This is a genomic window from Billgrantia pellis (assembly GCF_008297955.1).
Classification (GTDB): Bacteria; Pseudomonadota; Gammaproteobacteria; order Pseudomonadales; family Halomonadaceae; genus Halomonas; species Halomonas pellis.
The window spans coordinates 112,384-168,077 of the sequence record NZ_VTPY01000001.1; the positions used below are offsets into that span (position 1 = coordinate 112,384).

Genomic DNA, 55,694 nt, shown 5'->3' on the forward strand with positions numbered 1-55,694 from the left:
TGATCCAGGCCTCGCGCCTGATCTCCTGCGACAATGCCCATGCCTTGCATCCCAATTTCATCGACAAGCACGACGCCGCCCATGGACCGGCGCTCAACGGCGGACCGGTCATCAAGGTCAACGCCAACCAGCGCTACGCCACCAACAGCGCGACGTCGGCGCTGTTCCGCGACCTGTGTCGCGAAGCGGGCGTGCCGGTACAGACCTTCGTCACTCGAGCCGACATGGGCTGTGGCAGCACCATCGGGCCGATCACCGCCACGGAGCTTGGCGTGCCGACGCTCGACGTGGGGGTGCCGCAGTGGGCGATGCACTCGATCCGCGAGACCGCAGGAAGCCACGACGTGGAGCACCTGACGCGGGCACTGGTCGCCTTTGTCAACCGCCCGCGGCTGGTCTGAGCCGCCATCACGAAAAACCCGGCGCCAGAGGGCGCCGGGTTTTCTTGATCTCTGGTGGCTACGCCCTGACTCGAACAGGGGACCCCATCATTATGAGTGATGTGCTCTAACCAACTGAGCTACGTAGCCAATCAACGGAGGCGAAGTTTACGGATTCCTCCCCGTCGGGTCAAGGATCTGGTTACACATTGAAGCGGAAGTGGATCACGTCTCCATCCTGCACGACATACTCCTTGCCTTCGAGCCGCCACTTGCCGGCATCCTTGGCGCCCTGTTCGCCGCCCAGTGCGATGAAATCCTCGTAGGCGATGACCTCGGCGCGGATGAAGCCTTTCTGAAAATCGGTGTGAATCACGCCGGCCGCCTCGGGAGCCGTGGCGCCGACCTTGACCGTCCAGGCACGGACCTCTTTCACACCGGCGGTGAAATAGGTCTGCAGGCCGAGGAGCTTGTAACCGGCGCGAATCACCCGGTCGAGTCCAGGTTCCGCCATTCCCATCTCATCGAGGAACATGGCGCGCTCCTCGTCGTCCAGCTCGGCGATCTCTGCCTCAAGCTGGTTGCAGACCGGCACTACCGCGGCGCCTTCCTCGGTGGCGATTTCATGGACCACGTCGAGGTAGGGGTTGTTGTCGAAACCATCCTCGTTAACGTTGGCGATGTACATGGTCGGCTTGAGCGTCAGGAAGCCGAAACTCTTCACCTGGCGCTTCTCGTCGTCGTCGAGACCGAAGCTTCGCAGCGGCCGGCCCTCGGCCAGGTGTGGCTGGATACGATCGAGGATCGCCTTGGTGGCGATGGCCTCCTTGTCGCCGCCCTTGACCACGCGAACCAGACGCTGGATGGCGCGCTCGACCGTATCGAGATCGGCCAGGGCCAGCTCCAGGTTGATGGTCTCGATATCGGCGCGCGGGTCGACCTGGTTGGCCACGTGGATCACGTTGTCGTTGTCGAAGCAGCGCACCACGTGGGCGATAGCCTGGGTCTCGCGGATGTTGGCCAGGAACTGGTTGCCGAGCCCCTCGCCCTTGGAAGCGCCCGCCACCAAGCCTGCGATGTCGACGAACTCCATGGTGGTGGGGATCACCTTCTGCGGCTTCACGATCTCGGCCAGCTTGTCCAGCCGGGGATCGGGCATCGGTACGATGCCGACATTGGGTTCGATAGTGCAGAAGGGGAAGTTCTCGGCGTCGATGCCGGACTTGGTCAGCGCATTGAACAGGGTGGATTTGCCGACATTGGGGAGGCCGACGATACCGCAGTTGAAACCCATGAAGTTGTCCTGGAAAGCGTGTGAGAAATTGGCGGCTATTCTACCGTTGCCACGAGCTACGAGCTACGACGATGGCCAGGAGTGGTGACGCCTTTCAGGGCTTGAAGCCATGCAGGCGGTTCATCGCCTGTGCCCACTCGCCGGCTGCGGCCAGGGGCAGGGTCGCCAGGCACTCGTCCAGGGCAGCGCCAATATCGGCGAGTTCCGCCTTGCCGGGACGACCCAGTACGTACTGGGTGACCTGTCGCGAATCGCCGGGGTGGCCGATGCCGATGCGCAGCCGATTGAAGCCCTTGTCGCCCAGTGCACGGATGATGTCTCGCAGCCCGTTGTGACCACCGTGGCCTCCGGCCTGCTTGTAGCGTGCGGTACCGGGCGGGATATCCAGTTCGTCATGGGCCACCAACAATTCCTCGGGAGCGATCTTGTAGAATTGGCACAAAGCCGCTACCGCGGCGCCGCTGCGGTTCATGTAAGTGGTGGGTTCGAGCAGATGAAGTTCGTGCCCGCCGAGGTTGACCCTGGCATAGAGGCCAAGGAACTTTTTCTCGGGACGCAGCTCGCTTCCGGCCTGTCGGGCCAGGATTTCGACCAGCCAGGCGCCGGCATTGTGGCGGGTGGCGGCATAGTCGTCACCGGGATTGCCCAGCCCGATGATCGCCTTGACCTGGGGCATGCGGGGTCTCCAAACAAGAACAAGCGCCGCAGCGCTTGATCGAAACGAAAGGGGCCGCCACCTGACGGCCCCGACGGCGCATTTACTCGGCGGAGCCTTCGCCTTCCTCGCCCTCTTCGCCCTCAGCCGCTTCGCCGCGGGTCTTGGGCTTGGTGATGCTCAGCACGGCATTGTCATGATCCTCGCCGTGCGTCAGCTCGACCAGGGTGACGCCTGCCGGCAGCACGAGGTCGGAGAGATGCAGGGTAGTGCCCAGCTCGACGTTGGAGATATCGACTTCGAGGAAGTCGGGCAGGTCCTTCGGCAGGCAGCTGATCTGGACCTCGTTGGAGAGCACGTGCAGCTCGCCGCCCTGGTCCTTGATGCCCTTGGACGTTTCCTCGCCCACCACGTGCAGCGGCACGTTGATGGTGATCTCGTGAGTGGCGTCCACGCGCAGGAAGTCGGCGTGGGTGATCAGCGGCTTGTACGGGTGGCGTTGCAGATCGCGCACCACGACCTGCTCCTGCTTTCCGTCGATGACCAGCTTGAGCACCGAGGAGAAGAAGGACTCGTCTTCGATGGCCTTATAGAAGGCGGCCTTCTCGACGGAGATCGGTTGCGGCGCTTTCTCGCCACCGTAGACGATGGCGGGCACCTGAAGGTTCTCACGACGCAGGCGGCGGCTCGCACCTTTCCCCAGGTCGTTGCGAACGCTGGCATTGAGGGTGAAATCGGACATGGTATTGCCTCTTGCTGAAGGTAAGGGAGGCGTGCGACCCGCGACCTGATCGCAACACTCCCGAAAGCCCCTGCGGGGGCGCTACTCCGGCGCCGGGTTCCGGTTGAGAATCTCAGTGGAACATGGCGCTGACGGATTCCTCGTTGCTCACGCGGCGGATCGCCTCGGCGATCAGTCCCGCCACGCTGAGCTGGCGAATCTTGCCGCTGCGACGGGCGACGTCGGACAGCGGAATGGTATCGGTAACGACCACTTCATCGAGCACCGAGCCGGTGATGTTCTCCACCGCCGGGCCCGAGAGGATCGGGTGGGTGGCGTAGGCCACCACGCGGCGCGCGCCATGATCCTTCAGCGCGTCGCCGGCCTTGCACAGGGTGCCGGCGGTATCGATCATGTCGTCCACCACCACGCAGGTGCGATTCTCGATCTCGCCGATGATGTGCATCACCTGGGCCTGGTTGGCCTGAGGGCGACGCTTGTCGATGATGGCGAGGTCGGCGTTGAGCTGCTTGGCGATGGCGCGGGCACGAACCACGCCGCCCACATCGGGGGACACCACCACCAGGTCGTCGTAGTTCTGGCGCTCGATGTCGTCGAGCAGAATCGGCGACCCGTAGACGTTGTCCACCGGGACGTCGAAGAAACCCTGAATCTGGTCGGCGTGCAGGTCCATGGTCATGACCCGGTCGACGCCGGCCTTGACCATCATGTCGGCGACGACCTTGGCCGAGATCGGCACGCGGGCGGAGCGCACCCGGCGGTCCTGACGCGCGTAGCCGAAGTAGGGAACCACTGCCGTGATCCGCGTGGCCGAGGCCCGGCGCAGGGCGTCCACCATCAGGATCAGCTCCATCAGGTTGTCATTGGTCGGTGCGCAGGTGGACTGCAGAATGAAGACGTCCTTGCCGCGGACATTCTCGTTGATCTCGACCGCGATCTCGCCATCGCTGAACTGCCCGACCGTAGCGTTTCCCATGCGAGTATCGAGACTCTCGGCGATCTTCTGGGCGAGTTCGGGATTGGCATTCCCGGCAAAAACCATCAATTTAGACACGCGCATCCACCTATGCAGTGTTGGGGGGCTCGGCCATCGATGAGTCCCGTGGTCGTTGGCGCAACGACTCGGCCTGACACACGGTCGACGCCAGACTCATCGATTCAGAGCAGCATGTAGTGGGGAGAGATTCAGGCCACGTGCCGTGAAGGCAGTATAGTCGCCTGGCAGTTCGGCCACGATGCGCTGGGCCTCGGCCTGCGTATCGACGCGGGCGAAGACGCAGGCACCGGTTCCCGTCAGCATGGCCGGCGCCCGTGCGCCAAGCCAGTCGAGCGCTGCGGCGACTCGCGGATAAAGTGACCGAACCGTCGGCTCGCAATCGTTGCGCCAGCCGGGCGCTCCCCCCTGCAGTGCGCGCGCCATGGTAATCGGGGGGGTGTCACGTGTCAATTGCGTGGCCCCGAACACCGCGGCGGTGGCCACCGAGACGCCGGGGTGAACGACCACGAACCAGGGGGTATCGAGTTCGACCGCGGTAAGTCGCTCGCCGATCCCTTCGGCCCAGGCGGCACGGCCATGGAGGAAGACCGGCACGTCGGCACCGAGTGTCAGGCCCACCGCAGCCAAGCGCTCGAGCGAAAGCCCGAGTTGCCACAGCCGGTCGAGGCCGAGCAGCGTAGTGGCAGCGTCGCTGCTGCCTCCTCCCAGGCCGCCACCCATCGGGAGGCGCTTGGTCAGGAGGATGTCGGCGCCAAGGGGGCAGCCGGACTCGGCCTGCAGCAACCGGGCGGCGCGCACGATCAGGTTGGCCTCGTCGGGGACGGTGTCGAGCGCTGGCGACAGGTGAACCGCGCCGTCCTCGCGACAGCGCATACGCAGCTCGTCGCCATGATCGAGAAACTGGAACAGCGTCTGCAGCTCATGATAACCGTCGGGGCGCCGTCCGGTGATGTGCAGCATGCGGTTGAGCTTGGCCGGGGCCGGCAGTACCAGTTCCTGCATCGACTCACTCCTCGACGACGGGCCGCCATTCCGTGACCACCAGCGTCACGCGCAAATCGTCGTATTCCATCACCAGACGGCGAGGCAGTATCAGCGATTCGGCTTCGGTCCAGTCGCGGTATTCGATGAGCCAACCGTCCTGTTCGAGGCGTTGAGGAAAGCCGTCGTCGTCGCGCTCGAGGCGGTGCTGGCTGTGTTCGGCGGGCAGGCCGCGAATCCAATCCGCAAGCGAGCCGACCGGCAGCGACCAACCGAGTTGCTGCTGCATCAGCGCTTCGGGCGTCTCGGCTTCGAAGCGACCTTCCGCATTGGTCAGGGTAAAGCGCCCCTCGCGCCCTTCCAGCAGGTTGCGTCCGCTGCCGAAGGGGCCGCTGATGAGCATGCGGTAATAGTGAGAGTGCTGGCTCCAGTCGAGATTGGCGCTGGTCGTCTCCTGCGGTGTGCGCAGCCCGGCCTTGCCGATCAGCACCCAGGTGTCCAGCGCTTCCAGGCGCTCCCGCTGCGCCTCCCATCGGTCGACGACCGGGGCCTCGCTCGGGGGCGTTCGAGGTGTGGCGCAGCCGGCCAGGAGCGCGAGGAACAGGCCCATGGTGAGCCAGCATGTCAGACAGGAAGTGCGTGGCATGGCAGTGTCTCGTCGGCTAGGGGGTGTCGGCAGCCATCTCGGGGATGCGCTCAAGCAGTTCGTCGAGACGCGGGTGCGGCTCGAAGCGCTGGCGGGCTTCCTCGAACAGGCGCCGGGCGTCGTCGCGGCGATCGAGCGTCCACAGCACCTCGATCAGATGAGCGGCGACCTCCTGGTCGGGCATCGCGGCATAGGCGCGTTCCAGCCAAGGGAGGGCCCGTTCGGGTTCGCCGAGGCGATAGTAGACCCAGCCCAGGCTGTCCATGATGGCGGCGTTGCCGGGTTCGAGTTCATAGGCGCGCTCGACCAATTGACGGGCCTCGTCGAGGCGGTCCTCGATACCGAGGTCTGCCAGCGTATAGCCCAGAGCATTCAGTGCGGTGGCGTGATCGGGGTTGGCCTCGATGATGCGACCCAGATCCCGTTCCATCGCCTCGAGATTGCCGTTCTCCCAGGCGCGCATGGCGCGAAGATAGAGCAGCGGCTCGTCATTGGGGGTGCGCGCCAGCTCGCGATCGAGCAGCGTAGTAGCCTCGGCGGCGAGTCCGGCTTCGTCGAGCAGTTCCACTTCCAGCGCGACCAGCTCGCTGAAGCGCGATTCGTGACGCAAACGCTCGATGCGCAGGAAGGCGCGGGCGTCGAGCAGGCGGTTGTCTTCGATCAGCATGCGAGCCGCCCTCAGGCGGGCACGAAGGAAATCGTTGCCGGGTGCCACCTGACGGTAATAAAGAAGGGCGTTATCGGTCTCGCCCTCCTCCTCGGCGATGAGGCCGAGCAGGTGGAAGGCAGCGGGAGGCGTCTGGTCCCCGCTCACCATCGGCAGCAGCAGGCGGCGGGCGGCCTCGAGGTGGCCGTCCTCCAGATAGAGGCGGGCCAGCGACAGACGCAGATTTTCGTCGCCGACATGCTCGTCGAGCAGGGTCGAGGTATGCCTTTCGGCGGCCCCGACGTTGCCCAGTTCTAGCTCGGCCTGGGCCAGCAGAAGCAGGAACCGCGGGTCGCCCGGAGAGATCTCAAGGCCGCGGTTGGCAGCGTTGCGAGCCTGCCTCGGATTGCCGGACTCAAGGGCCAGGCGGGCACGGGTCAGCCACAGTTCAGGCAGCTCGGAATGATCCCGGGCAAGCCGGTCGAGACGACGCTCGGCCTGCTGGCGCTGGCCAGTGGCGGTTTCGAAGATCGCCATGGCGAGCGCAGCATCGTGGTAATGGGGAGAGGTTTCGCGGCCCTCGTTCTCGAGATAGTCCCCCAGGCGCTGGCGCAGGGGGAGAGGATCGACGCCGGCTTCCAGCGCGAGTTCGGCAAACAGCGCCAGTTCCGCATGGATTCCTTGCGCGACGAGTGCCAGGCGACGATCGAGCGCCGTGACCCAGTCGCCGCGCTGCAGGGCCAGGCCGGCCAACAGGCGAAGCGGGGCCTCGGCGGTGGGGTCCAGCTCGTTCCAGCGCTGCACGGCGTCTTCGAGCAGCATGGGGTCGTGGCTGAAGCGTGCCGCCAGCGTGGCGCGCTCGGCCAGGCGTGGAGAGTCGTAACGCTCGGTCATGGCCAGGTAGCCTAGCGTGGCACGTCGGTAGTCGCCGCGTTGCCCGGAGAGTTCGGCCGTCAGCAGCGTCGCCAGGCCCTCGGCGTCGAGCCCACGCTCGATGGGAGGAGCGGAGGCGAGAGGATCTTCGCCTAACGTGGTGAGTGGCGAGGAGGGCAGGCCCTGGCAGCCTGCCAGCACGGCAAGGCCAAGCGGTGCCAGTCCCTGGCGCAAGAAGCGTATCAACATCGAGGGCATGCGTATCTCATCCGGTGTCCCGAGCCGTCAGCATAACGGCTAGCGGCGTGGGGGCAAAGGGATCGCTGTGGCGGCGCTCGGCGGATGCGATCGATGGTGCGCTTGTCGTGCGTCAATCGCAGGAGCCATGCGCCTGGCGCCGAGCGCCTCAGGCTGTGATAGAATGCAGCGCCGCAGAGGCGGATTTCCTCATCCACGGTCCGCCCGTCGACATCACGCGAAGACGCTTACGCATGACGCTTCTTGCCCTCGGAATCAATCATAGGACGGCCAATATCGCGGTGCGCGAACAGGTCGCCTTCACTCCTGCGCAGCTCGAAACGGCGTTGTCCGAGCTGCGCTGCGTTCCTCAGGTGCAAGAAGCTGCGGTGCTGTCCACCTGCAACCGGACCGAACTCTACTGCGTCACCGGGCCGAGCGGTGAGCGCCAAATCCTCGACTGGCTGAGCCGATTCCATGGCCTGAGCCAGGACCAGCTGTCTGCCTGCGCCTATCACTACCTCGATGGCGATGCCGCTCGGCATTTAATGCGTGTCGCCGTGGGGCTGGACTCGATGGTGCTGGGCGAACCGCAAATCCTGGGTCAGCTCAAGGAGGCCTATCAGGCGGCGCGTCGGGTCAGCGGGCTGGGGGGAGAGCTCGAGCGATTGTTCCAGCACACCTTCGCCGTGGCCAAGCAAGTGCGGACTCGCACTGGTATCGGCCAGAATCCGGTCTCGGTGGCCTATGCCGCGGTGAGCCTGGCGAGTCGGATCTTCGACGACTTCAGTCGCTCCCGGGCGCTGCTGATCGGGGCCGGTGAGACCATCGAGCTGGTGGCTCGGCACCTGCGCGAAGCCGGAGTGCGCAACATGATCGTCGCCAATCGCACCCGCGAGCGGGCCGAGCTGCTTGCCCGCGAGTTCAGTGCCGAGGCGATCTCGCTCAACGAGATACCGGAGGCCCTGGCGCGCTCGGATATCGTCATCTCCTCGACGGCGGCACCGCTGCCGATACTCGGAAAGGGCATGGCCGAACGGGCCCTGAAGAAGCGTCGCCACCGGCCGATTTTCATGGTCGACATCGCCGTGCCGCGTGACATCGAGCCGGAAGTGGGCGATCTCGACGATGTCTTCCTCTATACGGTCGACGACCTCAACGAGGTCATCGATGAGAATCGCCGCCATCGCCAGGTCGCCGCCGATCAGGCCGAATCCCTGATCGAGCATGGCGTCAGCGCATGGCAGCACGAGCGCCGTATTCGCGGTGGCGGCGAGCTGATCCGGCGCTATCGCGACCAGGCCTCGGCGCTGCGTGAGCACTCCGAGCGCCAGGCGCTGGCCCGGCTGGCTCGCGGTGAGGATCCCGAGGAGGTGGTCAGGTTGCTGGCCCACCAGCTCACCAATCGCCTGTTGCATCGACCCACGGTGGCTCTGCGCGAGGCATCGGGCAGCGAGCGTCGTGACCTGCTCAGCGCCGCCGAGGCGTTGCTGCTGGACTCAACTTCAACGAAATCCTGACAGGACACGCCATGAAAGCGACCCTGCGCCAGCGGCTCGACGGCTTCGTCGAGCGCTTCGAGGAGCTCGCCGCCCTGCTGGCGGAGCCCGAGGTGATCGGTGATCAGCCTCGCTTCCGCGACTATTCCCGTGAATACGCCGAGCTTGAGCCTCTGGTCGAGGCCTGGCGCGATTATCGGGTCATCGAAGGGGATCTTGAGACGGCCGCGCAGCTCGCCAACGACAGCGATGCCGACATGCGCGAGCTGGCCGAGATGGAATTGGAGGAAGGACGGGAGCGTCTGGAGGCGCTGGATATCCGGCTCAAGCGACTGCTGGTGCCGAAGGATCCCGACGATAGCCGCAACGTCTTCCTCGAGATCCGTGCCGGCACCGGTGGCGATGAGGCGGCACTGTTCGCCGGCGACCTGTTTCGCATGTATTCGCGCTATGCGGAGAAGAAGGGCTGGAAGATCGAGGTGATCAGTGCCAGTCATGGCGAACAGGGCGGCTACAAGGAGGTCATCTCGCGGGTAAAGGGCGAGGGCGTCTATGCCCGACTCAAGTTCGAGTCGGGGGCCCATCGTGTGCAGCGCGTGCCGGCCACCGAATCCCAGGGGCGCATCCATACCTCGGCCTGCACCGTAGCGGTGATGCCGGAGGCCGACGAGGTCGGCGACATCGACATCAACCCCAACGATTTGCGCGTGGATACCTTCCGCTCCAGCGGGGCCGGTGGCCAGCATGTCAATACTACCGATTCGGCGATCCGTATCACCCACCTGCCCAGCGGCGTCGTGGTCGAGTGCCAGGAAGAGCGCAGCCAGCACAAGAATCGGGCCAAGGCGATGTCGCTGCTGGCCGCGCGACTCAGGCAGAATGCAGTGGAGAACCGCCGGCAGACACAGGCCGATACGCGGCGCAGCCTGGTTGGCTCGGGCGATCGCAGCGAGCGTATCCGCACCTACAATTTCCCCCAGGGACGGCTGACCGACCACCGTATCAACCTGACGCTCTACAAGCTTGGCGAGGTGATGGTCGGCGAGCTCGATGAGGTGCTGGAGCCGTTGATCAACGAACACCAGGCCGAGCAGCTTGCGGCTCTGCAGCAGGAGGCCTGATGCGCCTCGATGCACTGCTGGCGCGGGCCACCGGGCGGTTGTCGCGGGCCGGCTCGCCCAGCCCGCGGTTGGATGCCGAGGTACTGCTGTGCTACGTAATGGGGGTCGATCGCACCTGGCTCTACACGTGGGGAGACCACGCTGCGCCAACTTTCGAGCGGGCCCGCTTCGAGGCGCTGGTGGCGGCGCGCGCGTCGGGCCATCCCGTGGCCTACCTGACCGGGGAGCGTGAATTCTGGGGGCTCGCCCTGGCCACTTCACCTCATACCCTGATTCCCCGGCCCGATACCGAGACGCTGGTGGAAGCGTTGCTCGAGCTGGCGCAGGAGGGCTCGGGGCGGCTACTCGATCTCGGGACCGGCACCGGCGCCATTGCGCTCGCCTTCGCCAGCGAGCGTCCCGCCTGGGAAATCCTCGGGGTGGACCGCGTGACCGAGGCGGTGGCGCTGGCGACGGCAAACGCTCGCCGCCTGGGAGTCGCCAATGCCCGTTTCGTCGTCAGCGACTGGTTTTCCGCGCTGGCCGACGCGCGCTTTTCGCTGATCGCCGCCAATCCGCCCTATATCGATTCCCGCGACCCTCATCTGTCGCAGGGCGATGTACGCTTCGAGCCGAAGAGTGCGCTGGTGTCGGCCGAAGCCGGGTTGGCCGATCTTCGGCATATCATCCGCAGCGCACGCGCTCATCTCGCGCCGGGCGGTTGGCTGGTTCTGGAGCACGGTCATGAGCAGGCGGCGCCGGTGCGAGCCCTGCTTCACGAGGCAGGATATGTCGACTTGGCCAGTCGGCGCGATCTCGGTGGGCGGGAGCGAGTTTCCCTTGGACGCCGGTCATGAACTTGCGTTGAGCGAGACGCTGGAGAGCGGGTACTCACTGTGGTACATCTGTTCAGGAAATATTTCCATTAGTCGACATGTTTAGGTGGCTGAACACCAGCAGTGTTCTCGAAAACCGCTGATTTTCAGGCTGAACCGCTATCATGGCGACACTTCATTCACCTGATCCGGTTTGCCCCGACACGATAATGAAAACCAAGACCCGCTCGCTCGACCGAATCGATCTCAAGATCCTGCGCTGCCTGCAGGAGAACGCTCGCATCTCCTATGTCGATCTGGCTGCTCAGGTCGGCCTTTCCACCACGCCTTGCCTGGAGCGTGTCAAGCGCCTGGAGAAATCCGGCGTGATCCGTGGCTACAAGGCGGTGCTCGACCCCCGCTCGCTCAAGGCCAATCTACTGGTGTTCGTCGAGATCAGCCTGGAGACGCAGTCGCCGGCGGTATTCGATGAATTCCGTCGCGCCGTGGCCCGACTGCCGCAGATCCAGGAGTGCCATCTGGTATCGGGCCAGTTCGACTACATTCTCAAGTGCCGTATCCCGGAGATGTCTGCGTACCGCCAACTGCTCGGCGACGTGGTGCTGACCCTTCCCGGCGTCAAGGAATCCAAGAGCTACGTGGTGATGGAGGAGGTCAAGGAGGAGTTCTCGCTCTACGTACCCGACATCGAGGAACTCGAGAGCAAGTGATGGCAATGAACGACGAGGCACTGCTGCGCTACAGCCGGCAGATCATGTTGGAGTCGATCGATATCGAGGGGCAGGAGCGCCTGCTGGCCTCGCGTGCACTGGTGGTCGGCGCCGGTGGGCTCGGCTCACCGGTGGCGCTCTATCTGGCCGCCGCCGGTGTCGGTCATCTGACCTTGGCCGATGCCGACGAGGTGGAACTCTCCAACCTGCAGCGCCAGATCGCCCATGGCATGAAAGACCTGGGGCGTAACAAGGCGGCATCCGCACGTGAGGCGGCGCTGGCGCTGAACCCTGGATGCGACATTCGTGTAGTGGGGGAGCACCTGGCCGACGAGGGGTTGGACGATGTCGTCACCGGGGTCGATCTGGTGCTCGATTGCACCGACCGCTTCTCCAGTCGATACGCGATCAACGCCGCCTGCCGCCGGGCCGGAATACCGCTGGTCTCGGGTGCGGCGATCCGCTTCTCCGGCCAGCTGGCGGTCTTCGACCCGCGGGATGTCTCCTCGCCCTGTTATGCCTGCCTCTATCCGCCCGGCGAGGGCGGCGACGATGAGCTTCGCTGTGCTGAGAACGGCGTGGTGGCTCCTCTGGTGGGACTCATCGGCAGCTTTCAGGCGCTCGAGGCGGTCAAGCTACTCAGCGGCGCCGGCACGCCGCATCGGGGGCTCTCCACTTTCGACGGCCTGAGCGGGCAATGGCGCCATTACCAAGTCCCACGCGACCCGGCCTGCCCGGTTTGTGCACGTTGAGCTTTGATGTGGCTTGATGGCGATTAATTGACAGAAGCGACCCGGGGGGTGTCGGAAGCTGTCGAGGAGTGGGAACGCTCTTCTCGCCCCATAAGGGGCCTCTGACGCCTTTCGCTGCCACTGGCGCACCATCGGCAGGGTCGGGCTGGTTGAAAGCCGTTATCGAATACTTGACATCTTGCGCTAGTTTGATGCCAGACTAGTCGGGCTGGACCCGGCGGATGCCTCGGATGCCTCCGAGTCACCGGAGGGCTTCCTTGCCAACCCAGGGACGCACGCGATGCTCCGTGCCACGACACTCGATAACTCCGTTTCCTATTACCGCGACAGCATAGCGGTCGAGCTCGATCCCTGCCCGCCGTTGAGCGGTGAGAGCCGTGCCGATGTCTGCGTGATCGGCGGCGGTATCACCGGTTGCTCCACGGCACTTCATCTGGCCGAGCGCGGCTACTCGGTGATCCTGCTCGAGGCACAGGAGATTGGCTTTGGCGCCTCAGGGCGCAGCGGCGGGCAGATCCTGCCCGGGCTGGGGGCCGATATCGCCACCGTGGAGCAGGCGCTGGGGCGTGAGCGTGCCCGGCAAATATGGGAAATGAGTCGTGAGGCGGTACGTCTGACCGCCGAGCGTATCGAGCGCCATGCGATTCCCTGCGACCTCGCTTGGGGTTACCTGCACGCCGCGGTGAAGCCACGCCACGTGCGAGCGCTGCGGCAGATGCAGGCGCGTCTGGCGTGTGACTACGGCTACGAGGCGCTGACCTGGCTCGAGGGCGACGCGCTGCGCGAGCGCGTGGTGACCGATGCCTACCCGGGCGCGCTCTTCGAGCGCGAGGGCGGTCATCTGCATCCGCTCAACTATACCCTGGGCCTGGCCCGTGCCGCCCAGCAGGCCGGCGTGACGATCCATGAGCACAGTCCGGCCCGCACCCTTCGTCGCGGACAGCCTGCGACGGTGGAAACCGAGCGCGGCAGGGTCGTCGCCGATTTCGTGGTGGTGGGGGCCAACGCCTACTTGGGCCACCTGCTGCCGGAGCTGGAAGGCCGCATCATGCGTGCCGCCAACTACATCATCGCCACCGAACCCCTCGGCGAAGCGCGCGCGGCCCGAGTGCTGCCCCGCAATGATGCGCTATCGGATGCCAACTTCGTTCTCGATTATTATCGCCTCTCGGCCGACAAGCGGCTGATCTACGGTGGTGAAGTCAGTTACGATGGACGCGAACCCCGGGGCCTTCAGCAGCGCATGGACGCCAAGATCGCACGCCTGTTCCCGGTGCTCGAGGGGGTGCGTATCGATTACCGTTGGGGGGGCGACGTGGCGATCACGCTCAATCGTGCGCCGGATTTCGGCCGCCTGGGCGCCAATATCTACTATGCGCAGGGGTATTCGGGGCACGGCATGGCGCTGGCCGGTCTTGCGGGACAGCTGATGGCCGAGGCCATCGCCGAACAGAACGAGCGTTTCGACGTCTTCGCTGCCATGCCGCACCGCCATTTTCCTGGCGGCGAGCGGTGGCGCACGCCGCTGCTGGTATTGGCCACCCAGTTCTACAAGTTGCGTGACCGACTATAACGACCACAAGCCCGGGACGGGCCGATACGAGGTTCCCATGAAAGACCTGGAAAGCTGGCTGAAGGAACGACGCATCACCGAGGTGGAGTGTCTGGTCAGCGATATCACCGGCATCGCCCGCGGCAAGATCACACCCGTCTCCAAGTTCATGGCCGAGAAGGGCATGCGCCTGCCTGAAAGCGTCCTGCTCCAGACCGTGACCGGCGACTACGTGGAGGACGAACTCTACTATTCGCTGCTCGATCCGGCGGATATCGACATGCTGTGCCGGCCGGACATTTCGGCCGTCTACCCGGTGCCTTGGGCGATCGAGCCCACCGCCCAGGTCATCCACGACTGTTACGACAAGATGGGAAATCCCATCGAGCTTTCCTGTCGCAACCAGCTCAAGCGCGTGCTTGCGCTGTACGCCGAGAAGGGCTGGAAGCCGGTGGTGGCGCCTGAAATGGAATTCTACCTGACCAAGCGCTGCGAAGACCCCGACCTGCCGCTGCAGCCGCCCATCGGGCGCAGCGGGCGTCAGGAGACCGGACGGCAATCGTTCTCGATCGACGCCGCCAACGAGTTCGATCCGCTGTTCGAGGACATGTACGACTGGTGTGAGGTTCAGGGGCTCGATATCGATACCCTGATCCATGAAGAAGGAACCGCCCAGATGGAGATCAATTTCCGTCACGGCGACCCCTTGATGCTGGCCGACCAGATCTTCCTGTTCAAGCGCACCCTGCGGGAGGCGGCGCTCAAGCACGACGTGGCGGCCACTTTCATGGCCAAGCCGATCACCAACGAGCCCGGCAGCGCCATGCACATCCACCAGAGCGTACTGGACGCCAGTACCGGGCGGAGCGTGTTCGCCAACGAGGACGGCTCCATGAGCCAGCTCTTCCTGCATCACATCGGCGGGTTGCAGCGCTTCATTCCCGAGGCGCTGCCGCTGATGGCACCCAATGTCAACTCGTTCCGCCGCTTTTTGCCTGATACCTCGGCGCCGGTCAACGTCGAGTGGGGCGAGGAGAATCGTACCTGCGGTCTGCGCGTCCCCGACTCCACGCCGCAGAACCGGCGGATCGAGAACCGCTTGCCCGGCGCCGATGCCAATGCCTATCTCGCCATCGCCGCCAGCCTGCTGTGCGGTTATCTCGGCATGGTACAGCAGCTCAACCCCTCCGCACCGGTGCAGGGACGCGCATTCGAGCGGCGCAACCTGCGTCTGCCGTTCACCTTGGAGCAGGCGCTGGAGCGCATGGAAAGCTGTACCGAGCTGGAGCGTGCCATGGGTCATCGCTTCGTGACCGGCTACGTCGCGGTCAAGCGCGTGGAGAACGAGAACTTCAAGAAGGTGATCAGTTCCTGGGAGAGGGAATTCCTGTTGTTGAGCGTCTAGTCTCCTGGGGCGGCGGGTGGCGCGTCGGTTCATCGCGGCGATCCCCGGCCCAGTAGGCTGTGATGCACGAGGCGGTGTGCAGAGCCGCCCGGCTGCCATCCGTAGCGACGGGCATGAGAAAGGCGGCCACCCGAGTCTGCCCGAGGTGCTGGCCGGGCCGACGCAAGTGATGCAGAACGACCCACAACGCAAACAACACATAGAGGTGCCATCATGTCCCGCCAACGCAAGCTGTCACTGGTCGTCGCCCTGGGAGCCCTGGCCATGGGCGCAACCGCCGCCCAGGCCGATGAAGTGCGCGTCTACAACTGGTCGGATTACATCGCTCCCGACACCCTGGAAAAATTCACCGAGGCGACCGGCATCGAGGTGATCTACGACGTCTACGACAGCAACGAGGTGCTCGACGCCGCGATGCTCTCGGGCCGTTCCGGCTATGATGTGGTGGTGCCCTCCAACTATTACCTGACCCGCCAGATCAGCGCCGGGGTCTATCAGGAGCTGGATCATGACAAGATTCCCAACATGGAGAATCTCAACCCCCAACTGATGGACGACCTGGAGTCGATCGATCCTGACAGTCGCTATTCGATCCCCTACATGTGGGGCACCAACGGCATCGGCTACAACGTCGAACGGGTCACCGAGATTCTCGGCGAGGACGCGCCGGTCGATTCCTGGGCGCTGATCTTCGACCCTGAGGTGACTACCGCGCTGAACGAAGGCGGCTGCGGCATCGCCATGCTCGACACGGGTGACGACATGCTCTCTGCCGGCATGGCCTACCTGGGATTGTCGCCGCTCTCCAGCGAATCCGCGGACATCGAGGCGGCAGGCGACCTGATCGCCGCGGTGCGCGACAACATTACCTACTTCCACTCCTCACGCTACATTTCGGATCTCGCCAACGGCGATATCTGCGTGGCGGCGGGCTACTCCGGCGACATCTTCCAGGCCGCTGATCGCGCCGAGGAGGCTGGCCGTGACTTCACCATCGCCTATTCCATTCCCAAGGAGGGGGCGGCGCTGTGGTTCGACATGATGGCGATTCCCGCGGATGCTCCCAACCCCGATAACGCCCACGCCTTCATCAACTTCATCCTCGAGCCCGAGATTGCCGCCGACATCACCGAGTATGTGGTTTACGCCAACCCCAACATTGCCGCCAACGAGTTTCTCGATCCCGAAATTCTCAACGACACATCCGTCTATCCCGACCAGGAGGTAATGGAGAAACTGTATATTCAGGAAGAAAAACCCCTGGCGGTGCAGCGTGTGAGAACGCGCGTCTGGAACCGTGTGAAATCCGGCATGTGATCCCGGGCCGGTCCGTAGGGGCCGGCCGTTCCTTCCTGCCTGGCTCGAGGAGACGCCGCGATGCCGCAACCCCAGACCCAAGCGACCGACCCCCCGCGACGGGCCGCGACGTACGCGGCGGATAGCACCCTCGTACCGGGCCGGCCGCGTCCGGCGCGAGACGAGGCGCTGATGGAGATCCATCGCATCAGCAAGCGCTTCGACGGCATGCTGGCGGTGGATGACGTCAGCCTGTCGATCCGGCGCGGCGAGATCTTCGCCCTGCTGGGTGGCTCAGGTTCGGGCAAGTCGACGCTGCTGCGCATGCTGGCCGGCTTCGAGAAACCGAGCGAGGGCCGCATCGTGCTCGACGGCGAAGACATTACCGCCATGCCGCCCTACGAGCGACCGATCAACATGATGTTCCAGTCCTATGCGCTGTTTCCGCATATGACGGTCGCCCAAAACATAGCCTTCGGACTCAAGCAGGACCGCCTTCCGCGGCACGAGATCGGCGAGCGCGTGGACGAGATGCTCAAGCTCGTGCACATGGAAGCCTATGCCCGGCGAAAACCGCACCAGCTCTCCGGCGGGCAGCGGCAGCGTGTGGCGCTGGCGCGTTCATTGGCCAAGCGCCCCAAGCTGTTGCTGCTCGACGAGCCGATGGGGGCGCTTGACAAGAAACTGCGCACCGAGATGCAACTGGAAGTGGTGCGGATCCTCGAGCGTGTCGGAGTGACCTGCATCCTGGTCACCCACGACCAGGAGGAGGCCATGACCATGGCCGACCGCGTGGCGATCATGGCCGATGGCTGGATCGCTCAGGTAGGCACGCCGATGGACGTTTACGAGAGCCCGGCCAACCGTATGGTGGCCGAATTCGTCGGAACGGTGAACCTGTTCGAAGGCGACATCGTGATCGACGAGGCCGACCACTGTGTGATCGACAGCCCCATGCTGGGTCGGTCGATTCGTATCGGCCACGGTGTGAGCACTCAGGCCGATGAACGTCGGGTATGGGTGGCCGTGCGCCCCGAGAAAACCTGCCTGAGCCGTGAGCGACCCCGAGGCGAGACCAACTGGGCGGCCGGCGTCGTCGAGGACATCGCCTATCTCGGCGGACTCTCGGTCTACTACGTGCGCATCGAAAGCGGCCTACTGGTCAAGGCGAGCATGACCAATATCGAGCGACGCGGCGACCGGCCGCGCTGGGACGAACCGGTCTTCGTGTACTGGGACGAGCATAGCGCCGTCATTTTGCGCGATTGAACGACTGCGCGGGGTCGCTATATGTCCGTTGGGACCCACCTGGGGGAGATCCGCATGTCCAACTTCACCGCTCGCCTGTGGCGGCTGTTCAAGCCGAGCCGCCGCTGGGTCATCGCCGTACCGCTGTTGTGGCTGACGCTATTCTTCCTGCTTCCGTTCGGCATCGTGCTCAAGATCAGCCTGTCCCAGGCGGCCATATCGGTACCGCCCTACAGCGCCATTGTCGATTACGCCAATGAGACGCTCAACATCGTCGTCACGTTCGGCAATTATCTGTTCCTGGCCACCGATACGCTCTATGTCTCGGCCTACTGGGGGTCGGTGAAAATCGCGTTGCTCGCCACGGTGCTCTGCTTGCTGCTCGGCTATCCCATGGCCTACGCCATGGCGCGGGCGCCGGCACATTGGCAACTGGTGTTGCTGTTGCTGGTGATGCTGCCGTCATGGACCTCGTTTCTGATACGCGTCTATGCCTGGATGGGCATTCTCAGCAACAATGGCTTGATCAACAATACGTTGATTTGGGCGGGACTCATCGATTCGCCGATTCGCATGCTCAACACCAACTTCGCCGTGATACTCGGGATCGTCTACGCCTATCTGCCGTTCATGGTGCTGCCGCTCTATGCGAATCTCACCCGACTCGATATGTCGCTGCTGGAGGCGGCTTCGGATCTTGGTTCGCGCAAGCTCAATACCCTGATCACGGTGACCCTGCCGCTGTCCAAAGGCGGGATCATCGCCGGGTCGATGCTGGTATTCATTCCTGCGGTGGGCGAGTTCGTCATTCCCGAGCTATTGGGTGGCCCCAATACGGTGATGATCGGCAAGATCCTGTGGGCGGAGTTCTTCCACAACCGCGACTGGCCGGTGGCCTCGGCACTGGCGATGGTCATGTTGGCGATCCTGATCGTGCCCATTGCCCTGTTCCATCGCTATCAATCCCGCGAACTGGAGGAATGAGCATGCGCAAGACCTCCTTCAGCGGCGTGATGCTGGTTGCCGGACTGCTGTTTCTCTACCTGCCGATGGTGGTGCTGATCGTCTATTCGTTCAATTCGTCGCGCCTAGTGACCGTCTGGGCGGGGTTCTCGGGGCGCTGGTATTTCGAGCTGTTGCGCGACGGCCAGATCCTTGCGGCAGTATGGACCAGCCTGCGCATCGCCTTCTTCTCCGCCACCATGGCGGTATGCCTGGGGACGCTGGCCGCTTTCGTGATGGTGCGCTTCGACCGCTTTCGCGGCAAGACGGCGCTCTCCAGCATGGTCACCGCTCCGCTGGTGATGCCCGAGGTGATCACCGGTCTCTCGCTGCTGCTGCTGTTCGTCCACATGGCGCAGCTGATCGGCTGGCCGGAGGATCGCGGCATGATCACGATCTGGATCGCCCACACCACTTTCTGCAGCGCCTATGTGGCGGTGGTGGTGGCGTCGCGCCTGCGCGAGGTGGACCTTTCCATCGAGGAGGCTGCCATGGACCTGGGTGCCCGCCCGCTGCGCACCTTCTTCCAGATCACCCTGCCGGTGATTGCGCCGGCACTGGCTGCGGGTTGGTTGCTGGCGTTTACCCTATCGCTCGACGACCTGGTGATCGCCAGCTTCGTCTCGGGGCCGGGGGCGACCACACTGCCCATGGTGGTGTTCTCCTCGGTGCGGATGGGGGTGTCACCCAAGATCAATGCCCTGGCCACACTGATCATCCTGACGGTATCGCTGGCCACCTTCTTTGCCTGGTATCTGATGCGCCGTAGCGAAGCGCGACGGCGCCAGGCAATGTGGCAAGATGTGACGGCGGGTCGATGAGAAACGCGCTTCCTGATCTGTGCAAATGAGGTACCGCTATGTCGTCGAATACCGCCACCGAGCATGTGACGTCCTACTATGCGGCCACGGCCAACCCGTCGCCCGAGCGTCCCGCCCTGGAGGGCAGCGTCGAGTGCGACGTGTGCGTGGTGGGAGCGGGCTTCACCGGTATCTCGGCGGCGCTGCACCTGGCCGAACAGGGGCATGAGGTGGTGGTGCTCGAGGCCGCCCGGGTGGGCTTCGGCGCCTCGGGGCGCAACGGCGGCCAGATCGTCAACAGCTACAGCCGCGACATGGACGTGATCGAAGCCAGATATGGTGCCGACACCGCCCGCGCGCTCGGCGACATGGCCTTCGAGGGCAATCGCATCATTCGCAATCGAATCGAGCAGCACTGCATCGAGTGCGATCTCAAGGAAGGTAATCTCTTTGCCGCCTGCAACGCCAAGCAGCTTCAGGGGTTGCGCGAGCACAAGGCACTATGGGAGCGCTACGGACACCGTGAACTCGAACTGCTCGAGGGCGAGACCTGCCAGCGCGAGATTGTCAGCGAGCGCTACGTGGGCGCGCTGGTGGACCACTCCGGCGGGCATCTGCATCCGCTCAACCTGATACTTGGCGAGGCGGCGGCCTTCGAAGCGCGTGGCGGCAGGATCCATGAACGGACTCCCGTGCTCGAGGTGCGGCACGGTGAGACGGTAACGCTGCGCACCTCGCGTGGCAACGTGCGTGCGCGGCGCGTCGTGATGGCCGGCAATGCTTACCTTCAAGGCGTGATGCCTGAGCTGGAAAGCAAGTCGATGCCTTGCGGCACGCAGATCATCGCCACCGAGCCGCTGCCGGAGGTGCTGCGTCGCGAGCTGATCCCTCACGACATGGCGGTGGAGGACTGCAACTACCTGCTCGACTACTTTCGTTTCACCGGTGACGGCCGACTGCTCTACGGCGGCGGGGTCAACTATGGCGGCCAGGATCCGGCGGACATCGCTGGGGTGATCCGGCCCAAGATGCTCAAGACCTTCCCGCAGATGACCGACGTGCGCATCGACTACGCCTGGAGCGGCAATTTCCTGATGACGCTCAGCCGTCTACCCCAGTTCGGCCGGCTCAACGACAACGTCTACTACGCCCAAGGCTACTCTGGCCACGGCGTGACCTGCGCCCACCTGGCGGGGCGCTTGATCGCCGAGGTGATGCGTGGCGAGGCCGAACGCTTCGATGCCTTCGCCGGCCTACCGCATCTGCCGTTCCCCGGCGGCCGGCTGCTGCGCGTGCCGTTCTCGGCCATGGGCGCCTGGTATTACGCCATGCGCGACCGGCTGGGCTGGTGAGTGTCGCCGTTGACTGACGCCAGGTCAGAGAATGTGAAAACCGCTGCGCTGCGATTACCGTGGCGATGACGCGTCGTATAATCGGACAGGCGGCGCGGGATCGCCGCTTCTCATCCCCCTTTGTTTGCCCATCGTCCGAGCCGAGCCCTTGATAGTGCCCGGGGCAATTGCGTTCCCGACAGGAGGTGAGCAATGGACAAGTCGATCGTCATTGGAACGACGCTGAGCGTACTGGGTCTGGGTGGCCTGGCCTTTGGGGCCTGGCAGGCGCAGCAGGTTCCCGAGGAGAGCGGGCCCCAGTTCGCCGAGATCGTCGCGGTACAGCCGGTGACGCAAAGCGTCGAGACTCCCCGCGAGGTGTGCGAGGACGTCATCGTACAGCATCAGGCACCGGCGCCCAGCCGCGATCCGCATCGCATTGCCGGTACGGCGGCGGGTGCCGTGGTGGGCGGCCTGCTGGGCAACCAGGTCGGTGGCGGCAGCGGCAAGACCCTGGCCACCGTGGCGGGGGTGATTGGCGGTGGGTTCGCCGGACGCGAAGTCCAGGAGCGGATCGAAGCCAACCAGACCCGGACCTATTCCACTACGCAGCGCCAGTGCCACACGGTAATGGACGCCTCGGAACAGACCGTCGGCTACGACGTAACCTGGCGTCATGGCGAGACGACCCAGGTGGCGCGCCTCGAGAACCGTCCGCAGGGCAACCGGGTGCTGCTCGAGGAGGGCCAGCCGCGCTGGGACCTGCCGCTGGCGAGCGCCGATTGAGCCGGAATGCCTAGACGTGCCGCAGGTACCAGGCGTACTCCAGGTGGCTGACCGCCTGCAAGGCCTGGACGCGTTCGGCGCGGCGATTGGCGACGAAGACGCGCACGAAGTCGTGTCCCAGCGCCTCGCCTAGCGGGGCGCTGGCGGCGAGCAGGTCGAGGGCCTGCTGCCAGCTGTTGGTCAGGCTCGGTTCGACCTGATCGTAGGCATTGCCGACGATCGGTTCGGGCGGCGTCAACCGGCGTGCCAGGCCATGCTCGACGCCGGCCAATAGGGCAGCGAGCAAGAGATAGGGATTGACATCGGCACCGGCGACACGATGTTCGATGCGTCGCGCTTCGTTGGCACCCGAAGGGATGCGCAGGGCCACCGAACGGTTGTCGTAACCCCAGGTCGGCGCCATGGGCACGTAGAGCCCCGGCTGGAAACGGCGATAGGAGTTGAGGTTGGGGGCAAAAATCGCCATCGCGTCGGGCATCAGTGCTATCAATCCGGCCACGGCCTGATGCAGCCGAGGTGTGCCGAGCGGATCGTTGTCCTCGGCGGCAAAGGCGTTCCGGCCGTCAGCCTCGAGCAAACTGAGGTGCACATGGGTGCCATTGCCGGCTTCCAGGCCGTAGGGCTTGGCCATGAAGGTCGCCTCGAAGCCGTGATTCAGTGCCACCCCCTTGATCAGCCGTTTCAGCTGTACGGCGCTGTCGCATGCACGCAGCACATCGTCGCAGTGGGTGAGGGTGATTTCGAACTGCCCCGGGGCGCATTCCTTGAGCGTCGTATCCAGGGGGAGGCCCTGGCAGTCGGCGGCATCCCGGATATCGTCGAGAAGATCCGCATACTCGTCGAGCTCGCTGATCGAGTAGAGCTGGCTGCGCGCGGCGCGATCGCCACTGCGGGGGGAGCAGGGCGGCTGGATCGTCCCATCGGGCGTGCGCTCGCGATCCACGAGATAGAATTCCATTTCCAGCGCGACGACCGGCGTCAAGCCGCGGCGTCGTAAGCGTTCGGCCGCTTGTGACAGCACCTGACGGGGATCGGCGAAAAAAGGGGTGTTGTCGGGCTCGAACATGGTCATCAACAGTTGGGCCTGGCGGCCACGGCGCAGCCATGGAGTCGGTAACAGCGTGTCTGAGATGGGACGGCAGACCCGGTCGCCGTCGCCGCTGGCCAGGCCCAGGCCGGTGGCCTCGATGGTGTTGCCGTTGATATCCAGGGCGAATACCGAGGCCGGCAGGTTCACGCCGTGCCGGCAGACTTTCTCCAGAGAGTCGCGGGGAATGCGCTTACCCCGCATCACGCCGTTGAGATCGCTGATCAACAGATCGATGCTGTCGATATCGGGATGGCGCGCGAGAAACTCCTGCGCCTGGTCGGCAGTGAGCGACGGCATGGCGGCACCTTGTCCGTTAGCGATGGGTTGCGCTGAGGTTCATCTTTCAGCGACATGTCTCGTGTTGTCAAATTTTTTACGGAGGGCTTCCGGCTCAACGAGCCGAAAGCCTCGTTACAAGAGGTTGGCGAGGCTATTTCTTGGAGCCATGGTCCCGAGCGGCATTCTTGACCTATCATCGTGGAAAGTTTAATCAACACGATGCGGTGCTGTCGTGCCGACTCAGGAGGCTGCCATGCCGTGCCGACCTCGGGTCGTTCGCTTCGATGGCCTGCTGCTGACCGGCCGCTATTCCAACGTCGGGCCCTCCCGCTATGGAGCCGGGCGCGCCGTCGCAGAGCCGCGTTACATCCGAGCGGGAGAACTTCATGAAGACCGAGATCTACCGGCAACTGGATCGTGAGCACCATCTTCATCCCTTCACCGATTACAAGGCACTGGCGGAGGAGGGGAGCCGGATCGTCACCCGCGCCGAGGGCGTCTACATACACGACAGCGAGGGCCATCGCATCCTTGACGGCATGGCCGGGCTGTGGTGCGTGAACCTGGGCTACGGCCGCGAGGAACTGGTCGAGGCGGCCAGCGAGCAGATGCGCCAATTGCCGTACTACAACAGCTTTTTCAAGAGCACTCACCCGCCTGCCGTGAAGCTGGCCGAGACCCTGTGCCGGTTGGCTCCGGCGCACATGAATCATGTCTTTTTTACCGGTTCGGGCTCCGAGGCCAACGACACCGTGCTGCGCATGGTGCGTCGCTTCTGGGCGCTGGAAGGCAAACCCGACAAGCAGTGGATCATTTCCCGAGAAAATGCCTACCACGGCTCCACCGTGGCCGGCATGAGTCTCGGCGGCATGGCACCCATGCACGCCCAGGGCGGTCCCACGGTGCCGAAAATCGCTCACGTGCGACAGCCCTATTGGTTCGGTGAAGGGCGAGACAGCGAGCCGGAGGCCTTCGGTCGTGAATGCGCCGCCGCGCTCGAGGCGCGAATCCATGAGCTCGGCGAGGAGAATGTCGCCGCCTTTATCGCCGAGCCGGTGCAAGGTGCGGGCGGGGCGGTCATTCCACCGGCGAGCTACTGGCCGGCCGTCAGGGATGTGCTGGCGCGCTACGACATCCTGCTGGTAGTGGACGAAGTGATCTGCGGCTTCGGCCGCCTGGGCGAATGGTTCGGCAGCCAGCACTACGGCCTCGAACCCGACCTGATGCCCGTCGCCAAGGGACTCTCGTCCGGCTACCTGCCGATCGGCGGCGTGCTGGTCGGGGATCGTGTGGCCGATACTCTGATCGAGCGCGGCGGCGAATTCTTCCACGGCTTCACCTACTCGGGGCATCCGGCCTGCGCCGCGGTGGCGCTCAAGAACCTCGAGCTGATGCAGGCCGAGGCCATCGTCGAGCGCGTACGCGATGACATCGGACCCTACCTGGCCAAGCGCTGGGCCACGCTCGGCGAGCATCCCCTGGTGGGCGAGGCGCGCTCGCTGGGAATGGTCGGCGCGCTGGAGCTGGTCGCCGACAAGGCCGCCGCCCGGCGCTTCCCCAAGTCGCTGGGCGTCGGCAACCTGTGCCGTGACATCTGTTTCGACCTCGGGCTGGTGATGCGCTCGGTGGGTGATACGATGATGATCTCGCCGCCGCTCGTGATCACTCGCGACGAGGTCGACGAGCTGGTGCGCCTGGCCGGCGAGGCGCTGGACGAGACCGCCCGGCGGCTGGCCGGGCGGGAGAGCGTCGAACCCATCTCAGAGGAGACCCGATCGTGAGCCATTCGCAATTCCCGCGTACCCGGGCCGACTGGCAGACCATGGCTGCCGGGCTCGCCTTCGAGTCGCGTGCCTTCATCGACGACGCCTTCGTCGACGCCGCCAGCGGTGATACTTTCGAATCGCGCAACCCGGCCACCGGCGAGATCCTGGCGCAGGTGGCGAGCTGCGACGAGCCTGATGCCGAGCGCGCCGTGGCGGTGGCGCGTGAGGCCTTTGCCGGCGGCGAGTGGTCGCGTCTCGCGCCGGGCAAGCGCAAGCGGATTCTGCTGCGCCTGGCCGATCTGATGGAGGCCCACAAGCACGAATTGGCACTGATCGACACCCTCGACATGGGCAAGCCGATATCCAGTTCGCTCGGCGATATGGCCGGCGCCATCGGCTGCATCCGCTACCAGGCCGAGTGCATCGACAAGCTTTACGGCGAGGTGGCGCCCACTGGCGAGGAGTCCCTGGCACTGGTCCTGCGCGAGCCGCTCGGCGTGGTGGCGGCCATCGTGCCGTGGAACTTTCCGCTGATGATGACCGCCTGGAAGATCGCCCCGGCGCTGGCCGCCGGCAACAGCGTCATTCTGAAACCCTCCGAGAAGTCGCCGCTCTCCGCGCTGCGTCTGGCTGCCCTGGCTCGCGAGGCCGGTCTTCCCCGCGGCACCTTCCAGGTGCTGCCCGGCTTCGGCCATACCGCAGGCAAGGCGCTGGCGCTCTCCATGGAGGTCGATTGTCTGGCCTTTACCGGTTCCACCCAAGTGGGCAAGCAGCTGATGCAGTACGCCGGTCAGTCCAACCTCAAGCGCGTCTACCTTGAGTGCGGCGGCAAAAGTCCGAATATCGTCTTTGCCGACTGCAAGGATCTCGACCAGGTGGCGAGTCACGCCGCCGCGGCGATCTTCCACAACCAGGGCGAGGTGTGCATCGCCGGCTCCCGGCTGTTGGTGGAGAACGCGATCCGCGAGGAGTTTGTCGAGCGCGTCCTGAAGGCAGCGGAAGGCATGCAGCCCGGCGACCCACTCGATCCGGATAGCTTCATGGGTGCCATCGTCGACGAGACCCAGCATCGGCGCATACTCGACTACATCCGCCAGGGGGTGGAAGAGGGCGCCCGGCTGCGCAGCGGTGGTCAGCCCCTCGACGGCCCGGGGCTATTCATTCTGCCCACGGTGTTCGATGGGGTGACGCCGAGCATGACCATCGGTCGCGAGGAGATCTTCGGCCCGGTGCTCTCGGTGTTCGGCTTCGACACGGAGGAGGAGGCCATCTTCATGGCCAATGACACGCCCTACGGCCTGGCGGCGGGGCTGTGGAGCCAGGACATCGACCGCATCATGCGCGTGACGCGGCGGCTGCAGTCGGGGCAGGTATTTGTCAACAACTGGGCCGGGGGCGATCAGACCATGCCTTTCGGCGGCGTCAAGCAGTCGGGCAACGGGCGCGACAAGTCGCACCACAGCCTGGAGGAGTACTCCGAGCTGAAGAGCGTCTGGATGGCACTACAGACGGAATGACGTTGGGGGAAGGAGCGGGCGGCCATGACGGGTATACTGGCCCTACCGCTTGAGGAGAATGCCCTTGACCGATCTTTCGATGTTGCTGACCTCGCTTTCTTCCGGCTACGCCATGGCGCTTTCGGCGCTGCTGGCGTTCCTGCTCGCCCTCGGCCTGGCCGGCTGGCTCGCCGCCCGGCGCCAGCGCGCCGATGCGGCACGGCACGAGGCGGCCATGACCGGACTGCGTGAGCGGCTCGTCGAGCGTGAGCGACGCCTTGATGAGCTGCAGCGTACGCTCGGCGAGGTGCAGGTGAGCGAGGCGCGCCTGGCCACTACCCTGGAGCAGAAGCAGCAGCACTTCGAGGCGCAGGTGGCCTTGCTGCGGGACAGTCGCGACCAGTTGCGCCAGGAATTCGAAAATCTGGCCAACGAGATCCTCGAGCGCAAGGGCCGCGCCTTCTCCGAGCTTTCCCAGCAGCGCATCAGCGGTCTGCTGCAGCCGATCCAGGCCGAGATGAAGGGTTTTCGCGAGAAGGTCGAGACGATCCATCGTCACGACACCGAGCAGCGCGCCGGGCTACGTGCCGAGCTCAGGCACTTGCAGGCCCTCAATCGCGAGATCACCGATCAGGCCGAGCGCCTGACCCAGGCGCTGCAGGGCCAGAAGAAAGTCCAGGGCAACTGGGGCGAACTGATGCTCGAGAACGTGCTGGAGGGGTCCGGTCTGCGCGCCGGCAAGGATTATCAGCGCGAGGTGAGCTTCACCACGGCCGAGGGTCGGCGGCGGCCCGATGCGGTGGTCTACCTGCCCCAGGGACGGCACTTGGTGATCGACGCCAAGACCTCGCTGGCCGCCTACGTGCGATACGTCAACGCAGAAGACGAGCGGGAGCGTGAGCTTGCCCTGGCGGCCCATGCCGCGGCGGTGGGCGAGCGTATCAGCGAACTCGCTGACAAGCACTACTACGACCTGCCGGGGCTCAATTCGCCCGACGTGGTGATCATGTTCATTCCGGTGGAGTCGGCCTACGTCGAGGCGCTCAAGCACGACGAGACGCTCTACCAACGCGCCATCGAACACAACGTGCTGGTGGCGACACCCACCACGCTGTTGACCAGCCTCAACGTGGTGCGCCAGTTATGGCGCTTCGAGGACCAGAGCCGCCACAGCGCTGAGCTGGCCAGCCGCGCCGAGAAGTTCTACAACAAGCTGCGGCTATTTCTCGAGAGCATGCAGGATATCCAGGTTCGACTCGACGGGGCGCGCGACAGCTACGACCGCGCCATGGGGCAACTGGTCAATGGCCGTGGCAACTTGATCAAGCAGGCCGCCGAGTTCCAGGAATTGGGCGTGGCGGTGCGAAAGGAGTTGCCTGACGACTTGGTCGAGCGGGCGCGCCTGGAGCTCGATGACGAGCGGTCGCGTTCCTGGCCGCTATCAAAAGAGAAGGAAAGCGCCGAGGCTGACGCAGGCCGCCGATAGGCCGGTTGACAACGACTCGAAGCGGTTCGCTCGGGCAGGCTGAGCGGTGCGCTGGAAGGGTGCGGGAAGGAGGAGAGACGAGGCGGCGCTGGCTAGAAGGCGCGTGCCGGTGTGCAGCAGCTCACCAGTCGGCAGGGCTCGCTGCCGGGGTTGCGAAAGCGGTGGGGAACGTTGGTGTCGAAATAATAGGCTTCACCGGGGCCGAGCACGCGGGTTTCGGCGCCGATGGTGATCTCGATCTCGCCCTCGAGCACCACGCCGGCCTCCTCGCCCTGATGGGCGATCATCTCGCGGCCGGTGTCGGCCCCGGGCGGGTAGGTCTCGATCAGAAAGGCCAGCGCCCGGCTGGCGCGGTTGGCGCCGACGAGCTTGTAGACCACCTCGCCGCTACCCATGTCGACGAGTTCGTCGGCGGCGTAGAAGACCTGATGACGACTCTGCATGTCCAGCGTGAAGAAATCGCCGACGCTGATGGGGATGGCATCGAGGATCTTCTTCAGCGAACTGACCGAGGGGCTGACCTTGCCCTGTTCAATCAGCGACAGGCTGGAGTGAGTGACACCGCAACGCTTGGCCAGTTCGCGCTGGGAGATGCCGCGCAATGTGCGTAGGGCGCGTAGGCGCACCCCAACATCGTCCGACATGCCGGTCTCCTCGTCATCGAAGTGGCGCCGCCCGATTGCGGCGGCGCCTCGGCGCGCTCAGCAGAAGGCGTCCAGCTTCTGCTTGAGCAGTTGGTTGACCTGCTGTGGATTGGCAGTGCCGCGTGACGCCTTCATCACTTGGCCGACGAAGTAGCCGATCATCTTGCCGCGCTTTTCCGGCTCGGCATCGCGATACTGAGCCACCTGGGCCGGGCTGTCGGCGATTACCTGGTCGATCATCGCCTCGATGGCGCCGGTGTCGGTGACCTGCTTGAGCCCCTGGGCGTCGATGATGTCATCGGCCTTGGCGCCCTGACCGTTCCACAGGGCCTGAAAGACCTGCTTGGCAGCCTTGCCGTTGATCGTATCGTCGATGACGCGGGCAATCAGCTCGCCGAGCTGGCGCGCCGAGACGGGGCTGTCGACGATCGCCAGGCCTTCACGGTTGAGGGCGCCCGCAAGCTCTCCCTGTACCCAGTTGGCGGCCTGCTTGGCGTCGCCGCAGACATCCTTGACTTCCTCGAAGTAGTCGGCCATCTCGCGCGTGGCGGAGAGCACGCTGGCGTCGTAGGCGGAGAGCCCTAGCTCGCTCTCGAAGCGGGCGCGCTTGTCGGCGGGCAACTCCGGGAGGTTGTCGCGCAAATGGTCGATATAGGCCTGATCCAGCACCACCGGCAGCAAGTCGGGGCAGGGGAAGTAGCGGTAGTCGTTGGCTTCCTCCTTGGTGCGCATGCTGCGCGTCTCGTCGCGGTCGGGGTCGAACAGGCGGGTTTCCTGGATCACGACGCCGTCGTCCTCGAGCAGTTCTATCTGGCGCTCCACCTCATAGGCGATGGCGCGCTCGACGAAGCGGAAGGAGTTGACGTTCTTGATCTCGGCGCGAGTGCCGAAGGCTTTCTGGCCCTTGGGGCGTACCGAGACGTTGACGTCGCAGCGCATCGACCCCTCGGCCATGTTGCCGTCGGAAATGCCCAGGTAGGTGACGATGGAGTGGATCGCCTTGAGGTAGGCGGCGGCCTCCTTGGCGCTGCGCATATCGGGCTCGGAGACGATTTCCAGCAGCGGTGTTCCGGCGCGGTTGAGGTCGACCCCGGTCATGCCGTGGTAATCCTCGTGCAGCGACTTGCCGGCATCCTCCTCGAGGTGGGCGTGGTGCACGCGGATCGGCTTGGTGGTGCCATCCTCGAGGGTGATCTCGACCACGCCGGCGCCGACGATGGGCTGGTACATCTGGCTGGTCTGGTAGCCTTTGGGCAGGTCGGGGTAGAAATAGTTCTTGCGGTCGAACACCGAGACTTCGGGAATCTCGGCGTGGATCGCCAGGCCGAACTTCACTGCCATGGCGACCGCGGCTTCATTGAGCACCGGTAGCACACCGGGCAGCCCCAGGTCGACGGCACAGGCCTGAGTGTTGGGCTCGGCGCCGAAGGCAGTGGAGGCGCCGGAAAAGATCTTCGAGCGGGTGGCGAGCTGGACGTGCACCTCCAGCCCGATCACGGTTTCCCATTGCATCAGGCGTTCTCCTCGGCGAAGGCGGGACGTTGACGGTGCCAGTCGGTGGCCTGCTGGAACTGATGAGCGACGTTGAGCAGCCGTGCTTCGGTGAAATGGCTGCCCAGTATCTGCAGGCCGACGGGGCGACGACCGGCGAAGCCGGCCGGCACGCTCATGCCGGGGATGCCGGCCAGGTTGACGGCAATGGTGTAGATGTCCTGCAGGTACATCGACACCGGATCCTTGTTGGCGCCGAGATCGAAGGCAGGGGTGGGCGAAGCGGGGCCCATCAGCACGTCGACCTCCTCGAAGGCGTCGAGGAAATCCTGGCGGATCAGGCGACGCACCTGCTGGGCCTTCTTGTAGTAGGCGTCGAAGAAGCCTTCAGAGAGCGTGTGAGTACCGATCAGGATGCGACGCTTGACCTCGTCGCCGAAACCCTCGGCACGGCTGCGCTTGTACAGGTCGATCAGGTCGACGGGGGCGTCGCAGCGGTGGCCGAAGCGCACGCCATCGAAGCGCGACAGGTTCGACGAAGCTTCCGCCGGGGCGATGACGTAGTAGGCGGGGATTGCGTAATGGGTGTGCGGCAGGCTCACCTCGCGCACGCTGGCTCCGAGCGATTCGAAGACCTTGATGGCGTCGCGCACCGCCGTTTCGACCTGCGGGTCCAGGCCATCGCCGAAGTATTCTCGGGGCAGACCGATCTTCAGCCCGGCGAGGGGCGTGTCGAGCTCCTCGGTGTAGTCGGGCACGCCGCGCGCCACGCAGGTAGAGTCGCGCAGATCGTGGCCGGCCATGGCAGACAGCAGCAGCGCGCAATCCTCGGCGGTGCGGGCCATGGGCCCGGCCTGGTCGAGGCTCGAGGCGTAGGCGATCATGCCGTAGCGCGACACCCGTCCGTAGGTGGGCTTGAGTCCGGTGATGCCGCAGAAGGCGGCGGGCTGACGGATCGAGCCGCCGGTGTCGGTGCCGATGGCGGCCGGTACCAGGCCGGCGGCGACCGCCGCGGCACTACCTCCCGACGAGCCGCCGGGTACCGCGGCGAGGTCCCAGGGGTTCTTCACCGGGCCGTAGTGACTGTTCTCGTTGGAGGAGCCCATGGCGAACTCGTCCATGTTGGTCTTGCCCAGGCTCACGGTGCCGGCCGTGGCGAGCTTCTCGACCACGGTGGCGTCGTAGGGCGAGACGAAGTTGTCGAGCATTCGCGAGCCGGCGGTGGTCCTGACGTCGCGGGTACAGAAGATGTCCTTGAGCGCCAGCGGCAATCCGGTCAGCGGGCCGGCCTTGCCCGCGGCGCGGGTCTTGTCGGCGGCATCGGCGGTGGCGAGGGCCTGATCGAAGGTGACGGTGATGAAACTGTTCAGCTCACCGTCGAGACGGTCGATGCGGCCCAGCAGGTGTTGGGTCAGCTCGTGGCTGGAGAACTCGCCGGCGTCGAGCGAGCGGGCCAGTTCGGCCAGTGTCTTGTCATGCATGCGGCATGGCTCCATGAAGGCGTGCCGTTGAAAGCGTTAGGGAACGAAGGAGCGTTGGCGAGCGCGTTCGAGGCTCACTCGACGACGCGGGGCACCAGGTAGAGCCCATTCTCAACGGCCGGAGCGCAACGCTGAAAACGCTCGCGCTGGTCGCCTTCCGTGACCTCGTCGGCACGCAGGCGCTGCGTGACGTCGAGCGGATGGGCCAGCGGCGCGACACCCTCGGTGTCGAGGGCCTGGAGCATGTCGACCATTTCGAGAATACGGCCGAGGTCGTCCACGTAGCGAGTGGCGTCCTCGTCGTTCAGGCCAAGCCGGGCCAGGTGGGCGGCCCGCTGCACGTCTGCGTGTTCAAGCGCCATGAGCTGTGTGTCCTCGCACGGATTGAGTGTTATGAACAGCTGGAAAAGGTACCATATTCGAGGCCTGTCGGGCACGCTTCTCGCGCCTGGGACGGTGCCATCTCGCTTGCTGCATGGAGGCGGCGATGATACCGTTTGCCTCCGCACTGGTCCCGGTCTGCACTAGGTAACGACGTCCATGTTCAAACGCTTGAGGGGGCTGTTCTCCAGCGATCTTTCCATCGATCTGGGTACGGCCAATACGCTAATCTACGTCCGCGGTCGCGGTATCGTGCTCGATGAGCCTTCGGTAGTGGCCATTCGCCAGTCCGGCAACATGCGCAGCGTGGCCGCGGTGGGGGCGGACGCCAAGCGCATGCTGGGCCGTACGCCGGGCAACATCACCGCCATCCGTCCGATGAAGGACGGGGTGATCGCCGACTTCACCGTCACCGAGCAGATGCTCCAGCACTTCATCCGCAAGGTACACCAGAGCACCTTCCTCACGCCGAGCCCACGTGTGCTGGTCTGCGTGCCTTGCATGTCGACACAGGTCGAGCGTCGCGCGATCAAGGAATCCGCCGAGGGGGCGGGCGCTCGCGAGGTGTTCCTGATCGAGGAGCCCATGGCCGCCGCCATCGGTGCCGGGTTGCCGGTCGATGATGCGCAGGGTTCGATGGTAGTGGATATCGGCGGTGGCACCACCGAGATCGCTATCATCTCGCTCAACGGCGTGGTCTATTCCGAATCGATCCGCGTCGGCGGCGATCGCTTCGACGAGGCCATCTCCGCCTATGTGCGGCGGCACTACGGCAGCCTGATCGGCGAGGCCACCGCGGAGCGCATCAAGGAGGAGATCGGCTGCGCCTACCCCGGCGGCGAGCTACGTGAGATCGACGTGCGTGGCCGCAACCTGGCCGAGGGCATCCCGCGCAGCTTCACTTTGAATTCGCACGAAATTCTCGATGCCCTGCAGGAAACGCTCTCCTCAATCGTCGCCGCGGTCAAGAGCGCCCTGGAGCAATCGCCTCCCGAACTCGCGTCGGATATCGCCGAGCGCGGCCTGGTGCTAACCGGCGGCGGCGCCCTGCTGCGCGATCTGGACAAGCTCATCGCCGAGGAAACCGGATTGCCGGTGATCGTGGCCGAGGATCCGCTGACCTGCGTGGCACGCGGCGGCGGCAAGGCCCTCGAGATGATCGATCGGCACACCTTCGAGCTGCTCTCGAGCGACTGACGTAGGCGCAAGGCCGGCATTGGTACGGCTTGGGACCCCCCGGCCGGTGAGGTTTCAAGCCGCCGCTTGACGCCGCAAGACCGAGCATCGGTGTCTGCAGAACGGGTCTGTGAGAATCGACGAATAAATTAAGCGCCGCCGGTCGGTTGGCGCCTGGTGCGGGGGGAACGTTTATCAAACCGCTGTTCTCGCACGCTTCCGTGCCTGGCTACCGCATGCTGCTGTGTGCGGTAGTCGCGGCTGCGCTGATGTTCGTCGATCATCGGTTCACTCGCATGGAGGAGGTGCGTGGCCATCTCACTACCCTGGTCGCTCCCATCCAATGGTTGGTCGCCGTGCCCAGCGATGTGCTTGCCTGGGGCTCGCTGGCGCTTTCCGAACAGCGCGCTCTGGTGGAGGAGAACCGCCGCCTGCGCGAGCAGATTCTGCACTTGTCGCACCGTGTCCAGCATATGTCGAGCCTGACCGCCGAGAACGTGCGCCTGCGCGAGCTCCTTGGCGCCGCCGCACGCCTGGATGCGCCCTATATCACCGCCGAACTGCTGTCGCTGGATGCCGACCCCTTCACTCATCAGATGGTGATCGACCGCGGTCGCCGCGACGGCGCCTTCGTTGGACAGCCGGTCATGGATGCCTCAGGTCTGGTGGGGCAGGTGACGGCGGTTTCCGCTTATTCCAGCCGGGTGTTGATGGTAGCCGACGTCAGCCACGCGCTACCGGTTCAGATCAACCGCAACGGGCTGCGCTTCGTGCTGCAGGGTAGCGGCCAGTACGATGCCCTACGTGTGCTGCACGTGCCGGATACGGCCGACATCCGTGAGGGCGACCTGCTGGTCACCTCGGGCCTGGCCGGCCGTTTTCCGCCGGGCTACCCGGTGGCACGCGTCACGGAGGTGGTCCACGATCCGGGACAGCCGTTCGCACGGGTCACGGCTGCCCCCGTCGCCCGCTTGCAGCGGTCGCGACACTTCCTGCTGATCTTCCCCCCCGAGCCGGCGCCGGTACCCGACGATGCGCTGTGGGATCGTGAGCCGGTCGACGACATGGGCGACATCGAATCGCCCCCGGCGGCACAGGGGGAAGGGTAATGGCCACCGGGTATCGCACCTCGCTACTGTGGATCTGGCTTACGCTGTTGCTGGCGCTAAGCCTTCAGGTCATGCCCCTGGCCGAGGGCTGGCAAATATGGCGTCCCGACTGGCTGGGCCTGATGCTTCTCTATTGGTGCATGTCGGCACCCGACCGGGTGGGCGTTCTTCACGGCTTCGTGTTGGGACTGTTGCTCGACCTGATCGAGGCGGCGCCGCTGGGTCAGAACGCCTTGCTGCTATCGCTGCTCGCCTTTCTCTCGGCGCTGATCTACCCGCGCTTTCGTGCCTACTCGCTGTTGCAGCAGGCCCTGTTGGTACTGGTACTGCTGGGCCTGGTGCAACTGGTCGAGCAGTGGCTGCGCACTCTATTCGGCTCCTTCTCGATGCATCTGGCCTTCCTGCTGCCCTCGCTGATCGGGGCCATACTCTGGCCGTGGTGGACCACCATGTTTCAGGCCTTCGAACGTCGCCTGTCGGGTGGGGAGTGAGGGCATGGCGATGGCAACCCGAACGCCTCCGGACGCTCGCTCTGCCGATGCTTCGATGCTGTGCCTGGCGTCGGCCTCTCCACGGCGGCGTGAACTGCTGGCCTCGATCGGTGTCAGGGTCGAGGTGAAGCCGGTCGCTATCGACGAGACGCCGCGCCCCGGCGAGATCGCCGAAGCCTATGTGCTACGGTTGGCGCGCGAGAAGGCAATGGCCGGAGCGCAGCTTTCGCCGTTGCCCACGCTGGGGTCCGATACTGCCGTCGTGTGCGACGGCCAAATCCTCGGCAAGCCGGGTGGAGCGGACGAGGCGGCGGCGATGCTGCGGCGATTGTCGGGACGGGACCACCAGGTACTGACCGCCGTCGCCGTGACGGGGCCGGTAGGCCTACTGGATGTCTGCGTGGCGACAAGGGTGCGGATGCGCGACATTGACGAGCACGAGATTGCAGCCTACTGGGCCACCGGCGAACCGGCCGACAAGGCAGGTGGCTATGCCATACAAGGGCTGGCGGCGGTGTTTGTCGAGCGCATCGAGGGCAGCCACTCCGCGGTCGTCGGGCTGCCGCTGTTCGAGACCGCGCGTCTGCTGGCGCGACAGCGTGTGCCGCTGTGGTGCGTACAAGGGAATGCCGTCTAGCCGACTCCCTATGTCATAATGCGGCGAAGACGAATTGGACAAGGATTCCGCATGAGCGGCGAAGTACTCATCAACCTGACGCCGATGGAAACCCGCGTTGCCGTGGTGGAGAACGGCGTACTGCAGGAGGCGCTGATCGAGCGCACGCGGCGGCGCGGCATCGTCGGCAATATCTATAAGGGTCGCGTGGTGAGGGTGCTTCCCGGCATGCAGGCCGCCTTCGTCGACATCGGCCTCGACCGGGCGGCTTTCATTCACGCCCACGAAGTGATGCCGCCGGGTACGCCGCCAGAGGAACAGGTCTCGATCGGCCAGTTGTTGCACGAGGGGCAGGCCCTGGTGGTACAGGTAACCAAGGACCCCATCGGCACCAAGGGGGCGCGCCTGACCACGCACCTGTCGGTGCCGTCACGCTATCTGGTCTATATGCCCGATTCTCCCCACAACGGTGTCTCCCAGCGCATCGAGGACGAGCGTGAACGCGAGCGTTTGCGCGAGCTGCTCGAAGTCTGCCAGAGCGAGCAGGAGATCGAGGTCACCGGTGGCTTCATCGTGCGCACGGCGGCCGAGAGCGTGGGTAGGGACGAACTCTACGCCGATATGCACTTCCTGCTGCGGCTGTGGCGCAAGGTCAGCGAGCGCAAGCTGACCGCCCCCGCGCCCAGTGTGATATACGACGACTTGCCGTTGTTCATCCGCACCCTGCGGGACCTGATGCGCGACGAGATCGAAAAGGTGCGTATCGACTCGCGGGAGAACTACGTCAAGCTGGTCGAGTTCGCCGAAGAATTCATGCCGGACTCCAGCGCCCGCATCGAGTACTACCCGGGTGAACGGCCCATCTTCGATCTCTACAGCGTCGAGGATGAGATCCAGAAGGCGCTGGGTCGCAAGGTGCAGCTCAAGTCCGGTGGCTACCTGGTGATCGATCCCACCGAGGCGATGACGACCATCGACGTCAACACCGGCGGCTACGTGGGGCATCGCAATCTCGAGGAAACCATATTCAAGACCAACCTCGAGGCGGCCAACGCCATCGCCCGCCAGCTGCGTCTGCGCAACCTGGGCGGCATCATCATCATCGATTTCATCGACATGGAAGATCCCGAGCATCAGCGCCAGGTGCTGCGAGTGCTCGAAAAGGCGCTGGAGCGTGACCATGCCAAGACCAAGTGCACCGGGGTCACCGAGTTGGGACTGGTGCAGTTGACGCGCAAGCGCACACGCGAGAGCCTGGAGCAGACCTTATGCGAGGCATGTCCCACCTGTAGCGGGCGGGGCACCCTGAAAACCGCCGAGACGGTCTGCTACGAAATCTTCCGCGAGATCCTGCGCGAGGAACGCGCCTACAACGCGGAAACCTATATGGTACTGGCCTCTCAGCCGGTGGTGGATCGGTTGCTCGACGAGGAATCGGCCGCGGTGGCCGATCTGGAAAGCTTCATTGGCAAGACCATCCGCTTCCAGGTCGAGGGGCACTATTCCCAGGAGCAGTACGATATCGTACTGATGTGAGCGGCCGATGTATCCGCTTCGCCTGGTCGCTCGCTGGACGCTTACCCTGCTGGCCGTCGTGCTGGCGCTGGTGGCCGTGCTCACGCTGTTGCTGCGCTTTGCCCTGACGCAAATCGACGAACTGGCGCCGCGCGTGGAGCGGCTGCTGGAAGCGCGCTCGGGCGCGTCGGTGCGCCTGGCGCAGCTAGAAGCCCGCATGGTCGGGCTGGATCCGACACTGGAGAGCGGCGGCCTCACCGTCACCACCCGCGAGGACGACACCGGCCTGCCACTGCTCGAGGTCGGGCATGCCCGGATGCGACTCGACACCGCTGCCAGCCTGCGCGCGGGCATGCCGGTAATCGCGGATGCCCGCCTGAGCGGACTGACGCTGCACCTCTACCAGGATGAACAGGGCGACTGGCACTGGCCCGACCCCGCCGATCTTCCCGCGGCGCTGATAGAGGGCGAGTTCGACCTCAGCCAGATGGATGCCATGGTCGGGCAGCTCCTGCGCCAGCGGGCCTGGGTCGAGGACGTGAGGCTGGTGCTGCATGGCCGCACCCGCAGACTCGACATGACGGCGCCGCGCCTGCTGCTTACCGGCGACGACCGACATGCTCACCTGGAAGGCGAAGTGCACCTGATGGGGCAGGAGGAAGCGACGCTGCAGGCCGCACTGGAGGTCTTCCCCGGCCCTGGCGGGCTGCGCGATTTCAGTGCCGCGCTGCAGGCCGAGATGAAGCTCGATACCTTGATCGACCTGGTAGAGGTCTTCACTTACGGCGATCCTCTGCAGTTGGAGGATGCCAGCGGTGACGTGACGCTCTGGGGCCGCTGGCACCGAGGTGCCCTGGCCGATGCCCGCCTTGACGTCGACGTGCCGCGTCTCGCCCTACGGCGCGACGACGAACCCATCGTGCTGGAGCCCTTCCGTGCCCGTGGCCAGTGGCTGCGGGGCGACGAAGGCTGGGAGGCCTGGCTTCAGGGCGACGCCTCGGCGGCGAACTGGGCGGAGCCGCGAGAGCTGGAGGACGAGAAGAAGCCGGCGCTGCCTCACTTCTGGCATGTGCGAAGCGACGGCGAGGGCTGGTGGCTCAACACCAGCCAGTTCGAGCTGGCCTCGCTGGCCGCTTGGCGTGAGCGTGTGCTGTTGCCCGAGGGGTTGATTCGTACCATCGACGCCCTCGACCCCCGCGGACTGGTCACTGGCCTCGGCTTCGGCCGGCGTGACGGTCAGTGGATCGCTCAGGCTGCCGTGCACCGCGTCGAGGTCTCGCCGCTGGACGAAGTGCCGGGGGGCGGCCCGCTGGATGCCTGGGTCGAGGCGCGCGACTTCACTGGACGTGTCGAATTCATCGGCGTCGACGGTCCCGTGCTCAGGATTCCTCAGGTCTACGCGGAGCCCATGGCTCTGACACACGCAAGCGGTGAGGTGCGCTGGACCTACGAAGGGCCGCGTACCTTCGTCAGTGGTCGAGGGCTCAGGGCCGGCTGGCAGGGCGCTGAGGTCGAGGGCGGTTTCGGCCTGGCAATCGGCGGTGGCATGCGCGGCGGCCTGGGGCTCGATCTGCGTTTTCGCGACGTTGACGCGGTCGATCGACCACTGACCGACTGGCTACCCGTTGACGTGATGGGGGAGCAACTGGATGCCTGGCTGGCAGAGGGCGTGGCCGGCCGGGTGCCGGCCGGCGAACTCAAGCTGCACCTGCCACTGCAGCGCGATGGGCAATCCGTCCCGCCGCGCCTGAGGCTCGATCTCGCGATCGAAGAGGGGCGCCTGCCCTTCGATCCCGAGTGGCCGGCGCTCGAGGCGCTCGAAGGGCATCTCACGGCGGGCATCGATACGCTTGAAGCCGAGGTCCACCATGCCGAGAGTCTCGGGATCCGTGGGCGTAACGGGCGCGTGAGTCTCGCCGACGACATGCTGCGAATCAGCGGTGACCTGACCGCCGACGGCGAAGCGTTGCGCCGCTATCTGCGTGCGCTTCCCGTCGACGGTATGGAGCGGGTCGATGACTGGCGTGGCGAGGGAAATACTGCCGGCCGGCTTGAACTGGCCATGCGGTTGGGGGAAGGGGGCGAGGACGACTTCACGCTTGCACTGGACACGCAAGTGGCGCTGGAGCGGCTCGTCTACTTGCCGTTCGACGTGGCCTTCCGTGACCTCAATGGGCCGCTCACCTGGCAGCAGCGTAACGAGGAGGGCGGCCTGGCGGGCCGTCTCGAGGCGGGTCTGCTCGGTGGGCCGATCAGCGCTGACATCGATACCCTGGAGGGGCGCGTGGAGCTCGAAGGGGCAATGCAAGTCGCGCGCCTGCTCGAGGTCGGCGGTGTAGGCGGCCTCGGCACGCGTTTCTCCGGGCGGTTGCCCTGGCGTGGTCGGTTGACGCTGGGCGACTCTCGCAACACCTTTCGCTTTGACAGCAGCCTTCAAGGTGTCGCGATCGATCTGCCACCCCCGCTTGGCAAGACGGCCGGCGAGTCGCGTCCGCTGTGGCTGGAGGCCGATCTGGATCGGGAACGGGTGGAGGCGGAGCTCGGCGGAGAGGCCCGCTTGCGCTGGCGTGGGCTGCCCTATTCCGACCTGGGGCAAGGGCAGCTGTGGTTCGGGCGACTGCCCGACGCACCGATCTGGCCCGAGCGTGAAGGCTGGGAGGCGACGTTCTACCAGTCACGTCTGGACCTGCGCGAATGGGTCTCGGCGCTCACCCCCATGACCGGAAGCGGCGCAGAAACGCTCTCTGGTGCCGAGGCCGTGAATCGACTGCGGATCGAGGCCGCTTGCCTGGTAGGCCCCCGCGAAGGCTGTCTCGGCCCGATGACCTTCGAGGCGCGCCCGCGCGCCGACGCGGGGTGGCGGGTCGACCTCGAGGGGAGCTTGCTCGAAGGTCACTTCGATTACCGCCCGGCAGTCGACGCGGCGCTGGATATCGCGCTGGAACGACTGACCCTCGATGGCCTGCTACCGGCGCAGACGGGAGGAACGGGAGAGTTGCTAGAGGAGCTGGATGTGCCTCCCGACCCGACGCCGCTGCCGGCATGGATCGCCGAGTTGCCGAACGGGCGCCTGCGGATTGCCGACATTCGCTATCAGGGGCGCGACATGGGGCCGCTCACGACCCGTTGGGAGAGCGAGCCTGAACGACTCGTACTGGGGCCTCTGGGGCTGACGCTGGGGCGGGTATCGGCGACGGGTGAGCTGGTCTGGGAGTCCGCAGGTCCGGACGACAGCTTGACTCGGTCGCGGTTCAACCTGGACGGCAGCGACCTGGGATCCGCATTGGAGGTGCTCGGGCAGCCGGTTTCCATCCGCAGTGGCGAGGCTCGGGTGCGAAGCCAGCTGGCCTGGCCGGGGCCTCCCTGGCAGTTCGCTCTGGCCCGTTCGCGCGGCAGCCTCGATGTGGAGCTGCGCGACGGTCGCTTCGTTCAGTTGGAATCGCCCACGGCGCGGCTGGTCGGGCTGCTGAACGTGGATAACCTGCTACGCCGGCTGCGCATGGACTTTTCCGACGTTACCGGCCAGGGCACGGCCTTCGATCGCGTGAGCGGGGCTGCTACCCTTTATGAAGGCGTTCTCGAGACGAACGGGCCGGTACGCATCGACGGGCCGGCGACCACTTTCACTCTTGACGGCACAGTGGATCTTGCGCGCCGGGAACTCGACCAGCACCTGAGCGTCACAGTCCCGGTAAGCAGCAATTTGCCGTTGGCCGCCGTCATTGCTGGAGCACCGGTGGTGGGAGGAGCGCTCTTCATTGCCGATCGCCTGTTTGGTCGCGTTCTCGATCGAGCCACCCGAATTCACTATCGCGTGCGCGGTCCCTGGACCTCGCCCGAGATCAAATTGGAAACTGCCGAATGACGACACCATCACCTGCCCTTCTCGATACCGCCGCCGAGATTCTGTTGCGCCCCGGCGGGCTGGACATCGATGCGCTCGATGTCGGCCTGGGCCATGTTCTGACCCCGGGCATCGACTATGCCGATCTCTATTTCCAGCGCAGCTGGCACGAAAGCTGGGTCCTCGAGGACGGTGAGGTCAAGGAGGCCGGGTACAACATCGACGGCGGAGTCGGAGTGCGTGCGATGGCCGGGGAGAAGACCGGGTTCGCCTATTCCAATCAGATTACCGCCGATGCGCTGGCCGAGACGGGGCGTACGGCATCGGGCATCGTGCGCAGCGGCCGTCGCATGGCGGTCGCACCGCGTGTGGCGAGTCAGTCGGCGCCGCGCTATGCCGACATCGATCCGCTCGCCGGGCTCAAGGCCGAAGATAAGATCGCTCTGCTCAAGCAGGCCGATCGGATCGCGCGGGCCGCAGACCCCTCCGTGGTTCAGGTCAGTGCATCGCTCACGGGCGAATACGAGGTGATGCTGGTGCGAGCCAGCGACGGCACGCTGGCCGCGGACATACGTCCCTTGGTGCGGTTCAACGTCAGCGTGATTGCGGCGAAAGGCGGGCGGCGCGAGCGCGGCAGCGCCGGCGGCGGCGGTCGCTACGCCATGGCCCGCCTGCGCGACGAGAACGTGGCCGAGCGTTTCGCCAAGGAGGCGGTGCGCCAGGCGCTGGTCAACCTGGAAGCGGTGGATGCCCCGGCGGGCCAGCTACCCGTGGTGCTCGGTCCCGGCTGGCCCGGCATATTGCTTCACGAAGCGGTGGGGCATGGCCTGGAGGGCGATTTCAATCGCAAGGGCAGCTCCGCTTTCGCCGACCGTATGGGGCAACGCGTGGCGGCTCCCGGTGTGACGGTCGTCGACGATGCCACTCTGGCCGACCGACGCGGCTCGATGAGCGTGGACGACGAGGGTACGCCGGGCCAGTACACGCCGTTGATCGAGGACGGCATCCTCACCGGCTACATGCAGGACAAGCTCAATGCGCGGCTGATGGGCATGCAGCCCACCGGTAATGCCCGGCGAGAGTCCTTCGCTCATCTACCGATGCCGCGCATGACCAATACCTATATGCTTGCCGGCCAGGACGATCCCGCCGATATCATCGGAAGCGTTCGACGTGGCCTCTATGCGGTCAGCTTCGGCGGCGGCCAGGTCGATATCACCTCGGGCAAGTTCGTGTTCTCGGCCAGCGAAGCCTACCTGATCGAGGACGGCCGCATCACCGCTCCGGTCAAGGGTGCCACCTTGATCGGCAACGGACCGGAGGCGATGGGGCGGGTGTCGATGATCGGACATGACCTGGAGCTCGACACCGGTATCGGCGTGTGCGGCAAGGAGGGGCAGGGCGTGCCCGTGGGCGTAGGACAGCCGACGCTGAAGCTGGACGAGCTCACCGTCGGCGGAACGCAATCCTGAGGATAGAGAGCCTTGTCATTTACAGTCCGGCGGTATCGCGGATCAGGCGGAACAGCTTACGCGCATTGGCCGGAGGTTTGCCCCGTTCGCGTTCGCTCTTGGCGTTGCGGATCAGCTGGCGCAGCGCCTGACGATCGACGTCGGGGTGCTCCTCGATGAAGGCTTCCACGGCGGCATCGCCTTCGTCGATGAGTCGGTCGCGCCACTTTTCGAGGCGATGGAAGGCCAGATCGCGGCGGCGGCTCTCCTGCTCGATCTCGTCGAAGATGGCCTGGATCGTTTCCAGGTCCTCGCGTCGCATGAGCTTGCCGACGTACTGCATGTGGCGGCGGCGGCCTTCGTGGGAGCGGATGCGAGAGGTTTCCTCGATGGCCGCCAGCATGTCCTCCGAGAGAGGGAAGCGGGCTCGCTCGGCGGGGTTCATGGCAATGATCCGTTCGCCCAGCGCCTGCAGCGCATGCATTTCGCGCTTGAGCTGGGACTTGCTGGGCCGATCGTCGGCGGGAGAGGGAGCGTCCTGAGTCATGCCGGATCCAATTCGTTAGGTGCGCGCGGTTGGCCGCGATGGTCAAGGTAGAGCGAAGTGCCGCAGTATACCAGCCCGTTGCAGGATGGCGGGAAGACATGTTTGGTGGCCGGTACGACCGGTAACGAGGGAGAATGACATGAGCAAGGCTTTCGATGCCACCGTCCAGCAGACGCTGCTGGAAACACGTGCCGAACAGGCGCTGGCGCTGGCCCGGCGCCTGGGTGCCGATGCCTGCGAGGTGGGGGCAAGCGTCGATCAGGGAATCGGTATTAGCGTCCGCGAGGGCGAGGTGGAAACCGTCGAACTCTCCCGGGACCAGGGCATTGCGGTGACCGTCTACCTCGACGGGCACAAGGGCAGCGCCTCTTCAACCGATGCCAGCGAAGCCTCGATTCGCGAAGTGGTCGAAAAAGCCACGGCCATTGCCCTGTATACGGGCAAGGATCCCGCCGCGGGGCTGGCCGATGCCGAGCTGATGGCGAGCGAACTGCCCGATCTCGAGGTGCATCATCCCTGGGAGCTCTCCACCGAGGAGGCCATCGAACTGGCGCTGGCCTGCGAGGCGGCCGGTCGCGGTGAGGCAGGAATTCGCCAATCCGAGGGCGCTTCGCTCTCGAGCGGCGAGGGGGTACGGGTCTATGCCAACAGCCACGGCTTCCTGGGCAGCCAGCGCGGCAGCCGGCATTCGCTCTCATGCATGTTGATTGCCGGTGACGACAAGGGCATGCAGCGCGACTATGACTATACCAGTGCGCGCAACCCGCGCGATTTGCTGTCGGCGGAGGAGGTCGGCAGGCGTGCGGCGCGACGTACGCTGCAGCGACTGGGCGCGCAGCGTCCGGCCACCGGACGCCTGCCGGTCATGTTCGACGCTACCGTGGCGAGCGGGTTGATCGGCCATCTGATGAGCGCCATCGCCGGCGGATCGCTTTATCGTCAAGCCTCGTTCTTGTGCGACCGTCTGGGTGATACGCTGTTTCCCGAATGGTTCACCTTGGGCGAGCGCCCCATGGAGCAGGGTGCCATGGCGAGTTCGCCATTCGACAACGACGGCGTCCAGACGCGTGACAATGTCTTCGTCGAACGCGGTCGCCTGGCCAGCTACATGCTCTCGGCCTATAGCGCCCGTCGACTTGGCATGCAGACCACCGCCAACGCCGGCGGTGCCCGCAACTTACGCATCACGGCACCGCTGGCCTCGCACAAGGAGCTGCTGTCGCGGATGGGGCGCGGTGTGCTGGTCACCGAACTGATGGGGCAGGGGGTCAACGGTGTCACCGGCGACTACTCACGCGGTGCGGCCGGCTTCTGGGTGGAAAACGGTGAGATCCAGCATCCCGTGGAGGAGTTCACCGTTGCAAGCAATCTCGAAGCGATGTTCCGTGGCCTGATCGGGGTGGGCAGCGACGTCGACACCCGTGGCAGCATCCATACCGGTAGTTGGTTGATCGACGACATGACCGTCGCCGGCAGCTGAACGGAGCAGGCCATCGCTGCTTACTGACGGCCAAGTGGGTGGGTATGACGGAGCGCAGCCATGTCTACGTATCCTCATCGAAGCGGGCCTCGAACAAAGCCTCGACGGCTTGCAGCGCTTCGGTAGCGTCTTCTCCCTCGGCATGTATCTCGAGCTCAGTGCCACAGGGGGCGCCCAGCATCAGCAGTGCCATGATGTTGCTGGCGTCCGCCTGCTGGCTTCCGCGGGTGACGGTGACCTGGGCCCGAAAGGGCTGGCAGCGCTGTACCAGCTTGGTGGCGGCGCGGGCATGCAGGCCACGCTTGTTGGTCAGGGTCAGTTTGCGGCTGGGCACGCTCAGGATTCCTTACTGACGATGGATGCCGGAATCACCTCCTGCTCTGGAGCGACCGGGGTATGGATGCCGAGTTCCCGGTGGCGGATGCGCACGTCGGGGTGTCGTTGGGCCAGATGATACGCCAGTCGCTCGGCCAGGTAGACCGAACGATGCTGTCCCCCGGTACAGCCGATGGCAACGGTCAGGTAGCTGCGATGCGAGTCGCGATAGGCGGGTAGCCAACGCTCTACCCAGGCAATGATGTCGTCGAGCATCTGCTGCACCAGGGGATACTGCTCGAGGAAAGCCACGATGCTGGGTTCTCGGCCCGTTGCCGAGCGCAGGCGGGGATCCCAATAGGGATTGGGCAGACAGCGGGCATCGAAGACGATGTCGGCATCGAGCGGGACGCCTCGCTTGAAACCGAACGACTCCACGGTGAGGGTCAGCTGGTCGGCGTGATGGCTGGCCACTTGGTCGGTGATGCGGCCGCGCAGATCGTGAACCGATAGCCGCGAGGTGTCGATGATCAGATCCGCCAGGTTGCGAATATCACTCAGCGTGGTGTCTTCCGATTCGATGGCTTCGCCCAGCGTCATGTCCCGTCCACGAGTCAGTGGGTGACGTCGTCGCGTCGCCGAGTAGCGCTCCAGCAGGATGCGGGCATCCGTCGTGAGGTAGATGACCTGGCAATCGACGTGGCGCGAGCGCAGCTCTTCCAGCAGGCGAGGAAACCGCTCCAGAGCATGGGGCAGGTTGCGCGCATCGATACTGACGGCGATGGAGGTCTGCGCCACCGGAGCGCTGCGCAGCTCGTCCACCAGGGCGCCGAGCAGCATGGCCGGGAGATTGTCAATGGCGTAGTAGCCGATATCCTCGAGCGCCTGCAGTGCGATCGACTTGCCGGAGCCGGAGCGGCCGCTGATGATCACAAGCTGCATGGCGGTTCTCCTGGTCGGATGGCTGGCCGAACGGTGCGGCGAAGTCAGGCCGAAGACTGTCGTCGGATGGCGTCGATGAGCCGTTGATGAAGCTCGCGTTGGCTCCCGCTCTTGCGCAACAGGGCACGGGTCTCGGCATCGTTCATCACGGCGGCGACCTGGCTCAGCAGTGCCAGATGGGTATCGTCCGCTTCCTCGGGGACGAGCAGCACGAAGACCAGATCGACCGGTTCACCGTCGATGGCGTCGAAATCGATGGGTTCGGCCAGCTTGAGAAAGGCGGCGACGGGGCTATGGCAGTGAGGGCTGCGGGCATGGGGAATGGCCACGCCGTTACCGATACCCGTACTGCCCAGCCGCTCGCGACCGATCAGTCTGCCGAACACCTCCTGGCTATCGAGGCTCGGGGTGTTTTGCGCAATGAAGGTGCTGAAGAATTCCAGCACCCTCTTCTTGCTGCCACCGGGAACGTCGAACAGCGCTCGCTCCGGGGGCAGGATGGTTTCCAGTGTCATGGCAACTCAGCGAATGCCGGCGCCTTGGGCGCGGGCCTGGGCCTTTTCCTTGTGTTTGACAAGTTGACGGTCGAGCTTGTCGGTCAAGGCATCAATGGCGGCATACATGTCGGGATCGCTGGCTTCGGCGTGAAGATCGGCGCCCGCGGCGTGCAGGGTGCAGGCGGCCAACTGGCGCTCCTTCTCGATCGATAGGGTGACCTGCACGTTGGTAATGTTGTCATAGTGACGTTGGACGCGGCTAAGCTTCTCGCTCACGTAGTCACGCAGGGGATCGGTCAGCTCAACATGATGGCCTGTGATGTTGACTTGCATGACAAGCTCCTTCGTCCTTCGAGTGGTAGTTCGATTGTAACCCTTTTTACTGCCCTGCAAACCCCCTCGAATCAGCGGGCTCTGTCGGGAATCAAGTTGACGATATGAGCTATCGAAAGCGTTTGCGTTCGCTCGAGGAGGGGATGCCCAGCGCTTCGCGATACTTGGCCACGGTGCGCCGCGCGACCTTGATGCCGTCTTCGGCCAGCAGTTCCACCAGCCGGCTGTCGGAGAGCGGCTTGCGCGGCGGTTCGTCGGCGACCAACTTGCGAATCCGGGCGCGAATCGCCGTACTGGAGTGAGCGTCGCCTTCGCCACCGCCGACCTGGCTGGAGAAGAAGTACTTCAGCTCGAACACACCCCGTGGAGTATGGATGAACTTCTGCGTCGTCACACGCGAGATGGTCGATTCGTGCATTTCCACCGCCTGGGCGATATCGGCCAGCACCAGGGGTTTCATTGCCTCCTCACCTTGCTCGAGAAAGTCTATCTGGTGCGCCATGATTTCGCGCCCCACCCGCAGCAGGGTGTCGTTGCGGCTGGACAGGCTTTTCAACAACCAGCGGGCTTCCTGCAGATGGTCCTTCAGGAACTGGTTGTCCTGGCTTTTGTCGGCCCGCCGCACCAGGGCAACATAGTCGGGCTGGATACGCAGCCTGGGCAGGGCTTCGGCGTTGAGTTCCACGCGCCATCCCGACGCGTCATGGTATATCACCAGATCGGGAGTGACGTAGCTGCTGCCCACCTCGGCAAAGGCGCTGCCCGGGCGCGGGTCGAGCGAGCGCACGAGAGCGATGACCTCATCCAGAGCGTCGTCGTCGAGTCCCAAGCGGCGCTTGAGCAGACGGCGATCGTCGGCGGCCAGCGGTTCGAGAAACTGACGCACCAAGCGTCGCGCCTGGGGCAGCAGGGGGGTGTCGTCAGGCAGGGTGGCGAGCTGCAGCAAGAGACACTCACGCAAGTCGCGGGCGAACACGCCGGTGGGTTCGAACTGCTGTAGCCGAAGCAGGACCTGTTCGACCTCGCGTGTGGGAAGGCCTTCGAGCCCCTGCTGGCGCAGCCCGTCGCGAATCTCCTCGAGCGGCTGGGAGAGGTAACCCGCGCCGTTGACGGCATCGATCAGGCTCTCGGCAATCTGCCGCTGGCGCTCGTTTAGATCGGTCATGGCCAGTTGCCAGATCAGATGGCCGGCCAGCGTCTGGCCTGCCGCCTGGCGTTCGAAATCGGGGCCGTCACCGGCGCTGCCGGAGCTGATGCCATGGTCGGGGTACGTATCCGTCCAGTCGCTGTCGGTGGCCAGCTCGTTGGGGATTTCGCTGGCCCAATCATCCGTCGCTGAGGCCTCGTCGATGACCTGTTCGCCATAGTCCTCGTCGAGCTCCAGCATGGGGTTGGATTCCAGCGCCTGCTGGATCTCCTGGCGTAGATCGAGCGTGGAGAGCTGCAGCAGGGCAATGGCCTGCTGCAGCTGGGGTGTCATGGTCAGCTGGGTACCGACACGCAGTTGCAAAGAGGCTTTCATGGCCATGAGAATAAGAGCTCATCCACCGAGAAAACCCTACCCTAGACCGGCGATGCATGAGTTGCAAGGAATAATTGTGCAATAAGCGTGCCATGCGCAATTAATACGCCTATTTTTTTTGTTCTAAACGAAAATAGTGACTTGCAAAGTCAAAAAAGCGGGCCTAGGTGGTTCAGAGGCGGAAGTCTTCGCCCAGGTAGACTTCACGTACGCGCTGATTGGCCAGGATGGTCTCGGCGTCTCCCTCGGCAATGATTTGCCCATCGCCGACGATATAGGCCGAATTGCAAATATCCAATGTCTCGCGAACGTTGTGATCCGTGATCAACACGCCGATATCGCGCGCCTTGAGCTGGCGAATAATGCCCTTGATCTCACCCACCGAGATGGGATCGACCCCGGCAAAAGGCTCGTCGAGGAGGATGAATGCCGGCTCGGTGGCGAGTGCCCGGGCAATCTCGACGCGACGTCGTTCGCCCCCTGAAAGGCTCATGCCGTGGTTGTCGCGTATGTGCGTGACGTGAAAATCCTCCAGCAGTTGCTCGAGCCTGGCTTCCCGGCCTCGTCGGTCAAGATCCCGGCGCGTCTCGAGGATGGCCATGATGTTGTCGGCGACGGACAACTTGCGGAAGATCGAGGCCTCCTGGGGCAGGTAACCGATGCCTGCCCGGGCGCGTTCGTGCATGGCCTTGCCCGTCAGGTCCCGGTCGTCGATGAATACCTCGCCCGCATCTGCTCGCACCAATCCCACGATCATATAGAAGGAGGTGGTCTTGCCGGCCCCGTTGGGGCCGAGGAGACCAACGATGCTGCCCTGTTCGATGGAGAGGCTGATGTCGTGCACGACGCGGCGACGCTTGTAGCTCTTGGCCAAATGGCGGGCGTACAGGGTTTTCATGGGCACTTCAACGCTCCGGCTGCAACGTCATGCGAATGCGCTGGCTGCCTTCGACACCCTCGCCTTGGGCACGTGCCTGAACCACGCGACGATCGAGAAAATACTCCAGATAGCCGCCGGTAAAGGTATCCCCGCCCTGGTGCAGCTCGGCGCGATCGATCAGTTCCACGCGACGCTCGGCGACATGGTAGATGATCGTGCGCCCCCAGCCTCGCGCTACCGGTTCGTCGGGGTTGGGTTGCTGTTCGATGTAGGCGCGGTCACCGCGCGCCGTGGCGCGGGTCAGTTCGCCAGCCGCGTTGCGCTGCATCTCGACCCGATCGCCGGTCAGGAGCATGCTGCCCTGGCGGATTTCGACGTCGCCGGTGTAGACCGCCGTACCGGCGTTGTCGTCGAGGTCGAGCCGGTCGGCTTCGACCTCGATGGGCTGTTCGGCATCACGCTGCTGCGCCAGCCCGGGCGCGGCGATGAAAGCGAAACCGCTGAGCGCGAGGGCCATCAGCAGGGCGGGGCGCGTCATGGTTCGGACTCCTCGTGGTTGGCGGCTTGGCCGGTCGGATGATGGCCGCGCACATTGTCGGTCAAACGGGCGCGGTTGTCATGGATCCAGGCGTCGAAGCGGTCGCCACGCATTCGCTGGGGCGGCTGTTGCAGAAGAACGGGGGTATCGCTCCAGGCATGCCCGGTGTTGGCATCGAAATGCAGAATCTCGGTGTCGAGCTGCCAGCGCTCTTCAGGAGCGAGCAGGCGCGCATCGCCGGTGAGCGTCAATGGGTTGCCGCCCGGGCCGAGACGTCCTTCGTCCCCGCTGGCGATCCACAAGCGGTCGTCGCGATCATAGAGATGCGCCAGGGGCGTCGCCATCCGGGTCACGTCGTCGTGCGGAGTGTGGACCAGACGCGGGCTCTCCAGGCGCTGGTGGGCCTGACCCTCGATATCGAAGCGGGTCAGCCGGGCATGTTCCAGAAAGTAATCGGGCTCCCCGGCTTCGTCGGTGGGCACCGGTCCAGGGGGCGGCGCTTGCCAGGGATCCAGCCAAGTCAGCCATCCGCCCAGCGCCAGCAGGAGCAGCAGCAGCCAGATGCGAAATGACGGGCGCGGCAGACGGGGCATGGCGTCAGGGACTCTCAACGGCGGGCGTGAAGATACGTGTCGACCAGCGCGTCGCGGTGACCCTGGGCCTCGAGCAGCATGTCGCAGATTTCGCGTACGGCGCCGTGTCCCCCGCTGCGCTCGGTCACGTGGTCCGCCAGGGCGCGGATATAGGCCGGGGCGCCGGGTACGGTAATGCCGACGCCGGCACGCTGCATGGGGGCAAGATCGGGCAGGTCGTCGCCACAATAGGCGACCTGGTCGAGACTCAATCCCTGTCGGGAGCAGAGTTCGCGCAGGGTGGCGAGCTTATCCTCGCAACGCTGGAAGACGTGGTCGATGCCCAGTGCGGCGGCGCGATGGCTGACCATGGGGGATTCGCGCCCCGTCAGCAGGGCGACCTGCAGGCCGGCGCGAAGCAGCAACTTGATGCCCAGGCCATCCTGGGTATGAAACGCCTTGATTTCGACGCCGTCGGCCTGGAAGTAGAGGCGTCCATCGGTCATCACCCCATCCACATCCAGTGCCAGCAGGCGAATCCTGCGCAGGGGGTCGAGAAGCTGGGGGGGGAGGGGGGAATTGGCCAGCGACATGGGCTCTCCTTGGGGTCGTGGGCGTCAGATCACGCCGCTTCGCAACAGGTCATGCATGTGCAGGGCACCGATCGGGTGCCCTTCGTCGTCGACCACGGCGAGTGCTGTGATCAGGTTGTCCTCCATGATGCGCACCGCCTCGGCCGCCAGCAGGTCGGGGGCGATTCGCTTACCCGGGCGCGTCATGACATCGTCGACCTTAAGGCGGCTGAGGTCCTGGTGCTGGTCGAGCGTACGGCGAAGATCGCCATCGGTGTAGACGCCGATCAATCGATCTTCGTCGTCGACGACACAGGTGAAGCCGAGCCCTTGGCGGGTGATCTCCAGCAGCGCATCGCGCAGCGGGCTGCCCAGCGGTACGCGGGGGACCCGATCGCCCTGGTGCATCAAGTCGCCGACTCTCAGCAGCAATCGCTTGCCCAGGCTGCCGCCCGGGTGCGAGCGGGCGAAATCCTCGGCGGTGAAGCCGCGCGCCTCGAGCAGCGCCACGGCCAATGCATCTCCCAGGGCCAGGGCAGCGGTGGTGGAGGCGGTAGGCGCCAGATCCAGGGGGCAGGCCTCGCGTTCGACGCCGGCGTCCAGGTGGGCATCGGCATGCCGGGCCAGAGTCGAGTCGGGGCGCCCGGTCATGCTGATCAGCGGTGTGCCGATTCGCTTGAGCAGAGGGAGCAGCGCCGTAACTTCGCCCGTCTCGCCGGAGTTCGACAGTGCCAGCACCACATCGCCGGGCGTGATCATGCCCAGGTCGCCGTGACTGGCTTCGCCGGGATGGACGAAGAACGCCGGCGTGCCGGTACTGGCCAGCGTGGCGGCGATCTTGCCGGCGATGTGGCCCGATTTGCCCATTCCCGTCACCACGATGCGGCCCTGGCAAGCGAGGATCAGCTCGCAGGCGCGATCGAAATGACTGTCCAACCTGCCGGCTAGCGTCGCGATGGCCTGCTCCTCGATGGCGAGGGTGCGGCGTGCGCTGTCACGCAGCGGAGACCCGGCCGAAGGGGTGACGTCGTAAGAGGGGGGAGGGGAGCGGTCTATGGTCATGGTGAGATTGTTGCCCGTTGTGGGGTTTCACTCAAGGGCTGACACTCCCGTGCAGGCCGAGCCACGCGAGGTAGCCGGCATACGTTGCCAGAAACAGCCCCCCCGCTACCCGGCCGAGGCGCCCCTGGCGCCGCCATAATAGGATCAGGGCCATGGCGAGGGTCAGCATCAGCATGACGCGGTAGTCGCGATTGGCCGCCTCGGGACTTGCCGGACCCGGGGCCAGGATGGCGGGGATCGGCAGCACGGCGAGCAGGTTGAACAGATTAGAGCCGACCACGTTACCGATCGCCAGGTCGTGGTGGCCTTTCACTGCGCTGGCCACGCAGGCGGCCAGTTCCGGCAGGCTGGTACCGACCGCCACCACGGTCAGTCCGATGACCAGTTCGCTGACGCCCAGGCCGCGTGCCATCTCGCTGGCGCCCCATACCAGGGCGCGGGAACTCAGCACCATCAGGGTCAGGGTGAGCACCACCCAACCCAGTGCTTGCGGCAGCGTCATGGCGGGTATCTCTTCGGCCGGGCGGGCATCGGGCGTGTCTGCGCGTATCAACCACCAAAGGCTGAAGATCAGCAAGGTGACCAGGACCAAGGCATCGAAGCGCCCCAGGATACCGTTGGCCAAGGCGTAGCCCGTCACGCCGGTAGCGCCGAGCAGTAGCGGCAGCTCGCGTCTAATCAGCGAGAAAGGGACCGGGATGGGGCGAACCAGCGCCGTGACGCCCAACACCAAGCCGATGTTGGCGATATTGGAGCCAAGGGCGTTGCCGGTGGCCAGGTCGGGTACGCCATCGAGGGCGGCGAAAACGGCGACGACCACCTCGGGCGCCGAGGTGCCAAGTGCGACGACTGTCATCCCGACCAGCATGGCGCTCATGCCCGAGCGGTAGGCAGTGGCGGCGGCGGCCCCGACGAAGCGATCGGCGCTCCAGGTGAGCCCAACGAGGCCGATGGCGACCAACGAGAGAGGAAGCAGCATGGCGATATCGTTTGGGTCGTGGGTGAGGGCGCCCATTAGACGTGTTCGCACGCCCCGGTGCAAGCGTCGGCGCGGCTTGGGCTAGCGTCGTACGGCCGAGTTAGGATACGATGTTCGATAATTTTCCGACGGACGTTGCGCATGATGGATTCCCCTGTCGTGGAGGTGGAAGGCCTGCACTTCTCACGCGGTGAGAAGGAAATCTTTCGCGGCATCGATCTGCAGATACCCCGCGGCGGCATCACTGCCATCATGGGACCCAGCGGGACCGGCAAGACCACGCTGCTGAAGCTGATCGGAGGCCAGCTCGTTCCCGATGGCGGCCGGGTCGTGATCGACGGCCAGGACGTGCACGCTCTTTCGCGCCGGGACCTGTTCCGCCTGCGGCGGCGCATGGGCATGCTGTTTCAGAGCGGCGCCCTGTTCTCCGACCTGAATGTCTTCGAGAACGTGGCGTTCCCGCTGCGCGTGCATACCGATCTGCCCGAGACGATGATCCGCGATCTGGCATTGATGAAACTACAGGCAGTGGGGCTGCGCGGGGCCCGCGAGCTGATGCCGGCTGAGCTTTCCGGTGGCATGGCGCGTCGTGTCGCGCTGGCTCGCGCCATTGCCCTGGACCCCGAGCTGGTGCTCTACGATGAACCCTTCGTGGGGCAGGACCCGATCTCCAAGGGGGTGCTGGTGCAGCTGATCAAGCGCCTCAACGAGGCACTGGGGCTCACCTCCATCGTGGTCTCGCACGACATTCAGGAGACGCTGTCCATCGCCGATTACGTCTATGTGATCGCCGATGGTCAGGTCATGGCCCATGGTACGCCGGATTCCCTCGATATCGACGAAGACCCTCGGGTCAGCCAGTTCATTCATGGCGAACCCGACGGGCCGGTGCCGTTCCATTATCCGGCCGACGATTTCTTCAACGACATACTCGGCCTGGAGGTGCAATCATGATGGGGCAGCTTCGCGGCCTCGGGAGGCGCGGCTGCGATGTCCTCGAGGCACTGGGGCGCTCCGGGCTGTTTCTGGGTCAGTCGATGCTGGGCGTTCCGTCACGCGAGGGCTGGTCGCTATGGGTGCGCCAGATGCATTTCGTCGGCGTGCTGTCGCTGGCCATCGTGCTTGTCTCGGGCCTCTTCATCGGTATGGTACTGGCCCTTCAAGGTTATACCATCCTGGTCGACTTCGGCGCCGAGCAAGCGCTGGGACAGATGGTGGCGCTATCGCTGCTGCGTGAGCTGTCGCCCGTGGTGGCCGCACTGCTATTCGCCGGCCGTGCGGGCTCGGCGCTGACGGCGGAGATCGGCCTGATGAAGGCCACCGAGCAGCTGACGAGCATGGAGATGATCGGCGTCGATCCACTACGACGCGTCGTGGCGCCGCGCCTGTGGGCCGGTTTCGTGGCGCTGCCGCTGTTGACCGTCGGTTTCAGCGTGATTGGGGTCTATGGGGGCTATCTGGTCGGCGTCGAGTGGCTGGGCGTCTTCGAAGGGTCCTACTGGAGCAATATGCAGGCCAGCGTCGGTTTCGTCGAGGATATCGGCAACGGCTTGGTCAAGAGCCTGGTCTTTGCCCTCGTGGTGACCTGGATCGCCGTCTTTCAGGGATATGACCTGGTGCCGACTTCGGAGGGCATTTCCCGCGCTACGACGCGCACGGTGGTGTACTCGTCGCTGGCCGTGCTGGGGCTGGATTTCGTGCTGACTGCGCTGATGTTTGGAGGCTTTTCGTAATGAAGACACGCTTTCTGGCGGCTAACGGAGTGACGCAATGAGGCGCAGCAAGACGATGGAGCTGGGCGTCGGGGTTTTCATGTTGGCCGGCATCCTGGGATTGTTGTTCCTGGGGCTGCGGGTCAGCGGCCTGACCTTCGACATGCCGGGTGATACCTTCCGGCTCGAGGCCAACTTCGCCAATATCGGCAGCCTCAAGCCGCGCGCCCGTGTCACCATGGCCGGCGTCACGGTCGGCCGGGTAACGGCGATCGAACTCGACAGCGAATGGTACGACGCTCGTGTCGTGCTCGAGCTGGATGCCGGGCTGGAGGATCAGCTTCCGCGCGATACCACGGCATCGATCCTCACCGCTGGCCTGCTCGGCGAGCAATACATCGGGCTCTCCGTTGGGGGGGATCCCGAAACCCTCGGCAATGGCGACACCATACGCGATACACAGTCGGCCATCGTGCTCGAAGAACTCATCCAGCAGTTCGTGTCCAACATGGTCAACGATTGAGATTGCTTTGTGTCATTCATCGATTCTTCCCATTCGAGGTTCCCATGAGCCAGATGACTTTCCTGCCCGTCTCTTTTCGCCGCCTACTGCTCGGCTTGAGCCTGGTGCTGTTCGGGCTCTCCTCGGTCAGCGCCGCCCCCGAGCGCAGCCCCGACCAGGTCATCCGCGACAGCATCGACGAATTGATGAGCCAGATCGAAGGTCGCAAGGACTACTACGCCGACAATCTCGATGAGCTCGAGGCGCTGGTGGACGAAAGCCTCGACGACATCGCTGACTTTCGCTACATCGGCGCCAGCGTGATGGGACGGTACTTTCAGAACGCTTCGCCCCAGCAGCGCTCGCGCTTCGTCGACACCTTCCGTCAGACCTTGATCGACACCTACACCAAGGGCCTGGTCACCTTCGATTATCGTGAGCTGCGAGTGCTGGACAGCCAGCGGCCGCCGCGCCATGACGACAGGGCCTCGGTGGCCATGGAAGTGGTGGCGATGGACGGCACCGTCTACCCGGTCAGCTATACGTTGCGGCTCTCCGATGGGGAGTGGAAGGTGGTCAACGTCATCGTCAACGGCATCAACCTGGGCCTGACCTTCCGCAATCAATTCGACCAGGCGATGCGCGAGCAGGGCCGCGACTATGATGCGGTGATCGACAATTGGTCGCCGGAGCTTGCTGCCGAAGAGCTGGAAGAAGGCGGCAATGCATGAGCCAGCAGTTGCTCGAGCGTGGCGGTGTGCAGCTTTCGGCCGCCCCGGAGGGGCTGGCCGTGAGGGGCAACGTCGATTTCGAGGTTGCCGCGGCGTTGGCGGAAGCCGGCGCCGAATGGTTGGCCACCCGGCCCGCCGGCACGCATATCTTGCTCGATCTGCACGGTGTCGAGCGGGTCAGCAGCGCGGCATTGAGCGTACTGCTGGAGTGGACGCGCCGGTCACGTGCCGCCGATGTCACGATTCGTGAGGTCCGGCTGTCGCTGCCGCTGGAACGTCTGACCCGGGTGGCCGGTCTCGACGACCTGTTACCCTTGGCCGCACGAGCCTGACGGCGGCGACCTTCCTGCCCGGCATCGCCAAGCGCGATGCTTTTCTTTACCATGTAGGAATTCTCGTCTCGGCGGCGATTCCGCGTGGATCGCG

54 protein-coding genes and 1 tRNA gene (1 of these 55 running past the window's edge) are annotated in these 55,694 nt (G+C 64.9%); 30 read left to right on the forward strand and 25 right to left on the reverse strand.

The genetic code is table 11. From position 1 onward, the window contains the following. Positions 1–401, forward strand: the 3' portion of a protein-coding gene (locus F0A17_RS00560; RefSeq protein WP_149326407.1) for a M18 family aminopeptidase. 898 nt of this gene lie to the left of the window's left edge; 401 of the gene's 1,299 nt are visible here — the last part of the coding sequence; its start codon lies off the left edge, out of view; it ends in the stop codon at positions 399–401. 52 nt (positions 402–453) lie between these two features. Here F0A17_RS00560 and F0A17_RS00565 read toward each other — a convergent pair. From F0A17_RS00565 to F0A17_RS00600, 8 genes are all read right to left on the reverse strand, one after another. Then, positions 454–530: transfer RNA gene (locus F0A17_RS00565), tRNA-Met, on the reverse strand. A 52-nt stretch (positions 531–582) separates the two neighbouring features. Next, a complete protein-coding gene (gene ychF / locus F0A17_RS00570; protein ID WP_149326408.1) occupies positions 583–1,674 on the reverse strand; it encodes a redox-regulated ATPase YchF in 1,092 nt (363 codons plus the stop codon). A 94-nt stretch (positions 1,675–1,768) separates the two neighbouring features. Beyond that, a complete protein-coding gene (pth, locus tag F0A17_RS00575; protein ID WP_149326409.1) occupies positions 1,769–2,350 on the reverse strand; it encodes an aminoacyl-tRNA hydrolase in 582 nt (193 codons plus the stop codon). Between the two features lie 82 nt (positions 2,351–2,432). Next, positions 2,433–3,071, reverse strand: a complete 639-nt coding sequence (locus tag F0A17_RS00580) for a 50S ribosomal protein L25/general stress protein Ctc (protein ID WP_149326410.1) — start codon at positions 3,069–3,071, stop codon at positions 2,433–2,435. 112 nt (positions 3,072–3,183) lie between these two features. Beyond that, on the reverse strand, positions 3,184–4,125 hold the full coding sequence (locus F0A17_RS00585; protein WP_010629229.1) for a ribose-phosphate pyrophosphokinase: 942 nt from the start codon (positions 4,123–4,125) through the stop codon (positions 3,184–3,186). A 96-nt stretch (positions 4,126–4,221) separates the two neighbouring features. Next, positions 4,222–5,070, reverse strand: coding sequence for a 4-(cytidine 5'-diphospho)-2-C-methyl-D-erythritol kinase (gene ispE, locus F0A17_RS00590; protein ID WP_149326411.1), 849 nt, complete (start codon positions 5,068–5,070; stop codon positions 4,222–4,224). A gap of 4 nt (positions 5,071–5,074) precedes the next feature. Then, positions 5,075–5,695, reverse strand: a complete 621-nt coding sequence (gene lolB / locus F0A17_RS00595; RefSeq protein WP_149326412.1) for a lipoprotein insertase outer membrane protein LolB — start codon at positions 5,693–5,695, stop codon at positions 5,075–5,077. Positions 5,696–5,711: 16 nt separating this feature from the next. After that, the gene (locus tag F0A17_RS00600; RefSeq protein ID WP_228716765.1) at positions 5,712–7,472 is read right to left on the reverse strand and encodes a tetratricopeptide repeat protein; all 1,761 of its coding nucleotides are present in this window, start codon (positions 7,470–7,472) and stop codon (positions 5,712–5,714) included. Positions 7,473–7,705: 233 nt separating this feature from the next. On the opposite strand from F0A17_RS00600, the gene hemA reads away from it, so the two are divergent. The 13 genes from hemA to F0A17_RS00665 all read left to right on the forward strand — a co-directional run bounded on the left by hemA (position 7,706) and on the right by F0A17_RS00665 (position 21,768). Continuing rightward, positions 7,706–8,971, forward strand: a complete 1,266-nt coding sequence (gene hemA / locus F0A17_RS00605) for a glutamyl-tRNA reductase (RefSeq protein WP_149326413.1) — start codon at positions 7,706–7,708, stop codon at positions 8,969–8,971. An 11-nt stretch (positions 8,972–8,982) separates the two neighbouring features. Further along, positions 8,983–10,071 carry a peptide chain release factor 1 gene (gene prfA, locus F0A17_RS00610; protein WP_149326414.1) on the forward strand — a complete coding sequence of 363 codons (1,089 nt, stop codon included), beginning with the start codon at positions 8,983–8,985 and terminating at the stop codon, positions 10,069–10,071. Next, on the forward strand, positions 10,071–10,907 hold the full coding sequence (prmC, locus tag F0A17_RS00615; RefSeq protein ID WP_149326415.1) for a peptide chain release factor N(5)-glutamine methyltransferase: 837 nt from the start codon (positions 10,071–10,073) through the stop codon (positions 10,905–10,907). The genes prfA and prmC overlap by 1 nt, the downstream gene beginning before the upstream one ends. A gap of 188 nt (positions 10,908–11,095) precedes the next feature. Beyond that, positions 11,096–11,596 carry an Lrp/AsnC ligand binding domain-containing protein gene (locus tag F0A17_RS00620; RefSeq protein ID WP_104201732.1) on the forward strand — a complete coding sequence of 167 codons (501 nt, stop codon included), beginning with the start codon at positions 11,096–11,098 and terminating at the stop codon, positions 11,594–11,596. A gap of 5 nt (positions 11,597–11,601) precedes the next feature. Beyond that, positions 11,602–12,348: a HesA/MoeB/ThiF family protein gene (locus F0A17_RS00625; RefSeq protein ID WP_149326942.1), complete on the forward strand. Its 747-nt coding sequence runs from the start codon at positions 11,602–11,604 to the stop codon at positions 12,346–12,348. Positions 12,349–12,628: 280 nt separating this feature from the next. Continuing rightward, positions 12,629–13,921: an NAD(P)/FAD-dependent oxidoreductase gene (locus F0A17_RS00630; protein WP_149326416.1), complete on the forward strand. Its 1,293-nt coding sequence runs from the start codon at positions 12,629–12,631 to the stop codon at positions 13,919–13,921. 37 nt (positions 13,922–13,958) lie between these two features. After that, positions 13,959–15,305 carry a glutamine synthetase family protein gene (locus F0A17_RS00635; protein ID WP_149326417.1) on the forward strand — a complete coding sequence of 449 codons (1,347 nt, stop codon included), beginning with the start codon at positions 13,959–13,961 and terminating at the stop codon, positions 15,303–15,305. A gap of 213 nt (positions 15,306–15,518) precedes the next feature. Then, positions 15,519–16,622: a polyamine ABC transporter substrate-binding protein gene (locus F0A17_RS00640; RefSeq protein WP_149326418.1), complete on the forward strand. Its 1,104-nt coding sequence runs from the start codon at positions 15,519–15,521 to the stop codon at positions 16,620–16,622. Between the two features lie 171 nt (positions 16,623–16,793). Beyond that, positions 16,794–17,870: an ABC transporter ATP-binding protein gene (locus F0A17_RS00645; RefSeq protein ID WP_228716794.1), complete on the forward strand. Its 1,077-nt coding sequence runs from the start codon at positions 16,794–16,796 to the stop codon at positions 17,868–17,870. Between the two features lie 54 nt (positions 17,871–17,924). Further along, positions 17,925–18,833 (forward strand): ABC transporter permease subunit, encoded by a 909-nt coding sequence (locus tag F0A17_RS00650; RefSeq protein ID WP_149326420.1) that lies wholly within the window; start codon positions 17,925–17,927, stop codon positions 18,831–18,833. Further along, complete coding sequence (locus F0A17_RS00655) at positions 18,830–19,672, forward strand: ABC transporter permease subunit (RefSeq protein ID WP_149326421.1); 843 nt, start codon at positions 18,830–18,832, stop codon at positions 19,670–19,672. Before F0A17_RS00650 ends, F0A17_RS00655 begins: the two co-directional genes overlap by 4 nt. Before the next feature lie 38 nt (positions 19,673–19,710). Next, complete coding sequence (locus F0A17_RS00660) at positions 19,711–21,003, forward strand: NAD(P)/FAD-dependent oxidoreductase (protein WP_149326422.1); 1,293 nt, start codon at positions 19,711–19,713, stop codon at positions 21,001–21,003. 192 nt (positions 21,004–21,195) lie between these two features. Next, positions 21,196–21,768 (forward strand): glycine zipper 2TM domain-containing protein, encoded by a 573-nt coding sequence (locus F0A17_RS00665; RefSeq protein WP_149326423.1) that lies wholly within the window; start codon positions 21,196–21,198, stop codon positions 21,766–21,768. A 10-nt stretch (positions 21,769–21,778) separates the two neighbouring features. On the opposite strand, the gene F0A17_RS00670 is transcribed toward F0A17_RS00665, so the two are convergent. Beyond that, positions 21,779–23,155 (reverse strand): glutamine synthetase family protein, encoded by a 1,377-nt coding sequence (locus F0A17_RS00670; RefSeq protein ID WP_149326424.1) that lies wholly within the window; start codon positions 23,153–23,155, stop codon positions 21,779–21,781. A gap of 368 nt (positions 23,156–23,523) precedes the next feature. On the opposite strand from F0A17_RS00670, the gene F0A17_RS00675 reads away from it, so the two are divergent. The 3 genes from F0A17_RS00675 (at position 23,524) to F0A17_RS00685 (ending at position 27,885) form a co-directional block, all read left to right on the forward strand. Further along, a complete protein-coding gene (locus F0A17_RS00675) occupies positions 23,524–24,918 on the forward strand; it encodes an aspartate aminotransferase family protein (RefSeq protein ID WP_149326425.1) in 1,395 nt (464 codons plus the stop codon). Between the two features lie 41 nt (positions 24,919–24,959). Then, positions 24,960–26,420 (forward strand): aldehyde dehydrogenase, encoded by a 1,461-nt coding sequence (locus F0A17_RS00680; RefSeq protein ID WP_149326943.1) that lies wholly within the window; start codon positions 24,960–24,962, stop codon positions 26,418–26,420. Between the two features lie 64 nt (positions 26,421–26,484). Continuing rightward, on the forward strand, positions 26,485–27,885 hold the full coding sequence (locus tag F0A17_RS00685) for a DNA recombination protein RmuC (protein WP_149326426.1): 1,401 nt from the start codon (positions 26,485–26,487) through the stop codon (positions 27,883–27,885). 92 nt (positions 27,886–27,977) lie between these two features. Here the strand turns inward: F0A17_RS00685 and F0A17_RS00690 are convergent, their stop codons facing one another. The 4 genes from F0A17_RS00690 to gatC form a co-directional block, all read right to left on the reverse strand. Beyond that, the gene (locus F0A17_RS00690) at positions 27,978–28,529 is read right to left on the reverse strand and encodes a cupin domain-containing protein (protein ID WP_149326427.1); all 552 of its coding nucleotides are present in this window, start codon (positions 28,527–28,529) and stop codon (positions 27,978–27,980) included. A 57-nt stretch (positions 28,530–28,586) separates the two neighbouring features. Next, a complete protein-coding gene (gene gatB, locus F0A17_RS00695) occupies positions 28,587–30,041 on the reverse strand; it encodes an Asp-tRNA(Asn)/Glu-tRNA(Gln) amidotransferase subunit GatB (protein WP_149326428.1) in 1,455 nt (484 codons plus the stop codon). Then, the gene (gene gatA, locus F0A17_RS00700) at positions 30,041–31,501 is read right to left on the reverse strand and encodes an Asp-tRNA(Asn)/Glu-tRNA(Gln) amidotransferase subunit GatA (RefSeq protein WP_149326429.1); all 1,461 of its coding nucleotides are present in this window, start codon (positions 31,499–31,501) and stop codon (positions 30,041–30,043) included. The genes gatB and gatA overlap by 1 nt, the downstream gene beginning before the upstream one ends. Positions 31,502–31,575: 74 nt before the next feature. Continuing rightward, positions 31,576–31,863 (reverse strand): Asp-tRNA(Asn)/Glu-tRNA(Gln) amidotransferase subunit GatC, encoded by a 288-nt coding sequence (gene gatC / locus F0A17_RS00705; protein WP_149326430.1) that lies wholly within the window; start codon positions 31,861–31,863, stop codon positions 31,576–31,578. A 178-nt stretch (positions 31,864–32,041) separates the two neighbouring features. Between gatC and F0A17_RS00710 the strand changes: the two genes are divergently transcribed. The 7 genes from F0A17_RS00710 (at position 32,042) to tldD (ending at position 42,105) form a co-directional block, all read left to right on the forward strand. Next, positions 32,042–33,079 carry a rod shape-determining protein gene (locus tag F0A17_RS00710; protein ID WP_104201758.1) on the forward strand — a complete coding sequence of 346 codons (1,038 nt, stop codon included), beginning with the start codon at positions 32,042–32,044 and terminating at the stop codon, positions 33,077–33,079. A 200-nt stretch (positions 33,080–33,279) separates the two neighbouring features. Beyond that, positions 33,280–34,167 (forward strand): rod shape-determining protein MreC, encoded by an 888-nt coding sequence (gene mreC, locus F0A17_RS00715; protein ID WP_267285425.1) that lies wholly within the window; start codon positions 33,280–33,282, stop codon positions 34,165–34,167. After that, positions 34,167–34,658, forward strand: coding sequence for a rod shape-determining protein MreD (mreD, locus tag F0A17_RS00720; protein ID WP_149326431.1), 492 nt, complete (start codon positions 34,167–34,169; stop codon positions 34,656–34,658). Before mreC ends, mreD begins: the two co-directional genes overlap by 1 nt. A gap of 4 nt (positions 34,659–34,662) precedes the next feature. Beyond that, the gene (locus F0A17_RS00725; protein ID WP_187774579.1) at positions 34,663–35,295 is read left to right on the forward strand and encodes a Maf family protein; all 633 of its coding nucleotides are present in this window, start codon (positions 34,663–34,665) and stop codon (positions 35,293–35,295) included. A 51-nt stretch (positions 35,296–35,346) separates the two neighbouring features. Beyond that, positions 35,347–36,810, forward strand: a complete 1,464-nt coding sequence (gene rng / locus F0A17_RS00730; protein ID WP_149326432.1) for a ribonuclease G — start codon at positions 35,347–35,349, stop codon at positions 36,808–36,810. Positions 36,811–36,817: 7 nt separating this feature from the next. Continuing rightward, positions 36,818–40,654 carry a YhdP family phospholipid transporter gene (locus F0A17_RS00735; protein WP_149326433.1) on the forward strand — a complete coding sequence of 1,279 codons (3,837 nt, stop codon included), beginning with the start codon at positions 36,818–36,820 and terminating at the stop codon, positions 40,652–40,654. Further along, positions 40,651–42,105, forward strand: coding sequence for a metalloprotease TldD (gene tldD, locus F0A17_RS00740; protein WP_149326434.1), 1,455 nt, complete (start codon positions 40,651–40,653; stop codon positions 42,103–42,105). Before F0A17_RS00735 ends, tldD begins: the two co-directional genes overlap by 4 nt. Positions 42,106–42,124: 19 nt before the next feature. On the opposite strand, the gene yjgA is transcribed toward tldD, so the two are convergent. Further along, positions 42,125–42,631: a ribosome biogenesis factor YjgA gene (gene yjgA, locus F0A17_RS00745; protein ID WP_149326435.1), complete on the reverse strand. Its 507-nt coding sequence runs from the start codon at positions 42,629–42,631 to the stop codon at positions 42,125–42,127. A 139-nt stretch (positions 42,632–42,770) separates the two neighbouring features. Here yjgA and pmbA point away from each other — a divergent pair, with 139 nt between their 5' ends. Further along, positions 42,771–44,111, forward strand: a complete 1,341-nt coding sequence (gene pmbA / locus F0A17_RS00750) for a metalloprotease PmbA (RefSeq protein ID WP_149326436.1) — start codon at positions 42,771–42,773, stop codon at positions 44,109–44,111. 64 nt (positions 44,112–44,175) lie between these two features. On the opposite strand, the gene F0A17_RS00755 is transcribed toward pmbA, so the two are convergent. The 11 genes from F0A17_RS00755 to F0A17_RS00805 form a co-directional block, all read right to left on the reverse strand. Further along, entirely contained in the window at positions 44,176–44,445 is a 270-nt protein-coding gene (locus F0A17_RS00755) for an HPr family phosphocarrier protein (protein WP_149326437.1), read from the reverse strand. A 2-nt stretch (positions 44,446–44,447) separates the two neighbouring features. Next, positions 44,448–45,368, reverse strand: a complete 921-nt coding sequence (gene rapZ, locus F0A17_RS00760; RefSeq protein ID WP_149326438.1) for an RNase adapter RapZ — start codon at positions 45,366–45,368, stop codon at positions 44,448–44,450. A 44-nt stretch (positions 45,369–45,412) separates the two neighbouring features. Further along, positions 45,413–45,883 (reverse strand): PTS IIA-like nitrogen regulatory protein PtsN, encoded by a 471-nt coding sequence (gene ptsN, locus F0A17_RS00765; protein ID WP_149326439.1) that lies wholly within the window; start codon positions 45,881–45,883, stop codon positions 45,413–45,415. Positions 45,884–45,889: 6 nt separating this feature from the next. Beyond that, positions 45,890–46,198: a ribosome hibernation-promoting factor, HPF/YfiA family gene (gene hpf / locus F0A17_RS00770; protein ID WP_104201769.1), complete on the reverse strand. Its 309-nt coding sequence runs from the start codon at positions 46,196–46,198 to the stop codon at positions 45,890–45,892. Positions 46,199–46,307: 109 nt separating this feature from the next. Next, positions 46,308–47,726, reverse strand: coding sequence for an RNA polymerase factor sigma-54 (locus F0A17_RS00775; protein WP_149326440.1), 1,419 nt, complete (start codon positions 47,724–47,726; stop codon positions 46,308–46,310). A 166-nt stretch (positions 47,727–47,892) separates the two neighbouring features. Continuing rightward, positions 47,893–48,618: an LPS export ABC transporter ATP-binding protein gene (lptB, locus tag F0A17_RS00780; RefSeq protein WP_149326441.1), complete on the reverse strand. Its 726-nt coding sequence runs from the start codon at positions 48,616–48,618 to the stop codon at positions 47,893–47,895. Positions 48,619–48,625: 7 nt separating this feature from the next. Beyond that, positions 48,626–49,138, reverse strand: a complete 513-nt coding sequence (gene lptA / locus F0A17_RS00785; RefSeq protein ID WP_149326442.1) for a lipopolysaccharide transport periplasmic protein LptA — start codon at positions 49,136–49,138, stop codon at positions 48,626–48,628. Continuing rightward, positions 49,135–49,731 (reverse strand): LPS export ABC transporter periplasmic protein LptC, encoded by a 597-nt coding sequence (lptC, locus tag F0A17_RS00790; protein ID WP_149326443.1) that lies wholly within the window; start codon positions 49,729–49,731, stop codon positions 49,135–49,137. The genes lptA and lptC overlap by 4 nt, the downstream gene beginning before the upstream one ends. Before the next feature lie 14 nt (positions 49,732–49,745). Further along, the gene (locus F0A17_RS00795; RefSeq protein WP_149326444.1) at positions 49,746–50,303 is read right to left on the reverse strand and encodes a KdsC family phosphatase; all 558 of its coding nucleotides are present in this window, start codon (positions 50,301–50,303) and stop codon (positions 49,746–49,748) included. A 24-nt stretch (positions 50,304–50,327) separates the two neighbouring features. Next, positions 50,328–51,344 (reverse strand): KpsF/GutQ family sugar-phosphate isomerase, encoded by a 1,017-nt coding sequence (locus F0A17_RS00800; RefSeq protein ID WP_149326445.1) that lies wholly within the window; start codon positions 51,342–51,344, stop codon positions 50,328–50,330. A 31-nt stretch (positions 51,345–51,375) separates the two neighbouring features. Further along, complete coding sequence (locus tag F0A17_RS00805; protein ID WP_149326446.1) at positions 51,376–52,323, reverse strand: calcium/sodium antiporter; 948 nt, start codon at positions 52,321–52,323, stop codon at positions 51,376–51,378. Between the two features lie 141 nt (positions 52,324–52,464). Here F0A17_RS00805 and F0A17_RS00810 point away from each other — a divergent pair, with 141 nt between their 5' ends. The 5 genes from F0A17_RS00810 to F0A17_RS00830 are packed head-to-tail and all read left to right on the forward strand — an operon-like array spanning position 52,465 to position 55,600. Next, the gene (locus F0A17_RS00810; protein ID WP_149326447.1) at positions 52,465–53,277 is read left to right on the forward strand and encodes an ABC transporter ATP-binding protein; all 813 of its coding nucleotides are present in this window, start codon (positions 52,465–52,467) and stop codon (positions 53,275–53,277) included. Then, on the forward strand, positions 53,277–54,056 hold the full coding sequence (mlaE, locus tag F0A17_RS00815) for a lipid asymmetry maintenance ABC transporter permease subunit MlaE (RefSeq protein ID WP_422670311.1): 780 nt from the start codon (positions 53,277–53,279) through the stop codon (positions 54,054–54,056). Before F0A17_RS00810 ends, mlaE begins: the two co-directional genes overlap by 1 nt. A gap of 37 nt (positions 54,057–54,093) precedes the next feature. Then, on the forward strand, positions 54,094–54,558 hold the full coding sequence (mlaD, locus tag F0A17_RS00820) for an outer membrane lipid asymmetry maintenance protein MlaD (RefSeq protein ID WP_149326449.1): 465 nt from the start codon (positions 54,094–54,096) through the stop codon (positions 54,556–54,558). Between the two features lie 44 nt (positions 54,559–54,602). Then, positions 54,603–55,268, forward strand: a complete 666-nt coding sequence (locus F0A17_RS00825) for an MlaC/ttg2D family ABC transporter substrate-binding protein (protein ID WP_149326450.1) — start codon at positions 54,603–54,605, stop codon at positions 55,266–55,268. Next, a complete protein-coding gene (locus tag F0A17_RS00830) occupies positions 55,265–55,600 on the forward strand; it encodes an STAS domain-containing protein (RefSeq protein ID WP_149326451.1) in 336 nt (111 codons plus the stop codon). The genes F0A17_RS00825 and F0A17_RS00830 overlap by 4 nt, the downstream gene beginning before the upstream one ends. Positions 55,601–55,694: the final 94 nt, after the last annotated feature.

What these genes read in the sequence shown, in the direction of transcription:
- ychF (WP_149326408.1), bottom strand. Translation starts at nt 1,674, where the DNA reads ATGGGTTTCAACTGCGGTATCGTCGGCCTCCCCAATGTCGGCAAATCC.
- pth (WP_149326409.1), bottom strand. Translation starts at nt 2,350, where the DNA reads ATGCCCCAGGTCAAGGCGATCATCGGGCTGGGCAATCCCGGTGACGAC.
- F0A17_RS00580 (WP_149326410.1), bottom strand. Translation starts at nt 3,071, where the DNA reads ATGTCCGATTTCACCCTCAATGCCAGCGTTCGCAACGACCTGGGGAAA.
- ispE (WP_149326411.1), bottom strand. Translation starts at nt 5,070, where the DNA reads ATGCAGGAACTGGTACTGCCGGCCCCGGCCAAGCTCAACCGCATGCTG.
- lolB (WP_149326412.1), bottom strand. Translation starts at nt 5,695, where the DNA reads ATGCCACGCACTTCCTGTCTGACATGCTGGCTCACCATGGGCCTGTTC.
- F0A17_RS00600 (WP_228716765.1), bottom strand. Translation starts at nt 7,472, where the DNA reads ATGCCCTCGATGTTGATACGCTTCTTGCGCCAGGGACTGGCACCGCTT.
- hemA (WP_149326413.1), top strand. Translation starts at nt 7,706, where the DNA reads ATGACGCTTCTTGCCCTCGGAATCAATCATAGGACGGCCAATATCGCG.
- prfA (WP_149326414.1), top strand. Translation starts at nt 8,983, where the DNA reads ATGAAAGCGACCCTGCGCCAGCGGCTCGACGGCTTCGTCGAGCGCTTC.
- prmC (WP_149326415.1), top strand. Translation starts at nt 10,071, where the DNA reads ATGCGCCTCGATGCACTGCTGGCGCGGGCCACCGGGCGGTTGTCGCGG.
- F0A17_RS00620 (WP_104201732.1), top strand. Translation starts at nt 11,096, where the DNA reads ATGAAAACCAAGACCCGCTCGCTCGACCGAATCGATCTCAAGATCCTG.
- F0A17_RS00625 (WP_149326942.1), top strand. Translation starts at nt 11,602, where the DNA reads ATGAACGACGAGGCACTGCTGCGCTACAGCCGGCAGATCATGTTGGAG.
- F0A17_RS00630 (WP_149326416.1), top strand. Translation starts at nt 12,629, where the DNA reads ATGCTCCGTGCCACGACACTCGATAACTCCGTTTCCTATTACCGCGAC.
- F0A17_RS00635 (WP_149326417.1), top strand. Translation starts at nt 13,959, where the DNA reads ATGAAAGACCTGGAAAGCTGGCTGAAGGAACGACGCATCACCGAGGTG.
- F0A17_RS00640 (WP_149326418.1), top strand. Translation starts at nt 15,519, where the DNA reads ATGTCCCGCCAACGCAAGCTGTCACTGGTCGTCGCCCTGGGAGCCCTG.
- F0A17_RS00645 (WP_228716794.1), top strand. Translation starts at nt 16,794, where the DNA reads ATGGAGATCCATCGCATCAGCAAGCGCTTCGACGGCATGCTGGCGGTG.
- F0A17_RS00650 (WP_149326420.1), top strand. Translation starts at nt 17,925, where the DNA reads ATGTCCAACTTCACCGCTCGCCTGTGGCGGCTGTTCAAGCCGAGCCGC.
- F0A17_RS00655 (WP_149326421.1), top strand. Translation starts at nt 18,830, where the DNA reads ATGAGCATGCGCAAGACCTCCTTCAGCGGCGTGATGCTGGTTGCCGGA.
- F0A17_RS00660 (WP_149326422.1), top strand. Translation starts at nt 19,711, where the DNA reads ATGTCGTCGAATACCGCCACCGAGCATGTGACGTCCTACTATGCGGCC.
- F0A17_RS00665 (WP_149326423.1), top strand. Translation starts at nt 21,196, where the DNA reads ATGGACAAGTCGATCGTCATTGGAACGACGCTGAGCGTACTGGGTCTG.
- F0A17_RS00670 (WP_149326424.1), bottom strand. Translation starts at nt 23,155, where the DNA reads ATGCCGTCGCTCACTGCCGACCAGGCGCAGGAGTTTCTCGCGCGCCAT.
- F0A17_RS00675 (WP_149326425.1), top strand. Translation starts at nt 23,524, where the DNA reads ATGAAGACCGAGATCTACCGGCAACTGGATCGTGAGCACCATCTTCAT.
- F0A17_RS00680 (WP_149326943.1), top strand. Translation starts at nt 24,960, where the DNA reads ATGGCTGCCGGGCTCGCCTTCGAGTCGCGTGCCTTCATCGACGACGCC.
- F0A17_RS00690 (WP_149326427.1), bottom strand. Translation starts at nt 28,529, where the DNA reads ATGTCGGACGATGTTGGGGTGCGCCTACGCGCCCTACGCACATTGCGC.
- gatB (WP_149326428.1), bottom strand. Translation starts at nt 30,041, where the DNA reads ATGCAATGGGAAACCGTGATCGGGCTGGAGGTGCACGTCCAGCTCGCC.
- gatA (WP_149326429.1), bottom strand. Translation starts at nt 31,501, where the DNA reads ATGCATGACAAGACACTGGCCGAACTGGCCCGCTCGCTCGACGCCGGC.
- gatC (WP_149326430.1), bottom strand. Translation starts at nt 31,863, where the DNA reads ATGGCGCTTGAACACGCAGACGTGCAGCGGGCCGCCCACCTGGCCCGG.
- F0A17_RS00710 (WP_104201758.1), top strand. Translation starts at nt 32,042, where the DNA reads ATGTTCAAACGCTTGAGGGGGCTGTTCTCCAGCGATCTTTCCATCGAT.
- mreD (WP_149326431.1), top strand. Translation starts at nt 34,167, where the DNA reads ATGGCCACCGGGTATCGCACCTCGCTACTGTGGATCTGGCTTACGCTG.
- F0A17_RS00725 (WP_187774579.1), top strand. Translation starts at nt 34,663, where the DNA reads ATGGCGATGGCAACCCGAACGCCTCCGGACGCTCGCTCTGCCGATGCT.
- rng (WP_149326432.1), top strand. Translation starts at nt 35,347, where the DNA reads ATGAGCGGCGAAGTACTCATCAACCTGACGCCGATGGAAACCCGCGTT.
- F0A17_RS00735 (WP_149326433.1), top strand. Translation starts at nt 36,818, where the DNA reads ATGTATCCGCTTCGCCTGGTCGCTCGCTGGACGCTTACCCTGCTGGCC.
- tldD (WP_149326434.1), top strand. Translation starts at nt 40,651, where the DNA reads ATGACGACACCATCACCTGCCCTTCTCGATACCGCCGCCGAGATTCTG.
- yjgA (WP_149326435.1), bottom strand. Translation starts at nt 42,631, where the DNA reads ATGACTCAGGACGCTCCCTCTCCCGCCGACGATCGGCCCAGCAAGTCC.
- pmbA (WP_149326436.1), top strand. Translation starts at nt 42,771, where the DNA reads ATGAGCAAGGCTTTCGATGCCACCGTCCAGCAGACGCTGCTGGAAACA.
- rapZ (WP_149326438.1), bottom strand. Translation starts at nt 45,368, where the DNA reads ATGCAGCTTGTGATCATCAGCGGCCGCTCCGGCTCCGGCAAGTCGATC.
- ptsN (WP_149326439.1), bottom strand. Translation starts at nt 45,883, where the DNA reads ATGACACTGGAAACCATCCTGCCCCCGGAGCGAGCGCTGTTCGACGTT.
- hpf (WP_104201769.1), bottom strand. Translation starts at nt 46,198, where the DNA reads ATGCAAGTCAACATCACAGGCCATCATGTTGAGCTGACCGATCCCCTG.
- F0A17_RS00775 (WP_149326440.1), bottom strand. Translation starts at nt 47,726, where the DNA reads ATGGCCATGAAAGCCTCTTTGCAACTGCGTGTCGGTACCCAGCTGACC.
- lptB (WP_149326441.1), bottom strand. Translation starts at nt 48,618, where the DNA reads ATGAAAACCCTGTACGCCCGCCATTTGGCCAAGAGCTACAAGCGTCGC.
- lptA (WP_149326442.1), bottom strand. Translation starts at nt 49,138, where the DNA reads ATGACGCGCCCCGCCCTGCTGATGGCCCTCGCGCTCAGCGGTTTCGCT.
- lptC (WP_149326443.1), bottom strand. Translation starts at nt 49,731, where the DNA reads ATGCCCCGTCTGCCGCGCCCGTCATTTCGCATCTGGCTGCTGCTGCTC.
- F0A17_RS00795 (WP_149326444.1), bottom strand. Translation starts at nt 50,303, where the DNA reads ATGTCGCTGGCCAATTCCCCCCTCCCCCCCCAGCTTCTCGACCCCCTG.
- F0A17_RS00800 (WP_149326445.1), bottom strand. Translation starts at nt 51,344, where the DNA reads ATGACCATAGACCGCTCCCCTCCCCCCTCTTACGACGTCACCCCTTCG.
- F0A17_RS00805 (WP_149326446.1), bottom strand. Translation starts at nt 52,323, where the DNA reads ATGCTGCTTCCTCTCTCGTTGGTCGCCATCGGCCTCGTTGGGCTCACC.
- F0A17_RS00810 (WP_149326447.1), top strand. Translation starts at nt 52,465, where the DNA reads ATGATGGATTCCCCTGTCGTGGAGGTGGAAGGCCTGCACTTCTCACGC.
- mlaE (WP_422670311.1), top strand. Translation starts at nt 53,277, where the DNA reads ATGGGGCAGCTTCGCGGCCTCGGGAGGCGCGGCTGCGATGTCCTCGAG.
- mlaD (WP_149326449.1), top strand. Translation starts at nt 54,094, where the DNA reads ATGAGGCGCAGCAAGACGATGGAGCTGGGCGTCGGGGTTTTCATGTTG.
- F0A17_RS00825 (WP_149326450.1), top strand. Translation starts at nt 54,603, where the DNA reads ATGAGCCAGATGACTTTCCTGCCCGTCTCTTTTCGCCGCCTACTGCTC.
- F0A17_RS00830 (WP_149326451.1), top strand. Translation starts at nt 55,265, where the DNA reads ATGAGCCAGCAGTTGCTCGAGCGTGGCGGTGTGCAGCTTTCGGCCGCC.